Origin of the sequence: Pseudomonas sp. REST10, assembly GCF_029542605.1 — a bacterium.
Classification (GTDB): domain Bacteria; phylum Pseudomonadota; class Gammaproteobacteria; order Pseudomonadales; family Pseudomonadaceae; genus Aquipseudomonas; species Aquipseudomonas khazarica.
This window is the reverse complement of the sequence record NZ_CP035677.1, coordinates 609198-666036: the sequence shown is the minus strand read 5'-3', so window position 1 is coordinate 666036 and position 56839 is coordinate 609198. Positions and strand designations below refer to the sequence as shown.

Annotated in this window: 51 protein-coding genes (1 of these 51 running past the window's edge); 20 read left to right on the top strand and 31 right to left on the bottom strand. The window is 66.4% G+C overall.

Annotation, left to right across the window (positions count from 1 at the left end):
• A protein-coding gene (locus EWH21_RS03180; protein WP_277699769.1) for a beta-ketoacyl synthase crosses the window boundary here: on the top strand, positions 1 to 657 show its end. The gene continues 1251 nt to the left of window position 1, outside the view; the window shows 657 of its 1908 coding nt (coding positions 1252-1908); its start codon lies beyond the left edge, outside the window; its stop codon occupies positions 655 to 657.
• Between the two features lie 221 nt (positions 658 to 878).
• Here the strand turns inward: EWH21_RS03180 and cysQ are convergent, their stop codons facing one another.
• The gene (cysQ, locus tag EWH21_RS03175) at positions 879 to 1703 is read right to left on the bottom strand and encodes a 3'(2'),5'-bisphosphate nucleotidase CysQ (protein WP_277699768.1); all 825 of its coding nucleotides are present in this window, start codon (positions 1701 to 1703) and stop codon (positions 879 to 881) included.
• A complete protein-coding gene (nudE, locus tag EWH21_RS03170; protein WP_037050162.1) occupies positions 1700 to 2266 on the bottom strand; it encodes an ADP compounds hydrolase NudE in 567 nt (188 codons plus the stop codon). The genes cysQ and nudE overlap by 4 nt, the downstream gene beginning before the upstream one ends.
• 119 nt (positions 2267 to 2385) lie before the next feature.
• Between nudE and yrfG the strand changes: the two genes are divergently transcribed.
• A complete protein-coding gene (gene yrfG, locus EWH21_RS03165; protein WP_277699767.1) occupies positions 2386 to 3048 on the top strand; it encodes a GMP/IMP nucleotidase in 663 nt (220 codons plus the stop codon).
• 65 nt (positions 3049 to 3113) lie between these two features.
• Here yrfG and lysM read toward each other — a convergent pair whose 3' ends face one another.
• Positions 3114 to 3548: a peptidoglycan-binding protein LysM gene (gene lysM / locus EWH21_RS03160; protein WP_037050164.1), complete on the bottom strand. Its 435-nt coding sequence runs from the start codon at positions 3546 to 3548 to the stop codon at positions 3114 to 3116.
• Positions 3549 to 3667: 119 nt separating this feature from the next.
• Between lysM and EWH21_RS03155 the strand changes: the two genes are divergently transcribed.
• The 4 genes from EWH21_RS03155 (at position 3668) to EWH21_RS03140 (ending at position 8331) form a co-directional block, all read left to right on the top strand.
• Entirely contained in the window at positions 3668 to 4558 is an 891-nt protein-coding gene (locus EWH21_RS03155) for a LysR family transcriptional regulator (protein ID WP_277699766.1), read from the top strand.
• A 94-nt stretch (positions 4559 to 4652) separates the two neighbouring features.
• Entirely contained in the window at positions 4653 to 5468 is an 816-nt protein-coding gene (fdhD, locus tag EWH21_RS03150; RefSeq protein ID WP_134678171.1) for a formate dehydrogenase accessory sulfurtransferase FdhD, read from the top strand.
• Positions 5465 to 7804, top strand: a complete 2340-nt coding sequence (locus EWH21_RS03145; RefSeq protein ID WP_277699765.1) for an FdhF/YdeP family oxidoreductase — start codon at positions 5465 to 5467, stop codon at positions 7802 to 7804. The genes fdhD and EWH21_RS03145 overlap by 4 nt, the downstream gene beginning before the upstream one ends.
• 83 nt (positions 7805 to 7887) lie before the next feature.
• Positions 7888 to 8331, top strand: coding sequence for a glycine zipper 2TM domain-containing protein (locus tag EWH21_RS03140; protein ID WP_150607647.1), 444 nt, complete (start codon positions 7888 to 7890; stop codon positions 8329 to 8331).
• On the opposite strand, the gene EWH21_RS03135 is transcribed toward EWH21_RS03140, so the two are convergent.
• From EWH21_RS03135 to EWH21_RS03110, 6 genes are all read right to left on the bottom strand, one after another.
• Positions 8328 to 9095 (bottom strand): DUF4824 family protein, encoded by a 768-nt coding sequence (locus EWH21_RS03135; RefSeq protein WP_277699764.1) that lies wholly within the window; start codon positions 9093 to 9095, stop codon positions 8328 to 8330. The two genes, EWH21_RS03140 and EWH21_RS03135, sit on opposite strands and share 4 nt — an antisense overlap.
• Complete coding sequence (locus tag EWH21_RS03130; protein ID WP_037050177.1) at positions 9092 to 10156, bottom strand: DUF2157 domain-containing protein; 1065 nt, start codon at positions 10154 to 10156, stop codon at positions 9092 to 9094. Before EWH21_RS03130 ends, EWH21_RS03135 begins: the two co-directional genes overlap by 4 nt.
• Before the next feature lie 150 nt (positions 10157 to 10306).
• Entirely contained in the window at positions 10307 to 10741 is a 435-nt protein-coding gene (locus EWH21_RS03125; RefSeq protein WP_037050180.1) for a thioesterase family protein, read from the bottom strand.
• A gap of 17 nt (positions 10742 to 10758) precedes the next feature.
• Positions 10759 to 11922, bottom strand: coding sequence for an iron-containing alcohol dehydrogenase (locus EWH21_RS03120; RefSeq protein ID WP_277699763.1), 1164 nt, complete (start codon positions 11920 to 11922; stop codon positions 10759 to 10761).
• An 85-nt stretch (positions 11923 to 12007) separates the two neighbouring features.
• Entirely contained in the window at positions 12008 to 13798 is a 1791-nt protein-coding gene (locus EWH21_RS03115) for an acyl-CoA dehydrogenase C-terminal domain-containing protein (RefSeq protein WP_277699762.1), read from the bottom strand.
• Entirely contained in the window at positions 13795 to 15036 is a 1242-nt protein-coding gene (locus EWH21_RS03110; protein ID WP_277699761.1) for a 3-hydroxyacyl-CoA dehydrogenase, read from the bottom strand. The genes EWH21_RS03115 and EWH21_RS03110 overlap by 4 nt, the downstream gene beginning before the upstream one ends.
• A 96-nt stretch (positions 15037 to 15132) precedes the next feature.
• Here EWH21_RS03110 and EWH21_RS03105 point away from each other — a divergent pair, with 96 nt between their 5' ends.
• Positions 15133 to 16029 carry a LysR family transcriptional regulator gene (locus tag EWH21_RS03105; RefSeq protein WP_152487637.1) on the top strand — a complete coding sequence of 299 codons (897 nt, stop codon included), beginning with the start codon at positions 15133 to 15135 and terminating at the stop codon, positions 16027 to 16029.
• 13 nt (positions 16030 to 16042) lie between these two features.
• On the opposite strand, the gene EWH21_RS03100 is transcribed toward EWH21_RS03105, so the two are convergent.
• The 4 genes from EWH21_RS03100 to EWH21_RS03085 all read right to left on the bottom strand — a co-directional run bounded on the left by EWH21_RS03100 (position 16043) and on the right by EWH21_RS03085 (position 20276).
• Positions 16043 to 17332: an MFS transporter gene (locus tag EWH21_RS03100; protein WP_037050197.1), complete on the bottom strand. Its 1290-nt coding sequence runs from the start codon at positions 17330 to 17332 to the stop codon at positions 16043 to 16045.
• Position 17333: 1 nt separating this feature from the next.
• Positions 17334 to 18254 (bottom strand): aldo/keto reductase, encoded by a 921-nt coding sequence (locus EWH21_RS03095; RefSeq protein ID WP_277699760.1) that lies wholly within the window; start codon positions 18252 to 18254, stop codon positions 17334 to 17336.
• 225 nt (positions 18255 to 18479) lie between these two features.
• A complete protein-coding gene (locus EWH21_RS03090; RefSeq protein WP_167494397.1) occupies positions 18480 to 18647 on the bottom strand; it encodes a hypothetical protein in 168 nt (55 codons plus the stop codon).
• A 144-nt stretch (positions 18648 to 18791) separates the two neighbouring features.
• A complete protein-coding gene (locus EWH21_RS03085) occupies positions 18792 to 20276 on the bottom strand; it encodes an NAD(P)/FAD-dependent oxidoreductase (RefSeq protein WP_277699759.1) in 1485 nt (494 codons plus the stop codon).
• Positions 20277 to 20416: 140 nt separating this feature from the next.
• Between EWH21_RS03085 and EWH21_RS03080 the strand changes: the two genes are divergently transcribed.
• From EWH21_RS03080 to EWH21_RS03065, 4 genes are read left to right on the top strand one after another with little or no spacing between them, the layout of a single operon-like run.
• Positions 20417 to 21556 carry an ABC transporter permease gene (locus tag EWH21_RS03080; protein WP_134678159.1) on the top strand — a complete coding sequence of 380 codons (1140 nt, stop codon included), beginning with the start codon at positions 20417 to 20419 and terminating at the stop codon, positions 21554 to 21556.
• Complete coding sequence (locus EWH21_RS03075; protein ID WP_037050207.1) at positions 21553 to 22338, top strand: ATP-binding cassette domain-containing protein; 786 nt, start codon at positions 21553 to 21555, stop codon at positions 22336 to 22338. Before EWH21_RS03080 ends, EWH21_RS03075 begins: the two co-directional genes overlap by 4 nt.
• Positions 22339 to 23256, top strand: a complete 918-nt coding sequence (locus EWH21_RS03070; protein WP_037050208.1) for an MlaD family protein — start codon at positions 22339 to 22341, stop codon at positions 23254 to 23256. It abuts the gene before it with no gap.
• On the top strand, positions 23253 to 23849 hold the full coding sequence (locus EWH21_RS03065) for an ABC-type transport auxiliary lipoprotein family protein (protein ID WP_037050211.1): 597 nt from the start codon (positions 23253 to 23255) through the stop codon (positions 23847 to 23849). Before EWH21_RS03070 ends, EWH21_RS03065 begins: the two co-directional genes overlap by 4 nt.
• 29 nt (positions 23850 to 23878) lie before the next feature.
• Here the strand turns inward: EWH21_RS03065 and EWH21_RS03060 are convergent, their stop codons facing one another.
• The 3 genes from EWH21_RS03060 to hslO all read right to left on the bottom strand — a co-directional run bounded on the left by EWH21_RS03060 (position 23879) and on the right by hslO (position 28657).
• A complete protein-coding gene (locus tag EWH21_RS03060; protein WP_277699758.1) occupies positions 23879 to 25810 on the bottom strand; it encodes a RecQ family ATP-dependent DNA helicase in 1932 nt (643 codons plus the stop codon).
• A 259-nt stretch (positions 25811 to 26069) separates the two neighbouring features.
• Positions 26070 to 27611, bottom strand: a complete 1542-nt coding sequence (locus tag EWH21_RS03055) for a phosphoenolpyruvate carboxykinase (protein ID WP_047584957.1) — start codon at positions 27609 to 27611, stop codon at positions 26070 to 26072.
• Positions 27612 to 27769: 158 nt separating this feature from the next.
• Positions 27770 to 28657, bottom strand: coding sequence for an Hsp33 family molecular chaperone HslO (gene hslO, locus EWH21_RS03050; protein WP_037050218.1), 888 nt, complete (start codon positions 28655 to 28657; stop codon positions 27770 to 27772).
• A gap of 215 nt (positions 28658 to 28872) precedes the next feature.
• Here hslO and EWH21_RS03045 point away from each other — a divergent pair, with 215 nt between their 5' ends.
• The gene (locus EWH21_RS03045; RefSeq protein ID WP_152487631.1) at positions 28873 to 29667 is read left to right on the top strand and encodes a phosphatase PAP2 family protein; all 795 of its coding nucleotides are present in this window, start codon (positions 28873 to 28875) and stop codon (positions 29665 to 29667) included.
• A 12-nt stretch (positions 29668 to 29679) separates the two neighbouring features.
• On the opposite strand, the gene EWH21_RS03040 is transcribed toward EWH21_RS03045, so the two are convergent.
• The gene (locus EWH21_RS03040; protein ID WP_037050222.1) at positions 29680 to 30108 is read right to left on the bottom strand and encodes a S4 domain-containing protein; all 429 of its coding nucleotides are present in this window, start codon (positions 30106 to 30108) and stop codon (positions 29680 to 29682) included.
• 147 nt (positions 30109 to 30255) lie between these two features.
• Here EWH21_RS03040 and EWH21_RS03035 point away from each other — a divergent pair, with 147 nt between their 5' ends.
• The 3 genes from EWH21_RS03035 to EWH21_RS03025 are packed head-to-tail and all read left to right on the top strand — an operon-like array spanning position 30256 to position 32488.
• Positions 30256 to 30693: an ATP-dependent zinc protease gene (locus EWH21_RS03035; RefSeq protein WP_167494399.1), complete on the top strand. Its 438-nt coding sequence runs from the start codon at positions 30256 to 30258 to the stop codon at positions 30691 to 30693.
• Complete coding sequence (rimK, locus tag EWH21_RS03030; protein WP_037050224.1) at positions 30690 to 31595, top strand: 30S ribosomal protein S6--L-glutamate ligase; 906 nt, start codon at positions 30690 to 30692, stop codon at positions 31593 to 31595. Before EWH21_RS03035 ends, rimK begins: the two co-directional genes overlap by 4 nt.
• Positions 31592 to 32488 carry an LD-carboxypeptidase gene (locus tag EWH21_RS03025; RefSeq protein WP_277699757.1) on the top strand — a complete coding sequence of 299 codons (897 nt, stop codon included), beginning with the start codon at positions 31592 to 31594 and terminating at the stop codon, positions 32486 to 32488. The genes rimK and EWH21_RS03025 overlap by 4 nt, the downstream gene beginning before the upstream one ends.
• On the opposite strand, the gene EWH21_RS03020 is transcribed toward EWH21_RS03025, so the two are convergent.
• The 3 genes from EWH21_RS03020 to ompR all read right to left on the bottom strand — a co-directional run bounded on the left by EWH21_RS03020 (position 32478) and on the right by ompR (position 38474).
• Complete coding sequence (locus EWH21_RS03020) at positions 32478 to 36245, bottom strand: EAL domain-containing protein (RefSeq protein ID WP_277699755.1); 3768 nt, start codon at positions 36243 to 36245, stop codon at positions 32478 to 32480. The genes EWH21_RS03025 and EWH21_RS03020 overlap by 11 nt on opposite strands.
• A 95-nt stretch (positions 36246 to 36340) precedes the next feature.
• Entirely contained in the window at positions 36341 to 37654 is a 1314-nt protein-coding gene (locus EWH21_RS03015; protein WP_037050228.1) for an ATP-binding protein, read from the bottom strand.
• Between the two features lie 85 nt (positions 37655 to 37739).
• Entirely contained in the window at positions 37740 to 38474 is a 735-nt protein-coding gene (ompR, locus tag EWH21_RS03010) for a two-component system response regulator OmpR (RefSeq protein WP_037050229.1), read from the bottom strand.
• A 202-nt stretch (positions 38475 to 38676) separates the two neighbouring features.
• On the opposite strand from ompR, the gene EWH21_RS03005 reads away from it, so the two are divergent.
• The 4 genes from EWH21_RS03005 (at position 38677) to EWH21_RS02990 (ending at position 43390) form a co-directional block, all read left to right on the top strand.
• Positions 38677 to 41004 carry a Tex family protein gene (locus tag EWH21_RS03005; protein WP_037050230.1) on the top strand — a complete coding sequence of 776 codons (2328 nt, stop codon included), beginning with the start codon at positions 38677 to 38679 and terminating at the stop codon, positions 41002 to 41004.
• Positions 41001 to 41387, top strand: coding sequence for a PaaI family thioesterase (locus EWH21_RS03000; protein WP_051800559.1), 387 nt, complete (start codon positions 41001 to 41003; stop codon positions 41385 to 41387). The genes EWH21_RS03005 and EWH21_RS03000 overlap by 4 nt, the downstream gene beginning before the upstream one ends.
• 102 nt (positions 41388 to 41489) lie before the next feature.
• Positions 41490 to 43070 (top strand): glutamate--cysteine ligase, encoded by a 1581-nt coding sequence (gene gshA / locus EWH21_RS02995; protein WP_047588517.1) that lies wholly within the window; start codon positions 41490 to 41492, stop codon positions 43068 to 43070.
• Between the two features lie 128 nt (positions 43071 to 43198).
• A complete protein-coding gene (locus EWH21_RS02990) occupies positions 43199 to 43390 on the top strand; it encodes a ribosome modulation factor (protein ID WP_037050232.1) in 192 nt (63 codons plus the stop codon).
• 57 nt (positions 43391 to 43447) lie between these two features.
• On the opposite strand, the gene argA is transcribed toward EWH21_RS02990, so the two are convergent.
• From argA to EWH21_RS02970, 4 genes are all read right to left on the bottom strand, one after another.
• A complete protein-coding gene (gene argA / locus EWH21_RS02985) occupies positions 43448 to 44746 on the bottom strand; it encodes an amino-acid N-acetyltransferase (RefSeq protein ID WP_037050234.1) in 1299 nt (432 codons plus the stop codon).
• 66 nt (positions 44747 to 44812) lie between these two features.
• Entirely contained in the window at positions 44813 to 45979 is a 1167-nt protein-coding gene (gene argE / locus EWH21_RS02980; RefSeq protein ID WP_037050235.1) for an acetylornithine deacetylase, read from the bottom strand.
• A 69-nt stretch (positions 45980 to 46048) separates the two neighbouring features.
• Positions 46049 to 47317: an inorganic phosphate transporter gene (locus EWH21_RS02975; protein WP_037050236.1), complete on the bottom strand. Its 1269-nt coding sequence runs from the start codon at positions 47315 to 47317 to the stop codon at positions 46049 to 46051.
• Between the two features lie 38 nt (positions 47318 to 47355).
• A complete protein-coding gene (locus EWH21_RS02970) occupies positions 47356 to 48033 on the bottom strand; it encodes a TIGR00153 family protein (protein ID WP_037050237.1) in 678 nt (225 codons plus the stop codon).
• 112 nt (positions 48034 to 48145) lie between these two features.
• Between EWH21_RS02970 and EWH21_RS02965 the strand changes: the two genes are divergently transcribed.
• A complete protein-coding gene (locus EWH21_RS02965; RefSeq protein WP_047588522.1) occupies positions 48146 to 49510 on the top strand; it encodes an inorganic triphosphatase in 1365 nt (454 codons plus the stop codon).
• Positions 49511 to 49626: 116 nt separating this feature from the next.
• Here the strand turns inward: EWH21_RS02965 and EWH21_RS02960 are convergent, their stop codons facing one another.
• From EWH21_RS02960 to EWH21_RS02930, 7 genes are all read right to left on the bottom strand, one after another.
• Positions 49627 to 50517 (bottom strand): ABC transporter permease subunit, encoded by an 891-nt coding sequence (locus tag EWH21_RS02960; RefSeq protein ID WP_037050240.1) that lies wholly within the window; start codon positions 50515 to 50517, stop codon positions 49627 to 49629.
• Positions 50514 to 51395 carry an ABC transporter permease subunit gene (locus EWH21_RS02955; protein WP_167494398.1) on the bottom strand — a complete coding sequence of 294 codons (882 nt, stop codon included), beginning with the start codon at positions 51393 to 51395 and terminating at the stop codon, positions 50514 to 50516. Before EWH21_RS02955 ends, EWH21_RS02960 begins: the two co-directional genes overlap by 4 nt.
• A 23-nt stretch (positions 51396 to 51418) precedes the next feature.
• Positions 51419 to 52573 (bottom strand): polyamine ABC transporter ATP-binding protein, encoded by a 1155-nt coding sequence (potA, locus tag EWH21_RS02950; RefSeq protein ID WP_037050245.1) that lies wholly within the window; start codon positions 52571 to 52573, stop codon positions 51419 to 51421.
• Positions 52574 to 52627: 54 nt separating this feature from the next.
• A complete protein-coding gene (locus EWH21_RS02945) occupies positions 52628 to 53719 on the bottom strand; it encodes a polyamine ABC transporter substrate-binding protein (RefSeq protein WP_047584407.1) in 1092 nt (363 codons plus the stop codon).
• A 69-nt stretch (positions 53720 to 53788) separates the two neighbouring features.
• Positions 53789 to 54883, bottom strand: coding sequence for a polyamine ABC transporter substrate-binding protein (locus tag EWH21_RS02940; RefSeq protein WP_037050250.1), 1095 nt, complete (start codon positions 54881 to 54883; stop codon positions 53789 to 53791).
• 67 nt (positions 54884 to 54950) lie between these two features.
• Positions 54951 to 56048 carry a polyamine ABC transporter substrate-binding protein gene (locus tag EWH21_RS02935; protein ID WP_037050251.1) on the bottom strand — a complete coding sequence of 366 codons (1098 nt, stop codon included), beginning with the start codon at positions 56046 to 56048 and terminating at the stop codon, positions 54951 to 54953.
• Between the two features lie 132 nt (positions 56049 to 56180).
• Positions 56181 to 56839, bottom strand: a 659-nt coding sequence (locus tag EWH21_RS02930; protein ID WP_277699753.1) for an aminotransferase class III-fold pyridoxal phosphate-dependent enzyme, incomplete at its 5' end; no start/stop codon positions are given.

Genomic DNA, 56839 nt, shown 5'->3' with positions numbered 1-56839 from the left:
CAGCTGCTGGGGCTGGATGCCGTGCAGCAGCGCAGCTTCGTTCACGCGCACGGTTCCAGCACCCCGGCCAACCGCGTCACCGAGTCGGAAATCCTCGACCGCGTCGCCGAGGCCTTCGGCATCGAGCAGTGGCCGATCACTGCGGTGAAGGCCTTCGTCGGCCACTCCCTGGCCACCGCCAGCGGTGACCAGGTGATCGCTGCACTCGGCGCCTTCAAGTACGGCATCGTGCCCGGCCTGAAGACCATCGACGCGGTGGCCGACGACGTGCACCAGAAGCACCTGAGCCTGTCCACCGAAGACCGCAAGGTCGGCGAGCAGGCACTGGACGTGGCCTTCATCAACTCCAAGGGCTTCGGCGGCAACAACGCCAGCGCCCTGGTGCTGGCCCCGCACGTGACCGAGCGCATGCTGCGCAAACGCCACGGCCAGGCCGCCTTCGACGCCTACCTGGCGCGCCGCGAGGGCACCCGCACTGCCGCAGCGGCCTACGACAGCCAGGCGCTGCAGGGCAAGCTGGACATCATCTACAACTTCGGCAACGACATGATCGACGACCAGGCGATCTCCATCACCCGCGACGAAGTGAAGGTGCCCGGTTTCGACCAGCCGCTGGTGTTCAGGAAGGACGGGCGCTACAGCGACATGCTCGACTGAGCGTGATGCCCCGGGGAGTGGCTTTCGCCGCGCAAGTCGCCGCTGAAGCGCCTCCCACGGCCACGCCCTGCAGCCTCAGATAGGGCGGGTACAACCCGCCACTCCCCGCCAGAGACACGCCTGGTAGGAGCGGCTTCAGCCGCGATTCCCCGTCGTCGCAGCGCATCGCCGCCGCGCCCTCACGTGGGGCGGGTGCAGCCGCCACTCCGGCAGAAGATGCCTCAACCTTCCAGATCGCGCGCCAGCTCGATCAGCTCGCCACGCCACTCGGCCGCGGCCGGCAGCGCCAGGAACGACGGGTTGAGGAAGGACTCACGCGCTTCGTAGGTCAGTGCCTCGCCGGCCAGATCAAGCACCTCGCCCCCGGCCCCCTCCAGCACGCCCTGCGCTGCCGCCGTGTCCCACTGCGAGGTGGGCGCCAGGCGTGGGTAGCAATCGGCGTTGCCTTCGGCCAGCAGGCAGAACTTCAGCGAGCTGCCGATATTGGCCAGCTGCGGCGCGCCGAAACGGGCGGTCAAGCCCGCGAGCAAGGTTTCCTGTGCCGGGCTCGAATGGCGCTTGCTGGCCACCAGGGTAAAGCCCCGTGCCGGCGCCAGGCGAACGCTGATCGAGCGCTCGTCACCCGCCACGTCGCTGCACCAGGCTCCCAGGCCGGTACCGCCGTGGTAGCAGCGGCCATTGGCCGGGATGCCGACCACGCCGAACACCACGCGGCCCTGCTCGATCAGCGCGACATTGACAGTGAACTCCTCCGAACCGGCAATGAACTCCTTGGTCCCGTCCAGCGGATCGACCAGCCACCAACGCGCCCAGGCCGAGCGCTCGCTCAGGGGGATGTCGGCGGCTTCCTCGGACAGCACCGGAATGTCCGGCGCCAAGGCCTGCAGTCCGTCGGCGAGAATGTGGTGCGCGGCCAGGTCGGCAGCGGTGACCGGCGAGGCATCGGCCTTCTCCGTCACCGCGACGCCACTGCGCCAGTGAGGCAGGGTCGCCGCACCGGCGGCGCGCACCAGTTCGATCACCCGCGGAACGAGAGGATGGCTCACAGGCTGAACTCCCCGCGTGCGCTCAACAGATCACGCACCAGGTACAGCGCCGCCAGGGCACGCCCCTCGCTGAACTGCTCATGCCGGGCCAGGCTCGACAGCTCGCGCAGGCTGATGCGGTCCACCCGCATCGGCTCGGGCTCGTCACCGGGCAGACGCTCCTCGAACAGGTTGCGCGCCAGCACCACCTGGATCTTCTGACTCATGTAACCGGGGGACAGGCTCAGCTCGGTGATGTATTCCAGCTCGTGAGCGCCAAAACCCGCCTCCTCCTTGAGCTCGCGGTTGGCCGCCACCAGCACGTCCTCACCCGGTTCGATCAGGCCCTTGGGCAGCGACAGCTGATAGTCGTCGGTACCGCCGCAGTATTCCTCCACCAGCACCGCATGCTCGGCATCGAGCATCGCTACCACCATCACCGCACCGTAGCCCGAGCCCTTGCCGACCAGACGTTCGTAGGTGCGCTCCGCGCCGTTGGAGAAGCGCAACTGCACTTCCTCGACACGAAACAGACGACTGCTGGCGACTATTTCACGGGCGAGTACCGTGGGCTTCTGACGCATGGGCTGACTCCTTGGCGTGACCTGGTCGATTATCATACAGCGGCTTTTGTCATTGTCCCTGGCCGAGATTGCATCAAGGCGAAACAGGTCGACGGATTCACTCTTTGCACGAGGCCAGCATGCCCGCACTGCCCTGGCACCAGATCGACACCGTCCTGCTCGACATGGATGGCACCCTGCTCGACCTGCACTTCGACAACCACTTCTGGCTGAGCCATCTGCCACGGCGCTATGCCGAGCACCACGGCATCAGCCTGGCGCTGGCCGAGGCCGAGCTGCTGCCGCTGTTTCGCGAACATGCCGGCACGCTGAACTGGTACTGCACCGACTTCTGGAGTCGCGAACTGCGCCTGTCGATCCGCGACCTCAAACGCGAGGTCGCCCACCTGATCGCCCTGCGCCCGGATGCCGAGCTGTTCCTGCGCGCACTGCGCGACGCCGGCAAGCGCGTGGTGCTGATCACCAATGCACACCGCGATTCGCTGTCGCTGAAGATGGAGCGCGTGGAACTGGCGGCCTGGTTCGAACGCCTGATCAGCTCACACGACTACGGCTATCCCAAGGAAGACCAGCAGTTCTGGTTCGCCCTGCGCCAGGACGTCGACTTCGATCCGGCACGCAGCCTGTTCATCGACGACAGCCTGCCGATCCTGCGCAGCGCCGGGCGCTTCGGCGTCGCCCAGTTGCTCGCCGTGCGCCAGCCGGACAGCCAGGCCGGCCCCAAGGACACCGAAGAGTTCGCCGCCGTGGAGGACTACCGCGCGCTGCTGCGGGGGCTGTAGGGTGGAAACCGCGAAGGCTTCCCACCCGAGACCGCCGAAGCCGGCGGCGAGAAGCGGGCTACGCCCTAGGGGATGCGCAACACCTGGCCCGGATAGATCTTGTCCGGATGGCTGAGCATCGGTTTGTTGGCCTCGAAGATTTTCATGTAGGCGTTGGCGTTGCCGTACTCGCTCTTGGCGATGGCGCTCAGCGTGTCGCCCTTCTTAACGGTGACGAAACGCGCGGCCGGGGCCGGTGTGGTCACGCTGATCTGATCCTCGACCTCACCGACGCCGGCCACGTTGCCCAGAGCCAGCAGGATCTTCTCCTTCTCTTCCTGGGTGGCCACCTCGCCGCGCGCGATGACCTTGTCACCTTCGACGCTGACGTCGATATTCGGGTTGCCCAGGCCAACCTTGGCAACATGTTCCTTGAGCGATTCGGCGGCCTGCGCCTCCTGCCCCACCAGTGACTCCCACAGTTTGACCCCAGCATCTTTGACAAAGGCAAACAGACTCATGGCAATTCCTCTCTTTCCTTGTGGATGACCGGGCACAGCTCCCGGAGCGCAAAGTCTAGTTCACCAGACGCCCCGGATTGGCCCGCGCACATTAGAATCCGCCCAGACCAGGAGTTCCCATGGATATCAAGCAACTGAAATTTCTCGTCGCCCTCGACGAAACACGCCACTTCGGTCAGGCGGCCGCGCGCTGCCACGTGACCCAGCCAACGCTGTCCATGCGCCTGCGTCAGCTGGAGGACGAGCTGGGCCTGGAGCTGGTGCGTCGCGGCCAGCGTTTCGAAGGGTTCAGCGCCGAAGGCGAACGCATCCTGGCCTGGGCACGCAGCCTGCTGGCAGCCCAGGATGGCCTGCTCGCGGAAGCGGCGGCCTGTCGCGGCCACCTGGTGGGTACCCTGCGCCTGGGCGTCGTGCCGCTGGCCAGCTTCGACCCGATGCGCCTGATCGGCCTGTTCGCCGCCCGCCATCCGGGCCTGCGCTTCCAGTTGCACGCGTTGAGCAGCGAACAGGTTCTCGAACAGCTGGCGCGCAATCAGCTCGACCTGGGCCTGTCCTATCTCGACCGTCTGGACCGCGAGCACTTCGCCGGCCTGGAGCTGGCCGAAGCCCGCATGGGCCTGCTCTACGACCAGCGCCATTTTCACTTCGCCAGCAGCAGCCTGCGCTGGGAGCAACTGGCCGGCCTGCCCCTGGGGCTGCTGTCGACCGGCATGCACTTCCGCCAATCCATCGACCACAGCTTCCGTGCCCGTGGCCTGAGCCCGCAGGTGCGCGTGGAAGCCGACGCCGTCCATCACCTCACCCAGGCCGTCAGCGCCGGGCTGTGCTGCTGCATCATGCCGCTGCCGATAGACGGCACCCCGGCCGAAGGCCATCTGCGCCTGCTGCCCATCGAAGATGCCCACACCCTGGCCCCGCAGGGCCTGATCATGCGCCGCAGCGCGCCAGGCTCGCCCCTGGCCCAAGCCTGTTTCGAAGAGGCCCGGGACTGGCTGCAAACACCACGATAGATACGCTCGATCAAAGTATCAAAGCCAACGATTAGACGCTCCTCGTCCATGAGCCTAGGCTTGCCTGTGTCAATCTGTCACAGAGCACGCCTCGATGGCCAAGCCAGACGCCTCGCCGCAGATTGCCAGTGCCTACGCCTACGCCGAACTTGGTGACGGCCGTGCGCAGCATGCCGCACTTGCCGAAGAATGCGCCCTGGCGATCAGCTACAACGACCTGAACCAAGCCGTGATGATGGTTTCGCCCCATCACCTGGAAGATTTTGCCGTGGGTTTCAGCCTCGGCAATGGTCTGATCTCGTCCATCGACGATATCTATGACATCCAGTTGCGCGGTCTCGGCGACAGTCGCGAAGCCCGCCTGGAAGTCAGCAGCCGCGCATTCTGGGCCATCAAGCAGCAGCGCCGGCAACTGGCTGGCAGCAGCGGTTGCGGCCTGTGTGGCGTGGATGCCCTGGAGCAGGCCCTGCCTGCCCTGCAGGCGTTGCCCGGCGCGCCGCTGCCAGCACTGCAGCACCTGAGCGGGTTGCGCGAGCGCATCGGCGAACAGCAGCAGCTGGCACGCCACAGCGGCGCCCTGCATGCCGCCCTGTTCATCGACGCGGCGGGCGAGATCCGCCTGTGCCGCGAAGACATAGGCCGCCACAACGCTCTCGACAAGCTGATTGGCGCCCTGGCCCGCGAACGTATCGACACCCGCGGCGGCTTCGCCCTGGTGACCAGCCGCTGCAGCCTGGAACTGCTGCACAAGGCCGTACGTGCCGGCATCGGCACCCTGGTGAGCCTGTCCGCCCCCACGGCACTGACCGTGGAATGGGCGCGACGCCACCGCCTCAACCTGATCCACCTGCCTCATCACAGCACGCCGCGCGTCTACAGCCCGGCGCCTGACGAAGAAGACCGACCATGAGCCTGCAACCCGTCAACCCTCGTTACAAACCCTACAACGGCCCCGCTGCGGGCTGGGGTGCGCTGAACGCCGTCACCCGCTTCTGGCTGGACAGCAAGCAGCCGTTCAAGAACCTGCGCGCCCTGCTCAAGACCAACCAGAATGGCGGTTTCGACTGCCCCGGCTGTGCCTGGGGCGACTCCCCCGAGGACGGCCGCATCAAGTTCTGCGAGAACGGCGCCAAGGCGGTCAACTGGGAAGCCACCAAACGTCGCGTGGATGCGGCGTTCTTCAAGCGCTACAGCGTCAGCCAGCTGCGCGAGCAGAGCGACTACTGGCTCGAGTATCAGGGCCGCCTGACCCACCCGATGCGCTACGACGCTGCCAGCGACCGCTACGTGCAGACCAGCTGGGACGACGCCTTCGCCCTGATCGCGCAGCACCTTAAGGCGCTGCCGAGCCCGGATCACGCCGAGTTCTACACCTCAGGCCGCGCCAGCAACGAGGCAGCGTTCCTCTACCAACTGTTCGTCCGCGCCTACGGCACCAACAACTTCCCCGACTGCTCGAACATGTGCCACGAAGCCAGCGGCGTGGCGCTGATCCAGAGCGTCGGCATCGGCAAGGGCAGCGTCACCTTCGACGACTTCGAGCACGCCGACGCCATCTTCGTGCTCGGCCAGAACCCCGGCACCAACCACCCGCGCATGCTCGAACCGCTGCGTGAGGCGGTCAAGCGTGGCGCCCAGGTGGTCTGCTTCAACCCGCTCAAGGAACGTGGCCTGGAGCGTTTCCAGCACCCGCAGAACGCCCTGGAGATGCTCACCAACGGCTCCGAGCCGCTGAATACCGCCTTCTTCCGTCCGGCCCTGGGCGGTGACATGGCCGCCCTGCGCGGCATCGCCAAGTTCCTCCTGCAGTGGGAGCGCGAGGCGCAGGCCAAGGGCGAGCCCGCGTTGTTCGACCACGCCTTCATCGCCGAACACACCGATGGCGTCGACGCCTACCTGGCGCTGCTCGACGACACCTCCTGGGAGGCCATCGAGAAACAGTCGGGGCTGAGCCTCAGGGACATCGAGCAGGCCGCACGCATGTACCGCCGTGCCGAGCGGGTGATCATCTGCTGGGCCATGGGTATCACCCAGCACCACCATTCGGTGGCCACCATCCAGGAAATCGTCAACCTGCAACTGCTGCGCGGCAACCTCGGCCGCCCCGGCGCCGGCCTGTGCCCGGTGCGCGGCCACAGCAACGTGCAGGGCGACCGCACCATGGGCATCAACGACCGCCCACCGGTGGCGTTGCTCGACGCCATCGAGGAACGTTTTCAGTTCAAGGTGCCGCGCGAGAACGGACACAACACCGTGGAAGCGATCAACGCCATGATCGACGGCCACGCCAAGGTGTTCATCGGCCTCGGCGGCAACTTCGCCCAGGCCACCCCGGACAGCCCGCGCACCCACCAGGCACTGCAGAGCTGCGACCTCACCGTGCAGATCAGCACCAAGCTCAACCGCAGCCACCTGACCGTGGGCAAGGATGCGCTGATCCTGCCGTGCCTCGGCCGCACCGACATCGACCGCCAGGTCGACGGTCCACAAGCGGTGACGGTGGAGGATTCGTTCAGCATGATCCACGCCTCCTACGGGCAGCTGGAACCGCTTTCCGGCAGCGAGATGCGCTCGGAGCCGGCCATCATCGCCGGTATCGCCAAGGCGACGCTGGGCGATCACCCGGTGGCCTGGGACGCGCTGATCGCCAACTACGACCGCATCCGCGACCTGATCGCCGACACCATTCCCGGCTTCCAGGACTTCAACCGGCGTGTCGCCAACCCCGGCGGCTTCTACCTCGGCAACTCGGCCGGGGCCCGGCAGTGGAGCACCGCCTCCGGCAAGGCCAACTTCAAGGCCAACGCCCTGCTCGAGGACCTGCTCCCCCCGCAGGTTCGCGAAAGCGGTGAGACCCCGGACCTGATCCTGCAGACCCTGCGCTCGCACGATCAATACAACACCACGGTGTACGGCCTCGATGACCGCTACCGTGGCGTGCGTGGCCAGCGCGACGTGCTGTTCGCCAACGAGGCGGACATCCTGCGCCTGGGCTTCAAGCCCGGCCAGAAAGTGAACATCCGCTCGCTGTGGAACGACGGTGTCGAGCGCTGCGTCAGCGGCTTCACCCTGCTGGTCTTCGACATTCCCGCCGGCCAGGCTGCGGCCTACTTCCCCGAGGCCAACCCGCTGGTGCCGCTGGAAAGTGCCGGTGTCGGCAGCAGCACGCCGACCTCCAAGTTCGTCGCCATCTGCCTCGCGGCAGCGAACGGCAGCAACCTGCTGGGCAGCAGCGCGACCAGCTGACCGGCGGCCTGGAACCTCGAACGGAAATCGCCGGTCAATGGCGTAACCCCTGCCATCTGGCGGTTTCTGCATTCGAGGTGTCCATGAAGTCTCTGCAACTCTTCTTCCTTTCCCTTGGCCTGAGCAGCGCAGGCTATGCCTTTGCCGGCAGCACCGAAGCCGGCCTCGGCGGCGCCCTGGGCGGAGCGGTGGGTGCGATGGTGGGCCAGCAGGTCGGTGGCAACACCGGTGCCGCCGTGGGCGCTGGCCTGGGCGGCGCAGCCGGCAGCATGGTCGGCGCCGATCGCCGCAGCCGTACGGAAGCAGCCATCGGTGGCGCACTGGGTGCGGCGGGCGGCAACGTGGTCGGTCAGCAGGTTGGCGGCAACACCGGCGGAGTGGTCGGTGCCGCGGTCGGCGGCGGTGCCGGTGGTGCGCTGGGCAACTACATGGGCAACGCCAGCTACGATGACGATCGCCGTGGCAAGCATCGCCACTACAACGGCAAGAAGCATCGGAAACACCACAAGCACTGGCACCGTCGCTAACGCACACCCAGTACCCAGGGTTCGTGGCGGCGACCGAAAGCGACATCGACCTGCGCCTTGAACCCTGACTGCTGATAGGCCGGCGTCCAGCCGCGCGCCTGCTCCCGGTAGGCATGGGGAACGCTCAGGCGTCCATTGTCCAGGCGGATGCTGGCGCCATAACCGCCTTGCGCCGAATGGCGGTAGGGCTCGATGCGTCCGGCCAGCAACACCTGACGCTGCCGATCCGGCCAGCGCTGGCGCAGCGCCTCAGGGTCCACCCCCGCATCCACCAGCATCAGGCGACTGGCCCGCTGTTCCTCGTGCTCCAGGCGACGGCGGCGCTCGTCCCGCTCCTGCTGCAGCAGTTCACTGTCGGGGCTGGCCTGCAACTCGGCCTCGGCCAGGCTCAGCGCCTGGCGCACCTGCTCGACCTGGCGCCGGTAGCTCGGCCCATCCAGCTCCAGCACCAGCCAGACCTCGCGCGCCGGCTGTCGCCCCAGCTCGACCTGCCCGTCGCCGACAGCGAACCCCAGCGCCCTGAGTTTGGCCGCGTCCAGCCAGGGCAGCTGCCAGTCGTCACCGGGGCGGCGCCAGAGCAACTGCAGACGCGTCACGGCATCCCCCTCATCCGCCAGCCAGCCACTGGAAACGCGCTGCAGCTCGCGCTCGCTGAGCGACAGGCGCGCCTCGGGCTCGCCGCTGCGGTTGTACCAGACGCCGCCCAGGGCAACGGCGTTGCTCAGCAGCACGATACCCAGGGCCAGCCACAGGGAGCGCTTCATGCTGCACCGCCATTGGCCGTGCGCCGCCAGCGCTGCAGCAGCACCAGCAGCAGCAACGCGATCAGACCGAGCAGAAGGAAGAACAGGTAGCGTGGCAACAGCTGCCACCACCAGTCGAACAGTTTGGCGAACAGCATGATCAGGGCGAAGACCAGCCCGGTGCTGACCACTTCGCTCCAGCCACGGCGAATGCCCAGCCAGATCGCCAACCCTGACAGGGCGAAGCCGAGGGTCTGATAGAACGCCTCGATCCACCCCGTGGACCAACCGAGATAGCTGCCGCCGCCCCAGTAGGACAGCACCAGCACCGGGCCGAGCAGATAGAGCAGCCCCATCACCCGGTAGCAGGCCGCGAACCCCAGGTAGCGGCGCTGATCCCACCCCTGCGGCACGAGCAGCAATGCGGTCAGCGGCATGAACAGTTCCGGTCGCTCCGCCAGCGACCACCAGTGCCAGCCGGCCCAGTCCCCCAGGCGCGCGGCGACGAACAGGCCGAAACAGAGCAGCGCCACCACCAGCAGCAGGCGCTGGCGGCACTGATAGGCCAGCAGCAGGGCCAGCGCGCCCCAGGGCAGCAAGGCCTTGTCGGACGGGGCGATGTTGAAGATCTGCCCGAGCATCGACAGGTTGAGCACGAAGCACACGAACGCCAGCACGGCTGCCAGCCTGGCGTAATAGCCGGAGCTGTCGCGCCGCTGCAACCAGTGGCACAGCAGCAGGCTGCCCAGGGTACTGCCGAGCAGGATGGCGACCTGAGCGGAAGCGGCGAACAGCCCCCAGAACTGGTAGAAGAGGAAGAACAGGCCGGCGGCCAGCGCCAGCGCGCCGAACAGCGAGGCCAGGCGCATGCCCAGCGACAGCTGGCGGGCACGAGCGTCGGCGTCGATGTCCAGCGTCTGGCGGAAGTGCGCCAGCAGGCGTTGATGGTGGCTGCTGACCGCCTGCGCCTGAGCCTCGCTCAATTGCAGGACCTGCTCCGCGCTCAGTGCGCTCAACTCCTCGCGGAACGCAGCGATGCGGGCAGCGCGCTGCTGCGCCTGCTCACGCTCGAAATCGGACATGGGCACTCCCTGGCGAATGACTGCCCACAGCCTAGCAGGCCATCGCAGAACTACCTATGCCGGCAAGGTAGCGGTGAAAGCAGCGTCACATCGCGGGTTCACTGCAGGTCACCGGCCATCTTCTGCCAGTGCGCCAGCCGGCGCTGCCGATCAGGCGCTGAGCAGACTCGCCAGCGCCGCGCGCAAGGCATCGGGTATGGCCACCGGGCGATTGCTCGTGCGCTCGACGAAGACATGCACGAAGCGCCCCGCCGCGCAGGCCTGCTCCTCGCCCGCCCGGAAGATCGCCAGCTCGTACTGCACCGAGCTGTTGCCCAGCTTGCCGACGCGCAGCCCCACCTCGATGGCATCGGGGAAGGCGATGGAGGCGAAGTAGTCGCAACTGGAGCTGACCACGAAGCCCACCACCTCGCCGGCATGGATATCCAGGCCGCCCTCGGCGATCAGGTAGGCATTCACCGCACTGTCGAAGTAGCTGTAGTAGGTCACGTTGTTGACGTGGCCATAGATGTCGTTGTCGTGCCAGCGCGTGGTGATCGGCTGGAAATGGCGGTAGTCGCCACGCAGGTGCTGGGGTGGGTTCATGCAGGTTCCTTAGCGCGTCAGTAGGCGGCCTGGTAGATGGCCAGGGCCTGCTGTTCGTTCATCTCACGTGGATTGTTCACCAGCAGGCGCTGCTGCAGCATGGCGTCCGCCGCCAGCGTCGGCAACATGGCCTCGCTGACAGCAGCGTCGCGCAGGCGCGTCGGCAGGCCACTGCGCTCGCTGAAGGCGGCCAGGGCCTCGATCAGTTGCCCGGTCTGCGCAGCGGCAGAGCCAGGTCGCAATCGATCGCCAAGCACCAGCGGCGCCAGCTCGGCATACAGCGGTGCGGCAACCGGCGCATTGAATGCCAGCACCTGCGGCAGCACCAGGGCATTGGACAGGCCATGGGGAATATGGAAGTGCCCGCCCAGCGGATAGGCCAGCGCATGCACCGCCGCCACCGGCGCATTGGCGAATGCCTGACCGGCCAGGCAGGCGCCGAGCAGCATGGCCTGACGGGCCTGGCGGTTGCCGCCATTACCCACCACCTCGTCGAGATTGCCGGCCAGCAGACGCAGCGCCTCACGCGCCAGGAGATCGGAGATGGGGTTCTTCTTCAGCGCGCTGGTGTAGGCCTCGATGGCGTGCACCATGGCGTCGATGCCGGTCGCGGCGGTCACCGTCGGCGGCAGCCCCAGGGTCAGGTCGGCGTCGAGCAGTGCCAGATCGGGCAGCAGCAGCGGTGAGACTACGCCCATCTTGGTCGTCTCGCCGGTGGTGACGATGGCGATGGGGGTGACCTCGGAGCCGGTACCGGCGGTGGTCGGTATCTGGATCAGCGGCAGGCGCCGACCACGCGCGTTGCCCACGCCGTAGATCTGCGCCAGCGCCTGTTCGCAGTCGGGATGCCCGAGCAGCGCCACCAGCTTGGCCACGTCCATCGAGCTGCCGCCGCCAAAGCCGATCACCAGCTCCGCCTGCTGCTCACGGGCCTGGGCCACGGCGGCCAGCACCACCGCCTCGGGCGGGTCGGCCAGCACCTGATCGAATACCCGTACGTCCATCCCGGCACGGGCGAAGCCCGGCAACAGCGGGTCGAGCAGACCGAGCCGGGTGATGCCCGGATCGGTGACGATCAGCACGCGGCGAGCGCCGCGCTCATGGCAGAGTTCGGCCAGCCTCAGGCTGGCGCCGGATTCGCAGAGAATCTGCGCGGTGGTGGTGAAGCTGAAAGGGTGCATGCAGTGCTCCTCTTGTTGTATTCGTAGCCTCAGGTGTCACTGACAGTGCAGGTGCCGGCTTGCCAGCCCCTGCACCGTCGCTCGGTCAGAAGGCGAAGCTCTCCTCGGCCATGGCCATCAGGCAGTCCGCACCACCCAGCAGCGCCTCGCGGTGGGCGCTGGCGCGCGGCAGCACACGGCGCAGGTAGAACTGCGCGCTGTGCAGTTTGGCCTGGTAGAAGTCCGCCTCGGCACTGCCAGCGTCCAGCGCCTGCTGGGCTCGCCCCGCAGCCTGCAACCAGAAGCCGGCCAGCAGTACGTAGGCCGAGTACTGGAGAAAGTCCACCGAGGTGGCGCCAATCTCCTGCGGGTCGCGCTGGCAAGCCGCGAGCACCGTCGCGCTCAGCTCCCGCCACTCGCCAATTCGGCCCTGCACGACCCTGGCCATCTCCGCCAGGCGCGGATGCTCGGCCTGGGCATCGCACAGCTCGCTGAACTCGGCCTGCAGCGCAGACAGTTCGCTGCCGCCATCACCCAGTACCTTGCGGCGGATGTAGTCCAGCGCCTGGATGCCATTGGTGCCTTCGTAGAGCTGGGTGATACGGCTGTCGCGCATCAGTTGCTCCATGCCCCACTCACGGATGAAGCCGTGGCCGCCGTAGACCTGCACCGCATGGCTGGCCACCTCCTGGCCCATGTCGGTGAAGAACGCCTTGACCACGGGGATCAGCAGCGCCGCACGCTTGCCAGCCGCCTTGCGGCTCTCGCCGTCCTCGGCGGCGTGTTCCAGGTCCAGCTGGCGCGCGGTATAGGCGGCGAGCATGCGGCAGCCTTCGAGCAGGCTTTTCTGGGTCAGCAGCATGCGCCGCACATCAGGGTGATTGATGATCGGATCGGCCGGCTTGTCCGGCGCCTGCACGCCTGTCAGCCCCCGCGACTGCAAACGCTCGCGGGCATAGCGCAACGCGCCCTGGAAGGCCGCCTCGCCGATCCCCAGGCCCTGCAGACCGACCTGGAAGCGCGCGTCGTTCATCATGGTGAACATGCACGCCAGGCCCTGGTTGGCCTCGCCGACCAGCCAGCCCGTCGCACCGTCGAAGTTCATCACGCAGGTGGAGGCGCCCTTGATCCCCATCTTGTGCTCGATGGCGCCGCAGCTCAGGGCATTGCGCTCGCCCGGCGTGCCGTCGGCCGCGGCGATGAACTTCGGCACCAGCAACAGGCTGATGCCCTTCACCCCGGCCGGCGCATCCGGCAGGCGCGCCAGCACCAGGTGAACGATGTTCTCCGACAGGTCCTGCTCGCCGCCACTGATGAAGATCTTGTTGCCGCTCACCCGGTAGCTGCCATCGGCCTGCGGTTCGGCACGGGTGCGCAGCAGCGCCAGGTCGGTGCCGGCCTGCGGCTCGGTCAGGCACATGGTGCCGGCCCACTGACCGCTGACCAGTTTGTCCAGGTAGCCCTGCTTGAGCGCTTCGCTGCCATGCCGGTGCAGCGCCAGCACCGCCCCTTCGGTGAGCCCGGAGTACACGCGGAAGGACAGTGACGCGCCCATCAGCATCTCGTGAAAGGCAAACGCCACCAGTTGCGGGAAACCCTGGCCGCCATGTTCCAGCGGCCCGGTCATGCTCGCCCAGCCGTTGTCCACGTACTGCCGGTAGGCCTCGCGAAAGCCCCGGGGCGTCGTCACGCAGCCATCCTCGAGCCGGCAGCCCTCTTCATCGCTGTTGCGATTGAGCGGGGCGACCTCGCCCGCGGCGAAGGCGGCAGCCTCCTCGAGAACCCCGTCGATCAGCTCGCGATCCAGGCCGTTGCCCAGGCGTTCGCAGTGGCCGGCGGCATCGAACAGTTCGTGCAGCACGAAGCGCATGTCGCGCAGAGGTGCCTGGTAGCTCATGCCTTACCCTCCTGAACATCGGCAAAGGTCTTGTGCTCCTGCATCAGGCGCTCGATCAGCGCCGCAGGCTGCCAGTGCGCGCCGAAGCGTTCGGCCAGCAGCAACAGGCGCTCGCGGATGGCGGCCAGGCCCTGAGCATCGGCCCAGCTCATCGGCCCGCCACGCTCGGCGGGGAAGCCATAGCCGTTGAGATAGACCCGATCGATATCCGCGCTGCTGGCGGCGATGTTCTCCTCGAGGATCTTCGCCCCCTCGTTGACCAGCGCCAGCAGGCAACGCTCGACGATCTCCTCGGTACCGACATCGCGACGGACGAACCCGAGGCGCTCCGATTGCATCTGCACCAGGCCGTCGACGGCCGGATCATGTTCCGCCTGACGGCTGCCCGGCGCGTACAGGTAGTAGCCCTTGCCGCTCTTCTGGCCGAAGCGTCCCAGTTCGCACAGGCGGTTATCCACCTGCACGGCCGGGTCGTCCTGGCCCTGCCCGGACAACTCGCGGGCCCGCCACTCCAGGTCGATACCGACCACGTCGTACATGCGGAAGGGCCCCATGGCGAAACCGAAACCCTGCAATGCCGCGTCCACCTGGTGCGGCCAGGCGCCTTCGAGCAGCAGCATGCGCGCCTCGCGCACGTAGGTGTGCAGCATGCGATTGCCGATGAAGCCGTGGCAGTTGCCGGCGACCACCGCCACCTTGCCCATGCGCGTGCCCAGCGCCACGGCGGCCTGCAGCACGGCCGGCACGGTGCTGGTGCCGCGTACGATTTCCAGCAGCTTCATGATGTGCGCCGGGCTGAAGAAGTGCAGCCCGAGCACCGCTTCGGGGCGCGAGGTGACCGCTGCGATGGCGTCGATGTCCAGCGCCGAGGTGTTGCTGGCGAGCAACGCCCCGGGCTTCATCACCGCGTCCAGCTCACGGAAGATCTGCTGCTTGAGCTCGAGATTCTCGTACACCGCCTCGATCACCAGGTCGGCATCGGCCAGCGCCGGATAGCCATCCACCGCCTCGACGAGGGCACGCCGCGCGGCCGCCTCGGGCGCATCGATACGACCCTTGGCGACGTTGTGCGCCCAGGTCTCCTCGGCCATCTGCAGACCGGCTTCGAGCATCTGCCGGTTGTTGTCCAGCCAGAGCACGCGCAGGCCGGCATTGGCCAGGCTGATGACGATACCGCGGCCCATCGTGCCGGCGCCGATCACGGCGGCACAGCGAAGCGGCGAGACGGTGTTGTTCATTGTTGTTCCTCTCGAAAGCGCCCAAAAGCTTGGGTCACGATAAGCAAGCCGCTACTATTTTTGAAATTTAGTCTTGTGATACGACGTATTCAGCAGATGAATTTCAGCAACTTCGACCTCAACCTGCTGCGCGTGCTCGACGCCCTGCTGCGCGAGCAGAACGTCTCGCGCGCCGCCGAACGCCTGGCGCTGAGCCAACCGGCCGTGAGCAATGCCCTGAACCGCCTGCGCGAGCTGCTCGACGACCCGCTGCTGGTGCGCGTGGGCAGGCGCATGCAACCCACGCCACGGGCGCTGGCCCTGGAGGCGCCGATCCGCAGCGCCCTGCGCCAGCTGGAGCAGAGCCTGAGTGCCGGCGAGTCCTTCGTTCCCGGCGAGAGCCGCCAGCGCTTTCGCATCGCCGTCACCGACTACGTCGAGCTGGTGTGCATGCCTCGCCTGCTCGACCGCCTCAGCCGTCACGCACCGGGTGTCGGCATCGACATTCGCCACCTCAGCCCAAGCCTGCCGATGGAAGCGCTGGACAAGGGCGAGCTGGACCTGGTGCTGGGACGCTTCGACGAGTTGCCCGCACGCTTCGCCCGTCGCCACTGGATGAGCGAGACGCTCAAACTGGCGGCGCGCAACGACCATCCGCTGTTGCAGGAGGCGCCGGATCTCAGTGTGTTCCTGCGCCTGCGCCACCTCTGGGTACACGGTGGACAGACCCGTGGCATGGTCGATCAGTGGCTCGGCGAACAGGGTCTGTCGCGGCAGATTCTCTACACCACGCCGAACTACCTGCAGGCCGCGCACATCGTCGCCGGCAGCGAGCTGACCGCCGTGCTGCCCACCGCCCTGGCCCGGCATTTCGCCAGCCTGCTGCCGCTGCGGCTGTTCGACCTGCCCTTCACCCTCGGCCCCTTCCACCTGGAGGTGGTCAGCCTGGCCCAGCGCCAGCGTGACGCCGCGTTGCAATGGCTGATCGAGGAGATCATCGCGGTGGCCGGTTGATCAGCATGCCGCGCTATTGCCGCTCACCCGCCCGTGCATCGGCGCGGCCACCCAGGTACCAGCCGAGCAGGCCCCACAACGCGGCGCAGAACGCGCCGACCACGGCGACCAGCCAGGTACCCTGGCCGAGCATGTCCAGGCCGGCCTTGGCCCAGCCACTGAGGGCGTCGCCGCCGCGATAGACCACCGTGTCGATGAAGTTCTTCACCTTGTACTTGCTCTCGGCATCCAGCGGCGCGAACAGCATCTCGCGCCCCGGACGCACGAAGGCGTACTCGCCGATGCGCCGCACGATCATCAGCCCCGCCAGCATGGCGAAGGTCGGCGCCAGCGCCAGGCCGATGAAACCGAGGCTGACCAGAGCCGGCACCAGCGCCAGCAACACCCGCACCCCGAGCCGCTGCGCCAGCCGCCCGGTGATGAACAGCTGTGCGCTCAGCGCACCGGCCTGCACCACGAAATCGATCACCCCGAATACCCGGACCTGCTCGGCACGGTCCGGGAACAGCGCAGCCACCAGACGTGCCTGTTCGAAGTAGAGAAAGGTGCTCACCGAGGTCAGCAGCAGAATGAAGGCGCCGATGCCCAGCAGGTAGCGCGAGCGCAGCAGGCGGGTCAGGCCACTGAACGGATTGCCCGCCACCGGCCGGCGCGGGCTTTCACTGGCCTGCGCCCCGGGTCGGCCGGCGCCCCGTCCTTCGCGCCAGCCCATCAGATAGCGCTTGAGCGAGATGGCCACGCCCAGCAGCACGGCGGCCATCAGCATCAGGCCCGACTCACCCACGTAGCCCACCAGCAGCGTGCTCAGCAGCGGACCGCAGAGCCCGCCGACACTGGCGCCGGCGGCGATGAAGGCGAACAGGCGGCGGGCCTGGGCCGCATCGAACACATCGGCCATCAGGCTCCAGGCCACCGACACGACGAACAGGTTGTAGACCGATATCCACACGTAGAACACCCGCGCCAGCCAGACGCTGTCGTGATCGAGGCGAAACAGCAGGACGAAGGCGAGCAGGTTGAGGCAGAAGAAGCCGTACACCCAGTCGATGAACTGAATGCGCGGGACCTTCGAGTTGAGCCAGGCGAACAGCGGCACGGCCAGCAACATGACGACGAAGGTGGCGCTGAACAGCCACTGCAGGTTGCTCACCCCACCCGTAATACCCATCGCCTCGCGGATCGGCCGCAGCATGAAATAGCCGGCGAACAGGCAGAAGAACAGGGCGAAACCGGCGAGCACCGCCGGCAGTTCTCCGCTTTCGGCATTGACCGCCCGTGCCAGGCGCCGTGTGAGCGCCTGCATCTCAGGCGAACAGCTCGACGATGCGCTGGCGCTGGGCCGCGTCGGGCAGCTTGCCCTGCCCGGCCAGCAGGTTGTCGGCCATGTAGCGCGGCGTGGAGGTGGCCGGAATGACCGCCGTCACGGCGGGCTGGGCGAGGATGAACTTGAGCATCAACTGCGCCCAGGAGGTCGCGCCCAGCTCCACGGCCACCCAGTCGGGCAGGCTCCTGCCGCGCACCCGGTCGAACAGTGCGGCGCGCTGGAAGGGGCGGTTGATCAGCACCGCGATGCCCTTGTCGGCACAGAACGGCAACAGCTCGCGCTCGGCGTTGCGCTCGCCGATGGAGTAGTTGAACTGGACGAAGTCCACCGGCTTCTGGCGCAGCACCTGCAGCAGGCGCTCATGGGCGGAATCCAGGTAATGGGTGACGCCGATGTAGCGCACCCGACCCTGCGCCTTCAGTTCGCGCAGCAGGTCGAGCTGGGTGCGGGTGTCCTGCAGGTTGTGCACCTGCATCAGGTCGATGGTGTCGGTGCGCAACGCGGCGAAGCTGGCCTCGACCTGGCGCTCCCCGGCCGCACGCCCGGTGGACGATACCTTGCTGGCCAGGAACAGCCGCTTGCGCATGTCGTCCTCCGCCGCCAGCGCACCGCAGACCGCCTCCGCCCGCCCGTAGCTGGGCGCGGTGTCCACCAGGCTGGCACCGCCATTGGCCAGCGTGCGCAGCACCTCGCGCAACGGCTCCAGCGCTGCGTCCGTCATGGCGACATCGTGCGTGCGCGACGTGCCCAGCCCCACCACCGGCAGCCGCTCACCGGTGCTGGGTATGGGCCTGCTCATCAGGCCGCTGGAGGCGAAGGCGGATGATGGCAACCAGGGCATCAGGGCGGCGAGCGCCGCCAGGCTGGCGCTACCGTGCAGGAATCGACGACGGCTGGGCATGGCGTGGAACCTCTAACGGTGACCGATGGGTTATAGGCACAGACCACGCCCGGACCAAGGCGTTACAGCGATCGACGCATCATCAGCAAAGAGGGGCAGGATGGGCGCAGCCCAGATGAACCGGGGTGCAGGCGTGAAGCGAGGGGGTTGGCGGCGCAATATCCGGTAACCAAAAACGCCGCTGCGCCAAGGCGGGATGGGGGGCGCAGCGGTCGGGAAACCTGCTCAGGCAGCGCGCGAGGCGGATTCGCTGATCAGCATGCCGTGGGAGACCAGATAACAGCGTCGTCCGTTCTGCAACGTCAAGGGTGTACGGCTGGAGATCACCCAGCCGCTGCTGAGCAGGTGCTCGATATGGGCACGCAGTGCAGGTAAATGGCGCTGTTCCTTCATGGCCGACCTCTCGTTGAATGGGTGATCTCACACCCGCTGACTCATCCGTGACGCATATCGCAAAATGGTAGTAGCCCTGTGCCAGGGCTGTCAGCGGCGCGATCGTGCATTTTTTTGTAGGACATTCGCTATACCCCCGCGCCATCAGGGCTGTGCCAGTTCCGCCTGCCCCTCATCCGGCTCCGCCGAGAAGACCAGGTAGTCGTCCTCCAGCCTGCCGTAGCGCAGCTGCAGCAGATCCAGCAGGTAGTTCTGGTGCAACTTCCAGGGCACCCGGTCGCCCTGCGCCGGCAGCAGGTGCGCAGCGCGCTCGATGTAGCCGGACTGCAGGTCGAGAAACGGCTGTGGACGCACCTGGCCGTCGCCGTCGCGTGGCGTCACCTGGCGCATACCGGTGGCGTCCATGTGCCGTATCAAGCGGCAGAAGTATTCGCTGGACAGGTCGGCCTTGAGCGTCCAGCTGGCGTTGGTATAGCCCATCACCACCGCCAGATTGGGCAGATCGCGCAACATGATGCCGCGATAGCCCATGCTCTTCGGCGCCTCGAACGGCACGCCATCGACGCTCACGGCAATGCCGCCGAACAACTGCAACTGCAGGCCGGTGGCGCTGACGACCACCTCGGCCTCGAGCTCCTCGCCATTGCTCAGGCGCACGCCGTGCGCGGTGAAACGTTCGATCTCGGCCGTCACCACCTGCGCCTTGCCCTGCCGCAGCACGCGGAACAGATCACCGTCCGGCACCGCGCACACGCGCTGGTCCCAGGGTTTGTAGCTCGGGCTGAAGTGCTGCGGATCGACCGTCCCCAGCTGCCGCCGCACCAGTCCCACCAGCATCCGGCGCACCAGCCCCGGGAACCGCTTGGCCAGTTTGTAGAAGATCAGCTGCAAGGTCACGTTGCGCCCGCGCGCCAGGCGGTAGACCCAGGTTTCCGGCAGTACCCGGCGCAGCGCGTTGGACAGCGCATCGCGTTGCGGCAGGTTGATCACGTAGCTGGGCGAGCGCTGCAGCATGGTGACCTGCGCGCCCGCCTCGGCCAGCGCCGGCACCAGCGTCACGGCGGTCGCACCGCTGCCGATCACCAGCACCCGCTTGCCGCTGCAGTCGAAGCCCTGCGGCCAGGACTGCGGATGGATGAAGGTGCCCCGGTAGGCCTCGCGCCCGGCGAACACCGGGGTGTAACCGGCCTCGTAGCGGTAGTAGCCGGTGCACATCATCAGGAAGCGGCAGCTCATGCGCAGCGGCTCGTCCTCGTCACCCCGCTGCACCCGCAGTTGCCAGGTGGCGCTGGCACTGCACCAGTTCGCCTCGAGCACCCGGTGCTGATAGCGGATCAGCCGATCGACGCCCTGCTCACGGGCGGTGTCCTCGATGTAGCGGCGAATCGACGGCCCGTCGGCGATGGCCTGCGGATCGCTCCAGGGCCTGAAGTTGTAGCCCAGCGTGTACATGTCCGAGTCGGAACGGATGCCCGGATAGCGGAACAGGTCCCAGGTCCCGCCCATGGCCTGTCGCCCCTCGAGAATGGCGAAACGCTTGTCGGCGCACAGGCGCTTGAGATGGCAGGCGGCGCCGATACCGGACAGGCCGGCACCGATGATCAGGACATCCAGATGTTCCACGGACATGGCACTCACTCGCGAGAGAAGGACGGTCGACACAGACTCACCTTAGTTGATCGCCCTGTCATCCGACCTTCGATTGGTCCGTCACGGCGCGCGCGTGCCTCGACTGGCCGGCGAGGCCTCTGCGGCGCTAAGCTGTCGCCATGACCACGCCCTACCTGACCCCGCTTCAGACCAGCAGCAAGGATGCCGCCAACGGCCTGCGGATTGGCGGCGACTGGACGCTGGCCCACTACGCCCGGCTAGAACCCCAGGTGCTGGCCCTGCGCGAGCGCCTCCAAGGCGAGGAGCCGGTCGATCTCAGCACCTTGGCCGCACTGGATACCGCGGGCGCCGCGCTGCTGGTGGAGCTGTTCGGCAGCGCGCGCCTGCGCCAGCTCACGGAGCGGAGCGCGCTGAACAGCCAGCGCCGTGCGTTGCTGCTGGCGGTGGCCGATGCCATGGCCGACAGCCGGCAGGCGCAGACACCTGGCGAACCGTCGGTGCTGCGCGAAGTGCTCGGGCATATCGGCGAGGTCGTCGAGGGCATGTGGCACCAGGGGCGGGCGCTGCTCGGTTTCATGGGCCTGACCCTGAGCGGCATGCTCGCCATCCTGATACGCCCACGGCGCTGGCGCCTGACGTCGCTGGCCGCGCACCTGGAGCAGTGCGGGCTCAACGCCGTGCCCATCGTCGCCCTGCTGACCTTCCTGGTCGGCGCCGTAGTGGCCTTCCTCGGCGCCACCATCCTCGCGGACTTCGGCGCCAGCATCTACACGGTGAACCTGGTCGCCTTCTCCTTCCTGCGCGAGTTCGGCGTGCTGCTCACCGCCATTCTCATGGCCGGGCGCACCGCCAGCGCCTTCACCGCGCAGATCGGCTCGATGAAAGCCAACGAGGAGATCGACGCCATCCGCACCCTGGGCCTGAGCCCCGTCGAGCTGCTGGTGCTGCCTCGGGTGTTCGCCATGCTCATCGCCCTGCCGATCCTGACGTTCATCGCCATGCTCAGCGGCATGCTCGGCGGCGCCCTGGTCTGCGCGGTGGCGCTGGACATTCCGTCGGCGATGTACCTGTCGATCCTGCAGGACAGCGACCTGCTGCGGCATTTCCTGGTCGGCCTGCTCAAGGCGCCGATCTTCGCCTTCCTGATCGCCCTGATCGGCTGCCTGGAAGGCTTCAAGGTCAGCGGCAGCGCCCAGTCGGTGGGCGAACACACCACCTCGGCGGTGGTGCAGTCGATCTTCGTGGTCATCCTGCTCGACGCGCTGGCTGCCCTGTTCCTGATGGAGATGGGCTGGTGACGCGCGAGGCCATCATCGAGGTGCGCGACCTGAGCAACCGCTTCGGCAGCCAGGTGGTGCACGAGCATCTGGATTTCGATCTCTATCGCGGCGAGATTCTCGGCGTGGTCGGCGGCTCCGGTACCGGCAAGTCGGTGCTGTTGCGCAGCATCGTCGGCCTGCGCCGCCCCAACGCAGGCACCGTGCGGGTATTCGGCGAAGAGCTGCTGAGCCTGCCGGCCGAGAAGCGCTCGCAGCTGGAGCGCCGTTTCGGCGTGCTCTACCAGCGCGGCGCGCTGTTCTCCTCGCTGACCGTCAGCGAGAACATCGCCCTGCCGCTGATCGAGCATGCCGGCCTGTCGCGCGCCGCTGCCGAACGCCTGGCACGGGTCAAGATCGCCCTGGCCGGCCTGCCACAGGACGCCGCCGACAAGTACCCCAGCTCGCTGTCCGGCGGCATGGTCAAGCGCGCCGCACTCGCCCGCGCGCTGGCGCTGGACCCGGACATCCTGTTTCTCGATGAACCCACTGCCGGCCTCGACCCGATCGGTGCGGCGGCCTTCGACCAGTTGATCCGTACCCTCAGCGACAGCCTGGGGCTGAGCGTGTTTCTGGTGACCCACGACCTCGACACGCTCTACAGCATCTGCGACCGGGTCGCGGTGCTGGCGCAGAAGAAGGTGCTGGTGGCCGACCGCCTGGAGGTGGTGGCCGCCACCGACGACAGCTGGATTCAGGCATATTTTCACGGCCCGCGTGGACGCGCAGCCGCACAGGCCGCGACCGCGGCAGGGAGTCAATGAATGGAACCCAGAGCCCATCACGTGCTGATCGGCCTGTTCACCGTGCTCACGGTGGGTGCCGCGCTGCTGTTCGGCCTGTGGCTGAACAGCAGCAGCTCCGATCGCGCCTTCACCGACTACGAGGTGATCTTCAACGAGGCGGTGACCGGGCTGTCCCAGGGCAGCGCCGTGCAGTACAGCGGCATCAAGGTCGGCGACGTGGTCAGCCTCGGCCTCGACCCGAACGATCCACGCACCGTACGGGCGCGCATCCGCATCGTCGGCAACACCCCGATCAAGCAGGACACCCGCGCCCGCCTGGCGATCACCGGCATCACCGGCCTGGCGGTGATCCAGCTGCATGGTGGCAGCCCGGAAAGTCCAGCGCTGGAAGGCGAGCACGGCCAACCGGGGATCATCATCGCCGATCGCTCGCCGCTGTCACGCCTGATGGCCAACGGCGAGGACCTGCTGGTCAACATCACCCGCCTGCTCAACCGGGCCAACCGCATGCTGTCGCGGGAGAATGCCGAACGGGTGTCGCGCACCCTGGACAACCTGGAGCGCACCACCGCCGGGCTGGCCGATCAGCGCGACGATCTCGGCGCCGCCATGCAGCAGGTCGGCGCCGCCACCCGCGAAGCTGCCGCACTGATGCGTACGGCCAACCGCCTGCTCGACGGCCAGGGCACGCAGGTGATGGAGAACGCCGAACGCCTGATGGCCTCGCTGGAACGCAGCAGCCGCAACATCGAGGAGCTGCTGGCGAACAACCGCAGCGCCCTGGACAACGGCATGCAGGGGCTCAGCGAGCTTGGCCCGGCAATCGCCGAGCTGCACGAAACCCTCAGTGCCCTGCGCGGCTTCTCCCGCCGCCTGGAGCAGGACCCCACCGGCTACCTGCTGCGCAACGACAGCATCAAGGAGTTCCAACCATGAAGCATCTGCTGCCGCTGCTGATGGCCGGCCTGCTCGGCGCCTGTTCGATCCTGCCGCAGAGCGAACCGCTGGATATCTACCTGCTGCCCGGTAGCACGCTGCCGGCGCAGCAGCAGCGCGTCGACTGGTCATTGCGGGTGAGCAGCCCTAGCAGCGGCCAGTTGCTCGACGGCACGCGCATCGTCGTGCTGCCCGAGCCCGGGCGAGTCAACACCTACCAGGGCGCGCGCTGGAGCGAGCGCACGCCGCAGTTGCTGCGCGGCCGGCTGCTGGATGCCTTTCACGATGACGGCCGGATACAGGCGCTGAGCAACGATGAACAGCGCCTGCAGGCCGACCTGGAACTGGTCAGCGACCTGCGCAGCTTTCACAGCCAGTATCAGGACGGCCGCCCGGTGGCGCTGATCCAGCTCGATGCGCGCCTGGTCAACCCGCGCGATCAGCGCATCCTCGCCAGCCGCCGTTTCAGCGCCAGTCAGCCGGCGACCGACACCTCGATAACGGCGGTGGTGGCCGCATTCGGCCAGGCCGGCGATCGTCTGTCTCGCGAGCTGGTGGACTGGACCCTGAGCGAAGGACAGCGCAAGCGCTGATCGACACCGGGTAGGGCACGGCCACTGTTTTATGTGGCCCAGGCGCCCTGCAGCCAGTCACGCACCTGGGCGTAGGGATAGTCCTCCAGCGCGGCGAAACCGGCCAGCTGGCGCGCCTTGAGCCTGGTGAACAGCGGCGTGCTGATGCCACAGAGAAAGCGCGTCAGGCATTCCCGACTCGGCACCTGCCCGGCGTGCTGCACGTGCTTCTCGACGAACGCCGCGCACAGCGCCTGGGCATCACGCCCCTGCAGCGACGGCAGCTCCGGCGGAGCTGGCAGGACGGCGACGCGCCCCAGGCACACCGAGCAATGCCCACAGCGCTCGGGGGCCTGCTCGTCGCCGAAATACAGCGCCAGGCGTCGGCTCAGGCACTCACGGCTCTCGAACAGTCCCAGCATGGCCTGGATACGCGTGATCTCGCTGGCTTCGTGGGCAACGAAATGCGCATGCAGCTCAGCCGTCAGCGCTTCCAGGTCGAAGGCGCCATCGAGCACCGCGTAGACCTCTGTCATCTGCTTGCTTTCCAGTTCCAGCCAGCCCTTCTCCTGGAAGTAGTCCAGCGCCTTGACCACCCGCGCGCGCTCGGCGCCGTGCTCGCGGTAGAGCAGGTCGAAGTCCAGGGTGTTCCAGGTCCGCGCGCGACGCGAGCTGGAGAGAAGCGCTTCGACGAACTGCCGCCGCTCGCCCTCGAACTGCGCCAGCAACGCCTGGTCATCGAGCAGCAACTTGAAGCGATATTCGGCGAAGTAGGCATAGCGTGGCGCGATCACGCCACGCAGTTCGAGCTGCACCAGCAGGGTCTTCAGTGGCAATGCGCGGATGTTGCTCAGGTCCGCCAGCTGCCCGAGCATCAGCTCCCACTGCCCGCCCGTACCGACCGCACGCAGATCCTCGAGCACCGCGCGAATGCCGCCGGGCTCCGGCGTATCGCCGTAGACGAAGTTCTCCAGCACGCTCAAGCCATCGCGACTGGCCAGCACCAGGCAGTCGGAAGGTTGGCCATCGCGCCCGGCGCGGCCGATTTCCTGGCTGTAGTTTTCCACCGATTTGGGCAGGTCGAAGTGCACCACGTTGCGGATGTCACGCTTGTCGATGCCCATGCCGAAGGCAATGGTGGCGACGATGCACGCCAGCTCACCGGCCATGAAGCGCCGCTGGATCGCCTCACGCGCCTCATGGCCCATGCCGGCGTGGTAGGCGCTGACCGCCAGCCCCTGTCCCTGCAGGTGCTCGGCGACCTGCTCAGCGGTTTTCTGCTGGGTGACGTAGACGATGCTCGCCTGCTCCCGGCGCGGCGCCAGCCACTGCTGCAGGCGTTGCAGCCTGGCGCCGCCGGGCTGTGGCTCGACCAGCAGGTTGAGGTTGGCGCGGTAGAAACCGGTGGTGACCACATCGGCCTCGGCGATGGCGAACTTGTCGCGCATGTCGGCGATCACCCTGGGCGTGGCCGTGGCGGTCAGCAGCAGCACCTGGGCGATGCCGAACTGGCGCTGATAGTCCGGCAGCTTGAGGTAGTCCGGGCGGAAGTTGTGCCCCCATTCGGAGATGCAGTGCGCCTCGTCGACCACCAGCAGGGAAATCGGCACCTGGCCGATGAAATGGCGGAAGCGCTCGTTCTTCAGGCGCTCCACCGAGATCATCAGGATCTTCAGCTCGCCACTGCGCGCACGGTTCATCACCTGCTGGGTCCGCTCGCGGTCCTGCGCCGAATCGATGCTGGCGGCGGCGATACCGTGGGCATGAAGGAAGGCCAACTGATCCTGCATCAGCGCCAGCAGCGGCGAAATGACCAGGGTCAGGTGCGGCAGGTGCAGCGCCGGCAACTGATAGCACAGCGACTTGCCCGAACCGGTGGGAAAGATCGCCGCCGCCGAACGCCCCGCCAGCACGGCGCTGATCACCGCCTCCTGACCGGGGCGCAGATGATCGAAGCCGAAGACGCGTTTGAGGGTGGACATGCGCGATCACTCCTTTGAAATGCTTCAGGCGGCAGGCTGAACGTCCCGTCGGTTACGGCGGGTTGCACCCGCCCCAGGGCGAAATGGCGATACGAGTCGTGCGCCTTGCGGCTACGAACCTCGTAGGGCGGGTGAAACCCGCCACATTGGCTACAAGCCTACTGCATTGACTGCGAGCCTGCGGACAACTGCCTTTGCTCTTGCCTGCAGCCCAAAAAAAGAAACCGCCCGAAGGCGGTTTCTTTTGCTTGCACAGCGCTTACAGCTGCGGGCCGGCGCTCTTGATGGCGTCGCTGACATCGAACTTGGTGAAGTTGTCGATGAACAGCTTGGCCAGGCCCTTGGCGGCTTCGTCGTAGGCGTTCTTGTCTGCCCAGGTGTTGCGCGGGTTGAGCAGGTTGGTCTCGACGCCAGGTACCGACTTCGGCACGTCCAGGTTGATGATCGGCAGGTGCTCGGTTTCGGCACCGATCAGCGCACCGCTCTGGATCGCGGAGATCACGCCACGGGTGGTGGGGATGTTGAAACGCTTGCCGACGCCGTAGCCACCACCGGTCCAGCCGGTGTTGACCAGGTAGACCTTGGAGCCGAAAGCGTTGATGCGCTTGATCAGCAGCTCGGCGTAGACGCCGGCCGGACGCGGGAAGAAGGGTGCGCCGAAGCAGGTGGAGAAGGTCGACTTGATGCCGCCGCCCGAACCCATTTCGGTGGAACCGACCAGCGCGGTGTAACCGGACAGGAAGTGGTAGGCAGCCTGTTCGTTGTTGAGGATCGACACCGGCGGCAGTACGCCGGTCAGGTCGCAGGTCAGGAAGATCACGGCATTCGGCTCGCCGCCCAGGTTCTTCTCGCTGCGCTTCTCGACGTACTCTAGCGGGTAGGCCGCACGGCTGTTCTGGGTCAGGCTGTCATCGGCGTAATCCGGCGTGCGCTGCTCGTCGAGCACGACGTTTTCCAGCACGGTGCCGAACTGGATGGCTTTCCAGATCACCGGCTCGTTCTTCTCGGACAGGTCGATGCACTTGGCGTAGCAGCCGCCTTCGACGTTGAAGACCACACCCTCGCCCCAGCCGTGCTCGTCGTCACCGATCAGGTAACGCGACTCGTCGGCGGACAGGGTGGTCTTGCCGGTGCCGGACAGACCGAAGAACAGGGTCACGTCGCCCTCTTCGCCGATGTTGGCGGCGCAGTGCATCGGCAGCACGTCTTTTTCCGGCAGCAGGAAGTTCTGCACGGAGAACATGGCCTTCTTCATTTCACCGGCGTAGCGCATGCCGGCGATCAGTACCTTCTTGGCGGCGAAGTTGATGATCACGCAACCGTCGGAGTTGGTGCCATCACGCTCGGGCGAGCACTCGAAGTTGGCGACGTTGAGGATCTGCCACTGGTCCCGACCGGCCGGGTTGTAGGCCTCGGGATTGATGAACAGCTGACGGCCGAACAGGTTCTGCCAGGCAGTCGCGGTGGTCATCTTCACCGGCAGGTAGTGAGCTTCGGCAGAGCCGACGTGCACGTGGGAGACGAAATGCTCCTGTGCATTGTTGAACGCCTCGACGCGATCCCACAGGGCATCGAACTTGTCGGCCGGGAACGGACGGTTGATGTTGCCCCAGGCGATCTGCGCCTCGGTGCTCGGCTCCTGCACGATGAAACGGTCAGCCGGCGAGCGGCCGGTGCGATGGCCGGTGCGTACCACCAGGGCGCCATTGGCGGCCAGTTCCCCTTCACCACGGCGAATGGCTTCTTCGACCAGTTGCGCGGCGCTGATGTCGGTGTACACGGCGTTGTTGGCTTGCGTCATGAGGGTCCCCGTCGGCCGCTGGGCCGAGTCTTCCGAACGTTGTGTAGTCCAGGGGCAACTGGACTACACGGTAAAAAAGTCGCGGGAGTATGCCAGAAAAGCGAACTTCTTGGCATCCTCCGATCCGATAGAGAACTTCTATAAGGTGGAAAAGTTCATCAATGACGGGTCTGCGACGGCGCCTCGCTACCGGCCCCTGCGAACAGCTGGGCGATGTCCGCGGCGTCGAACAGGTAGCGCTCGTTGCAGAACTGACAGTCGATCTCGACCTGGCCGCCCTGCTCGGCCAGCAGCAGCTCGGCATCGGCCTGACCCAGGCTGATCAGGGCGCTGGCCGAGCGCTCACGCGAGCAGCTGCAACGGAACTGCAGCAGTTGCTCATCGAACAGGCGCACGTTCTCTTCATGGTAGAGGCGATGCAGCAGCGTCGGGTTGTCCAGGCCCAGCAGCTCTTCGGCGGTCAGGGTATCGGCCAGGGTCAGCACATGGTTCCAGCTTTCCTCGCGCTCCTGCGGCTCGGTCTGGTGATGCGCGGGCAACTGCTGCAGCAGCAGGCCACGGGCACGCTGGCCGTCGGCCTTGAGCCAGAAGCGCGTCGGCAGCTGTTCGGAGCTGGCGAAGTAGTTGCTCAGGCACTCGGCCAGGTCGACGCCGTCGAGGTCGACGATACCCTGGTAACGCTGGCCCTTGGCCGGGTCGATGGTGATCGCCAGCATGCCGTTGGGCATCAGGCTGTGCAGGTCGGCATCCGCGCCGATCTGCTCGGCGTCGTAGCGGGCGATGCCACGCAGCTCGCGCGCGCTGGAGCACTCCACCATGAGCAGCGACAGCGGCCCTTCCGAGCGCGCCTGCAGCACCAGCAGGCCATCGAACTTGAGCGTGCCGACCAGCAGCGCGGCGGCAGCCATCATCTCGCCCAGCAGTTGCGCCACGGGCTGCGGGTAGGCGTGCTTGGCCAGCACGTGAGCGTAGCTCTCGCGCAGCGCGACCATCTCACCACGCACGTCGGTGTCGTCGAACAGGAAACGTTGGCTGAAGTCGTTCATAGCGGCGGGCTCAGGGTCTGCAAAAAAGGCTGGCGATTTTATGCACAAATGCCCGCACAACCAAGGGCCAGGCGCCGAGCGTCACCTGCGCGGAAGCCGGGGCCTGCTCTGAACCTGACCTGAACCGAGTACGGAGTCACATTGCATCCTGGCCATAAGGGTCTACCATGCGCGCGCTCGGGTAGAGCTGTCATATTTCTGCAAAGGGACTTCTCATGTCGACCGTCTTTCTCAATACGCAGTGGCGCGTGAAGCCCCTGCTGGCCTGCCATGTCGTCAGCCTGCTGCTGCTCGCCAGCTGGTTGTGGCAGCCCACGCGCCAGCTGTGGGACGCCTTCGATCTGCAGCTGTTCCACCTGCTCAACGACCCGGTGCATGCCGCCGGCCTGTGGGCGCACATCTGGGCCATCGGCAGCATGCGCCCGGTCGACGCCGGTGTCGGCGTGGTGATGCTGGCGGTGATGCTCAAGGCCGGCCTGGTGTTCGAAGGCCCGCAGGTGCGCCGCGCGCTCTACGCCTTCCTGGCAATGCTGATCGTGATGCTGCTGGTCCGCGTGCTGTTTTCCGACCTCGTCGACTACATGGGCTGGCAACGCCAGAGCGCCTCGCTGGCCGTCGAAGGCAGTGCGCGCCTGACCGAGATGTTCCCGGCCTGGGAAGAACGCTGGGACCTGAAGGACAGCGCCAGCCGCAGCTTCCCTGGCGATCACGCCTCGGTGCTGATGATCTGGGCCTTCTTCCTCAGTTTCTTCGCCCGTGGCTGGCGCCTGGCGCTGGTCTGGGCCATTGCCGTGATCGGCATGCTGCCGCGCCTGGTGGCCGGTGCGCACTGGGGCTCGGATGCCTTCGTCGGCGGCGTGCTGCTGAGCCTGACCGGCCTGGCCTGGGGCTGCTTCACCCCGCTGGGCTACCGCGCCAGCGAGTGGCTGGAGAGGATCACCCTGCCGCTCACCTCGCGTCTGGCCAGGCTGCCGCTGCTCGGGCGCATCAGCGTGGTCAGCGGACACTGACCGCGCCGCGCGCTATTCCTCGTCCGCCCAGGGGTGGCGCAAGCCGCCACCCTGCTGCTCGTTGAACTGCTGAATCTGCCGCCGCTGCTTCTTGCTCGGCCGGCCGTCGGTCTGCACGCCGATGGCCCCGGCCTTGCGCATCGCCGCAGCCTGCTCGCGGCGCGCGATGCTCTCGTCCGTCTCGCGATACAGCAACTGCGCCTCGGGCGCCCCCCGGCGCACCGTGGACAGCGCCAGCACCTGCACGGTGCGCTCGTCGAAGCCGGTGCGCAGCACGTACTCGTCACCGATCTTCGGCTCCTTGCCCGGCTTGCAGCGTTCCCCCCGGTGATGCACCTTGCCACCTTCTATGGCGGCCTTGGCCAGCGCCCGGGTCTTGTAGAAGCGTGCCGCCCACAGCCACTTGTCCAGGCGGACCTTGTCGTCGTCTTTCTCGCTCATCTCACTCTCTGAAGGGATTTCGCATTCGCCAAGCGCGGCAGATGCAGTTGTCACACCACACAACTAGAATGCGCGGAATCATAGGCGCTGTCGCCTCAGGGGAATACCACTGCCTTGAAGACTTTCGACCAGCTCAGCGTGATCGGCCTGCGCGAGTGGATCAACCTGCCGGAGCTCGGCATCATCGGTTTGCGCGCCAAGATCGACACCGGCGCCAGCACGTCGAGCCTGCACGCCAGCGATATCCAGCCCTTTCAGCGCGACGGCGAGGACTGGGTGCGCTTCACCGCCTACCTCGGCACCCAGGTGCAGCGCCGCCACCGTTGCGAGGCGCAGCTGGTCTCGGTGAAGCGCATCAAGAGTTCCAATGGCCAGGCGCAGAGCCGCTACGTCATCCGTACCCACCTGGCCCTGGGCGATCGCCTGTGGCCGGTGGAGTTCACCCTGGCCTGCCGCAAGACCATGCGTTATCGCGTACTGCTCGGTTCCAAGGCGCTGATCACCGGCCAACTGGTGGTCAATCCGGCACTCAGCTATGTGCAGGAAAAACCCTCTCTCTCCTCGTCCCTTCCAGGTGCCCAATGAAGATCGCCGTGCTGTCGCGCAACCCGCGTCTGTATTCAACCCGCCGTCTGGTGGAGGCCGGTCAGCAACGGGGCCATGACATGCAGGTGATCGACACCCTGCGCGCCTACATGAACATCGCCAGCCACAAGCCGCAGATCCACTATCGTGGCCAGGCGCTGGAGGGCTTCGACGCGGTCATTCCACGCATCGGCGCCTCGGTGACCTTCTATGGCTGCGCGGTCCTGCGCCAGTTCGAGATGATGGGCGTCTACCCGCTCAACGAGTCGGTGGCCATCAGCCGCTCGCGGGACAAGCTGCGCGCACTGCAGCTGCTGTCGCGCAAGGGCATCGGCCTGCCGGTGACCGGTTTCGCCCACTCGCCGGACGACATCCCCGACCTGATCCAGATGGTCGGCGGCGCACCGCTGGTGATCAAGGTGCTGGAAGGCACCCAGGGCATGGGCGTGGTGCTGGCCGAGACGCACAAGGCCGCCGAATCGGTGATCGAGGCCTTCCTCGGCCTCAAGCAGGACATCATGGTCCAGGAGTACATCCAGGAAGCCGGCGGCGCCGACATCCGCTGCTTCGTGGTCGGCGACAAGGTGATCGCGGCGATGAAGCGCCAGGCCAAGGCCGGCGAGTTCCGCTCCAACCTGCACCGTGGCGGCAGCGCCAGCCTGATCAAGATCACCCCGGAAGAGCGCATGACCGCCGTGCGCGCCGCCCGCGTCATGGGCCTGAACGTGGCCGGGGTGGACATCCTGCGCTCCAACCACGGCCCGCTGGTGATGGAGGTGAATTCCTCGCCAGGCCTGGAAGGTATCGAAACCACCACCGGCAAGGACGTGGCCGGCATGATCATCCAGTACCTGGAGAAGAACGCCGAGCCCGGCCAGACCCGCACCAAGGGACGCGGATGAGCCCTGCGTTCGACGGCCGCGTGGCGCTGATCGCCCCGGCAGCGGCGCTTGCCGAAGATGTGCTCGAAGCGACCCTGGCGCAGCTCGACGTCCTCGGTATCCGCTACCACCTGGGCCGGCACGTGCGCGCTCGGCACCGCTACCTGGCCGGCACGCCGGAGCAGCGCCTGGAAGACCTGCACCAGGCCTTCGCCCTGCCCGACATCGATGCCGTCTGGTGCCTGCGTGGCGGCTATGGCTGCGCGCAGCTGGTGGCCGACATCGACTGGGCCCTGCTGCGCCAGGCCAGCCCACGCCCGCTGATCGGCTTCTCCGACCTGTCGATCCTGCTCGACGTCTTCCGCCAGCACGGCCTGCCGGCCATTCACGGCCCGGTGGCCAGCGCCCTCGGGCACCAGGCGCTGGCGGCGCCAGTTGGCCAGCGCGAGCGCCTGGCCTCGATGCAGGCGCTGTGGCACCTGCTCGACGGGCAACCGCAGGAACTGCCCGTGCGCCATGTCAGCGGCCCTGCGCAGCACCTCGAGGGCCGCCTGCAGGGCGGCAATCTCACGGCACTGGCCAGTGCCTGCGGCAGCACAGCGCAGCTGCACCTGGTGGACGACGCCATCCTGATCCTGGAGGACGTCGGCGAGCCCTACTACCGCCTGGAGCGCAGCCTCTGGCAGTTGCTCCAGAGTTTCGCCGGGCGACGCCCGCGTGCGGTGTGCCTCGGCGGCTTCACCGACTGCCCGCGACGCGGCGTGCACCACAGCCTGGAGCAGATCTTCAGCGAATACCTGACGCCGCTGGGCATCGCGCTCTACAGCGAGCTGCCCAGCGGGCACGGCGACAGCAACTTCCCCTGGCCCTGCGGCCAGCAGGCGCGCCTGGGCGGCAACCGCCTCAGCTGGTGACGCGGCTGTCCATCCAGGCGAGAAACTCGGCCTCGGCCATGGGCCGGCCGAACAGATAGCCCTGGCCCAGCGTGCAGGCTTGCTCGCGTAGCAACTGCAGCTGGCTGTCGCGCTCGATGCCCTCGGCCACGCACTCCAGGCCCAGGTTGCGCGCGATCATCAGGATGGTCTGCACCAGCATGCGCCCGCTGCTGTCGCCATCGAGGTCGGCGACGAAACTGCGGTCGATCTTCAGGCGATCCAGCGGCAGGCGCTTGAGGTAGGTGAGCGACGAATAGCCGGTGCCGAAGTCATCGATGGCGAAGCGCACGCCCTGCTCCTTGAGGCGCTGCATGTTGCCGATGCAGCGTTCGACGTCCTCGAGCAGCACGCCTTCGGTGATCTCCAGCTCCAGTGCCTGCGCCGGCACGCCATGTCGCTGCAGGCAGGCCTCGACGCGTTCCACGCACTCGCTCTGGCGCAGCTCGCGCGGGCTGAGGTTGACCGCCAGCACCAGCTGCGGCCACTGCGTCTGCCAGCGCGCCAGCGCCGCGCAGGCCTGCTCCAGCACCCACTGACCGATCTCCTGGATCAGGCCGGTTTCCTCGGCCAGGGGGATGAACTGGTCCGGGCCGATCTCGCCGCGCTCGGGGTGCATCCAGCGCAGCAGCACCTCGGCACCGGCAACGGAGTCGTCGGCCAGCATCAGCTGCGGCTGGAACACCAGCTGCAACTGCTGGCGGGCGAGTGCCTGGCGCAGCTCGCTCTGCAGTTGCAGGCGCTGGTCGATGGCCGCCTGCATCTCCGGGGCGAAGAAATGCAGGGCGTTGCGCCCAGCGTGCTTGGCCCGGTACATCGCCGTGTCGGCCTGTTTGAGAATGTCCGAGGCCTGCTGCAAGCCCAGCGGGTGCAGGGCGATCCCGATGCTGGCGCTGATCGCCAGCTCATGCCCGTCGATCAGGCAGCTGCCCTGCAGGCCCCGTAGCAGCTTCTCGCCAACTGCCGCCGCATGCTCGGCCACGGCCTTGGGTTCCTGGCCGAGGGCCTCGAGCAGGACCACGAACTCGTCACCGCCGAGACGGGCAAGGGTGTCCTCGGTGCGCAACTCGCCCGCCAGGCGGGTGGTGACCTCGCAGAGCAAGGCATCGCCGACCAGATGGCCGAGGCTGTCATTGACCGTCTTGAAGTGATCGAGATCGATGAACAGCAACGCGCCCAGGCTGCCCTCGCGGTGCTCGCGGTCCATGGCGTGCTGCAGACGGTCGAGCAGCAGCCGGCGGTTGGGCAGGCCCGTCAGCTCGTCGCTGTAGGCCAGGCGCTCGATCTCGCGCTGGTAGCGCTGGCGCTCGGAGATGTCGGTGACGCTGGCGCGGATCAGCAGCTGCTCGCCCGGCATGCGCACCAGACGCACCTCGCAGGGCAGTTGGCGACCGGCGCTGTCGCGGTGGTTCCACTCGAACACCGGCGCCTCGCCCTCGATGGCGCGCTTCAGGTACTCCTGGCCGGCCCGCGAGGACAGCCGCCCGTCGCCCTGGCGCAGCGGACTGATGCTCTGGATCGAGCGCCCGAGCAGCTCCTCGCGGCGATAGCGGAACAGCTGCAAGGCGTTCTCGTTGAACTCGACGATGCCGCCATCGGGGCTGAACAGCAGGATGGCCTCGGGGGCGTGCTCGACCAGGGTGCGGTAGCGCGCCTCGGCCTCGCGCCGTGCGCTGATGTCCTCGACCAGCAGCAGGAACAGGGTCGGACGACCGCCAGTGCCACGCACGACGCTCAGGCTGACGCGGGTGTAGACCACCTGGCCATCGCCGCGCAGGAAGCGCTTGTCCATCTCGAAACCGTCGCTGGAGCCCTGCAGCACGGGCTCCAGCCGCGACTGCTCCGTCGGCAGGTCGCCCGGGTGCGACAGCTGCTGCCAGGAGCTGGCGAGGAGTTCGTCGCGCTCCAGCCCGAGGATGTTGCACAGCTTCTGGTTGACCTCTTCCCAGCCGAACGACTGGGTCGTCAGCGCCATCCCGATCAGCGGCGCCTCGAAGAACAGGCGCAGGCGCTCGTCGCGCTCGCGCAGTTGCGACTCCGCGCGCTTGCGTTCGCTGATGTCCTGCACCACGCCGTAGATGCGTACCAGGGTGCCGTCGGCATCACGCTCGGGAATCCCGCGCAGGCGCACCAGCCGGCCGCCCAGGCGCGCGACCAGGCGCGCCTCGACGTCCAGCTCCTCGACCCCGCCCAGTGCAGCCTGCAGGGTCTGCATGATCAACGCCTGGCTCGGCGTGTCGTAGTAGTCGAGCGCCTGCTGCAGGTCGGGCGGGCCCTGCTGGATGTCGCGCTCGACGATGCGGTAGCAGCCCTCGCTCCAGAACATGCCGTAGTCGCTGAGCTCCAGCACCCAGCCGCCCAGGTTGGCGATGTCCTCGGTCTGAGTGAACAGATGACTCTGGCGCAGCATGGCCAGCCGTTGCCGCTCGACCTGCGCCGCCAGTTCCTCGCGCTCGCTGACGTCGTGCTGCAGGCCGACGAAATGACTGATGCCCTGCTCGTCGCGCATCGGTGCCAGCACCACCTCGTTCCAGAAGCGGCTGCCATCCTTGCGCACGTTGCGTACCACGGCCTGTGCGGCGCGCCCTTCGCGCAGCGCCGTACGCAGCTTCTGCAGGCCATGCTGGTTGTGTTCATCGCCGGCCAGGAACAGGCACTCGCGCCCCTCGGCCTCGGCGGCGGAGTAACCGGTGATCTGGGTGAAGGCCGGGTTGCAATAGACCAGCGGCATGTCGGCCTGCCGTGCATCCGCGATGGTCACCCCGAGCGGGCTGGCTTCCATCGCCAGGTTGGCGCGCGCCAGTTGCTGCTGTATCTGCGCGCTGAGTGCCAGGGTCTGGCGCAGGTCGCTCAGCGCCCGGCCCACCAGCAGGACCGCGCCCATCAGCAGGAGGACAGCCAGCTGCACCTGGTTGCGCTGCAGGTCCAGCTCCTCCTGACCGAGGCTGGTGCGCAGCAGGGGCAGCACCAGGGTCGCGCAATAGCCGAGGATGACGCCGTACAGGGCGCCGACGAACGCATGGCGCAGCGCTAATACCAGCATGCTGATGCCCAGTACCGGCAGGGCGAGCAGCAACGGCAGGCTGCCCAGCAACACCAGCAGCAGCACGAACACGCCCGCGGCGAGCAACCAGGCGGACGGTGAGGCTCTGAGCAGCGAGTTCGTCCCGGGCGTCTCGGCCCATTTGCGCAGCCAGCCACGCGCCCGCAGCAGCGGCGTGGCGAAGGCCAGCAGCGGCGCACACAGGGCGAGCAGGTTGATCGCGTCGGTCAGCCAGATCGACAGGCTGGCCAGCGCCCAGCGCTCGCCGATCTGCAGGCCGGTCAGCCACAGGTTGGTCTGCAGCCCGAGGGCCAGCAGGGTGGCGGGCACCAGTACACCAAGGGCGAGGAAACGCAGCAGATCCGACAGGCGCCCCAACGCCGGGTCGAAGACCTGCCGCTGCAGCAACCACCAGCCCAGGGCGACCGCCGCCGTTTCCGGCAAGGCATAGAGCGGCGCCCACTGCCAGGGCAGGCCCCACAACGGCACGCTGAACAGCGCATTGAGGTAGAGCGCCGGCAACACCCGCGGCCCCCACCAGAGGCACAGCGTCAGGCCGAGCACCAGCGGCAGGTAGCACAGCGCCACGCCATCGTTCAGGCGGGTTGCCAGGGATATCCAGGTACCCAGATGAAAGATCGGCAGCGGCAGCCACCAGGTCCAGCTGGGCAGGCGGTCAGGGAAGGCGGCGGACATGCAGGCCTCGAATCGATTCGCAGGCACAGCATAGCCCAGCGCCAGAGCGCTTGGCAGCGTATTGCCAGCACACCGCCGCCGGGCAGGCCGCTCAGCTACACCGCATCACGCGGCAGCAGCAGGCCGAGCGGCAGCCGCACGCGCGCCTCGAGGCCACCGCCGCTGCGGTTGCGCAGCTCGACACTGCCACCATGCAGGGCCGCGATGCGCTTGACGATGGCCAGGCCGAGACCGGTGCCCCGCCCGCCACGCGCCCGGTCACCGCGAATGAAGGGGTTGAAGATGCTGTCCAGTTCGGTCGGGTCGATGCCGTTGCCACGGTCGAGGACGCTCAGCACCACATAGGGCGCGCTGTGGTCACCGGCCAGACTGGCAACCACCTCCACGGCATCGCCGCCGCCATGATTGAGCGCGTTCTCCACCAGGTTGGTGAGCAGCCGCTTGGTCGAGACGCGGCGCAGCGGGAAGGGAGGAATCGGCTCCAGGCACAGGCGAACACGCTCGCCGCCCTGGTTGTAGGGCGCCAGGGTTTCACGCACCAGCTCGGGGAAGTCCGCCTCCTCCACCGGCTCGTCGCGTCCGTCGCGGATGAAGGCGAGGAACTGATCGAGAATCGCGTCCATGTCCTCGATGTCGCGCACCATGTCCTCGGTTTCCGCATCGTTCTGCATGAACTCCAGAGCCAGGCGCAGGCGGGTCAGTGGCGTGCGCAGGTCATGCGAGACGCCCGCCAGCATCAGCTCGCGTTCACGTCCGGCCTGCTCGACGTCCTCGGCCATCTGGTTGAAGGCGCGATAGACCTCGGTCATCTCGCTGGGCGTGTCGCTGATCGGCAGGCGCACGCTACGCCCCTGGCCCAGCTGGCGAGCCGCGTAGACCAGACGCTTGAGCGGTGCGCTGAGCTGGCGCACGAAGATCCAGGCGGCGGCGGTGGACAGCAGGCCGATGCCGAGGAACCAGCCCAGCACGCTCCAGATGCGCTGGCCACGCAGCGGGTGCGGGTACATCGGCACGCGCACCCAGCCGTCGCCGAGGCTGGGGGCATGCACCCACAGCGCAGGCGGTGTGGTGGCACGCACCCGGGTGTCGGTGTCGGGACCGAGCTCGGTCTGCATCTGCCGCTGGAAGATCTCGCTGTAGGGCCAGTGCTGTTCGCTGGCCGGCACCTTGTCACGCGGAATGCGCTTGAGCCCTGCCGCCTGGGCGATGTGGTCGCGGTCATCGGGGTTGGCCGCCCAGTAGGCGCGCAGGGTCAGCGCCGCACCATGGCTGTACTGGCGGTCGACCAGCACGTCCTCGTTCATCATCAGATAAACCAGCGTCAGTGCCTTGGAGAACAGCACGACCACCAGCACCAGCCAGAGGGTGCGGGCGAAAAAGCTTTGCGGGAACCAGACGGGAGTCTTCACGAGCGGCGAGCCTCAAGCCTCGAGCCGCAAGAAGAAGACACCCAACCTCCGATCACCTGCAGCGTGTGACTGGCAGCGTGCAACTTCACTTATTGCCATCCGGCACGAACACGTAGCCCACGCCCCAGACGGTCTGGATATAACGCGGCTTGGACGGGTCCGGCTCGATCAGGCGGCGCAGGCGGCTGATCTGCACATCGATGGAGCGCTCCAGCGCATCCCACTCGCGACCACGCGCCAGGTTCATCAGCTTGTCCCGCGTCAGCGGCTCGCGCGCATGCTGCACCAGGGCCTTGAGCACGGCGAACTCACCGGTGGTGAGCATGTGCACCTCGTCGCCTTTCTTCAGTTCGCGCGTGGCCAGGGACAATTCGTAGTCGCCGAAGCTGACGCTCTCGTCCTCGGAGCCCGGCGCGCCCGGCACCACGGGCGCCTGGCGGCGCAGCACGGCCTTGATCCGCGCCAGCAGCTCACGCGGGTTGAAGGGTTTGGCCAGGTAATCGTCGGCGCCCAGTTCCAGGCCCTGGATACGGCTCGACTCATCGCCCTTGGCGGTGAGCATGATGATCGGGATCTGGTTGTTCGACTCACGCAGACGACGGCAGGCGGACAGGCCATCCTCGCCCGGCAGCATCAGGTCGAGCACCACCAGGTTGAACAGTTCGCGCGCCAGCAGACGATCCATCTGCTCGACGTTCTCCACCGCACGTACCCGGTAGCCCTGCTCGTCGAAGAAGCGCTCGAGCAGGCGGCGCAGACGGGCGTCATCATCGACGATGAGGATCTTCTCGCCTTCGGCGGCGGGGGCGGACTGGGTCATGGCGTCTCCTTGGACAGCCGTACGATGGACGGCGAGTGGCGGCATTATCGCTCAGGCGCATGGATGGGCGCCTTAGCCATTGTTAGCAGATTTTTCCCCGAACGGTTCTCAGCGTCGGTGGATGCGGTGTTTATAATGCGCCGCTTTCGTATCTGGCCGCCCTGGCGCGGCCGCCTTGTCGTACCAGCGTGGGTAGCACTATATGGACAGCATCAACAACCGCATCGCCGAAGAACTGGGCGTGCGCCCGCAACAGGTTGCCGCCGCCGTGGCCCTGCTCGACGAAGGCTCCACCGTGCCCTTCATCGCCCGCTACCGTAAGGAAGTGACCGGCAGCCTCGACGACACCCAGCTGCGCCACCTGGAAGAGCGCCTGCGCTACCTGCGCGAGCTGGACGAGCGTCGCGGGGCGATCCTCGCCAGCATCGAGGAACAGGGCAAGCTGACCGCGGAACTCAAGCGCGAGATCGACCTGGCCGACACCAAGACGCGCCTCGAAGACCTCTACCTGCCGTACAAGCAGAAGCGCCGCACCAAGGGCCAGATCGCCCTGGAAGCCGGCCTCGGCGAGCTGGCCGACGCACTGTTCAACGACCCGAACCTGACCCCCGAGCAGGAAGCGGAGCGCTTCATCGACGCCGAGAAGGGCTTCGCCGACGTCAAGGCTGTGCTCGAAGGCGCCAAGTACATCCTCATGGAGCGCTTCGCCGAGGATGCCGCGCTGCTCGACAAGCTGCGCAGCTTCCTCAAGGACAACGCCACCCTCAGCGCCCGCCTGGTGCCCGGCAAGGAAAACGAAGGGGCCAAGTTCAGCGACTACTTCGAACACGACGAAGCGCTCAAGGGCGTGCCGTCGCACCGCGCGCTGGCGATCTTCCGCGGGCGCAACGAAGGCATCCTCAGTGCCAGCCTGAAGGTCGGCGAAGAACTGCCCGGCACCCTGCACCCGTGCGAGCTGATGATCGGCGAACGCTTCGGCCTCGCGAACAAGGGTCGCGCCGCCGACAAGTGGCTGGCCGAGGTGGTGCGCTGGACCTGGAAGGTCAAGCTGTACAACCACCTGGAAACCGACCTGCTCGGCGAGCTGCGCGAGAAGGCCGAGGACGAGGCGATTTCCGTGTTCGCCCGCAACCTGCACGACCTGCTGCTGGCCGCGCCGGCCGGCCCGCGTGCCACCCTGGCACTGGACCCCGGCCTGCGCACCGGCTGCAAGGTGGCCGTGGTCGATGCCACCGGCAAGGTGCTGGACACCGCCACCGTCTACCCGCACGCGCCGCGCAACGACTGGGACGGCACCCTGGCGACCCTGGCCAAGCTGTGCGCCAAGCATGGCGTCGACCTGATCTCCATCGGCAACGGCACCGCCAGCCGCGAGACCGACAAGCTGGCCGCCGAGCTGATCAAGAAGGTACCGGGCCTGAAACTGACCAAAGTGATGGTCTCCGAGGCCGGCGCCTCGGTGTACTCGGCCTCCGAGCTGGCCGCCCGCGAATTCCCCGATCTCGACGTGTCGCTGCGCGGCGCAGTCAGCATCGCCCGTCGCCTGCAGGACCCGCTGGCCGAACTGGTGAAGATCGACCCGAAATCCATCGGCGTCGGCCAGTACCAGCACGACGTGTCGCAGCTCAAGCTGGCACGCTCGCTGGATGCCGTGGTCGAGGACTGCGTGAACGCCGTCGGCGTGGACGTGAACACCGCGTCCGCCGCACTGCTGGCGCGCATCTCCGGCCTCAACGCGACCCTGGCGCAGAACATCGTGCAATACCGTGACGCCAATGGCGCGTTCGCCTCGCGCGCCGCGTTGAAGAAGGTACCGCGCCTGGGCGACAAGACCTTCGAGCAGGCCGCCGGCTTCCTCCGCGTGATGAACGGCGACAACCCGCTGGACGCCTCGGCGGTGCACCCGGAAACCTACCCCCTGGTGGAACGCATCGCCCAGGACACCGGCCGCGACATCCGCTCGCTGATCGGCGACTCGGGCTTTCTCAAGCGCCTCGACCCGGCCAAGTTCACCGACGAGCGCTTCGGCCTGCTCACCGTCGGCGACATCCTCAAGGAGCTGGACAAGCCGGGGCGCGACCCGCGTCCGGAGTTCAAGACCGCCGAGTTCCAGGAAGGCGTCGAGACCCTGGCCGACCTCAAGCCCGGCATGGTGCTCGAAGGCGTGGTGACCAACGTGACCAACTTCGGCGCCTTCGTCGACATCGGTGTGCATCAGGACGGCCTGGTGCATATCAGCGCGCTGTCGGAGAAGTTCATCAAGGACCCGCACGAAGCGGTCAAGACCGGCGACGTGGTCAAGGTCAAGGTGATGGAAGTGGACATCCCGCGTAACCGCATCGGCCTGTCCATGCGCATGGGCGACACGCCCGGCGAGAAGGTCGAGGGCGCACGCGGCGGCCAGCGTGGCAACGGCAACCGTGGCGGCAACACGCCGCGCAGCGAGCGTCACTCCAGCCAGGACAAGCCGGCCCCGGCCACCGGCGGCATGGCGGCGCTGTTCGCCAACGCCAAGCAGCTGAAGCGATGAGCGGCAAGCAGGAGGTGGGCGCGAGCAGCGCCTTCTCCCGCCTGCTCGGGCTGGAGATCCTGCAGGTCGGCGGCGGCGAGGCGCGCATCCGCCTGGCCCTGACCGATGACCTGCGCAACCTGCACGGCAAGCTGCATGGCGGCGCGCTGTTCTCGCTGATCGACACCGCCATGGGCCAGGCCAGCCACAGCCTGGGCGACGGCGGCCCGAGCAGCGTCACGCTGGAATGCAAGATCAACTACATCCGCCCGGTTTCCGACGGCAGTGTGCTGTGCCATGCCAAGGTCCTGCATGCCGGCCGCCGCACCCAGGTGGTCGAAGCCGAGGTCTGGCAGGACGACAAGCTGGTCGCCAAGGCACAAGGCACCTTCGCCTGCGTGTAATCCGCGCTGAGCGAACTCGTCTACTGTGGGTGAAACTGTGCCCCTTGCAGAGTGCGGGGGCGATCCCCATATTGTGGCGACTGCCCAGTTAGGAATTGCATCTTGAGCGATCTTCTCTCCCGCCGCCTGGCCCAGCTCGGCGAGCCGGCCAACCTGTCCCTGCTGGGTGAGTGCCTGCATGGTATCGAGCGCGAATGCCTGCGCGTCGACCGTGACGGCCAACTGGCCCTGACGCCGCACCCGCAAGCGCTGGGCTCGGCGCTGACCCATTCGCAGATCACCACCGACTACTCCGAGTCGCTGCTGGAGTTCATCACCGGAACGGCCGCCGACCCGGCCGAGACCCTGGGCGAGCTGGAACGTATCCACCGCTTCGCCTACGACAAGCTCGGCAGCGAATTGCTGTGGAGCCCGTCGATGCCTTGCGCCCTGCCGGACGAGGCGACCATTCCCATCGCCCGCTATGGCAGCTCCAACATCGGCCGCCTCAAGTACGTGTACCGCAAGGGCCTGGCCCTGCGTTACGGCAAGACCATGCAGTGCATCGCCGGCATTCACTACAACTTCTCGCTGCCCGAGCGCCTGTGGCAACTGCAGCAGCAGGCCGAAGGCGACACGCTGAGCGCACGCGACTACCAGTCGGCGCGCTACATCGCGCTGATCCGCAACTTCCGTCGCTACAGCTGGCTGCTGATGTACCTCTTCGGTGCTTCGCCGGCGCTGGACAAGGGCTTCATGCGCGGTCGCCCGCACCAGCTGCAGGAGCTGGACGCCAGCACCCTGTACCTGCCCTACGCCACCAGCCTGCGCATGAGCGACCTGGGCTACCAGAGCAGCGCCCAGTCCGGCCTGACGCCGTGCTACAACGACCTAGCCAGCTATACCGACAGCCTGCGCCTGGCGGTCGGCACCCCCTACCCGGCCTACGTCGAGGCGGGCACCAAGCGTGGCGACGAGTGGCTGCAGCTGAACACCAACATCCTGCAGATCGAGAACGAGTACTACTCGAGCATCCGCCCGAAACGCGTCACCCACAGCGGCGAGCGCCCGATCCAGGCGCTGACCAGCCGTGGCGTGCAGTACGTGGAGGTGCGCTGCCTCGACATCAACCCCTTCCTGCCGCTGGGCATCGACGTGGCGCAAGCGCGCTTCATCGACGCCTTCCTGCTGTTCTGTGCACTGGAAGACAGCCCGCTGCTGGAAAACGGCGAGTGCGGCGACTGCACCCGCAACTTCCTCAAGGTGGTCAAGGAAGGGCGTCGTCCCGGCCTGCACCTGCAGCGCCAGGGGCGCTCGGTGGAGTTGAAGGCCTGGGCGGGCGAACTGCTCGAGCGCATCCTGCCGCTGGCCGAGCTGCTCGACCGCAGCCAGGACAGCCAGGCCCATGTCGAGGCGCTGGCCCATCAGCAGGCCAAGGTCGCGGATGTCGAGCTGACGCCGTCGGCGCAGGTGCTGGCGATCCTGCGCCAGGGCACCAGCTTCGCCGAGTTCGCCCTGCAGCAGAGCCTGCAGCACGCCGAGTACTTCCGCGCCCAGCCGCTCGACGCCGGGCAGCAGGCTGCCTTCGAGCAGGCCGCGCAGAACTCGCTGGCCGAGCAGGCCGAGCTGGAAGCGCAGCCCGCTGGCGACTTCGACGCGTTCGTCGCCGCCTACCAGGCGAGCATCCTGGCACTGGCGGTGTAACGAAACGGCAATAGTCGACTGCGTCACAAAGCCAACCAGCGGAGCAAAAGCCGGGATGGGCGGCCACACTGCAGGCCGCCCGGCCAGCTAGCATTGCCGGGTAACGGACGAAAGACGAGCAGCGCCCCATGGCCGACGAAGCCACGCCGCAATGGAGCCTGGAAAGCCTGACCAAGGCCTACCAGCAAGGCTATATGGCCGGCCTTACCGGCCAGGCCAGAAACCGCCAACCCTACCCCGACGAAATCCCCGCCGCCGCCTGGGAGGCCGGCTGGGACGACGGCCATGAACAGATGCGCCTGCAGCAGCACAGCGCCTGACGAACGCCTCTCGAGCCTGGTGACTGAAGCCGTTCCCAGCGGTCGCGGCGTTGCGGGTTACAACGCCTTCTCGAACACCTTGGAATTGCGCTGGTAGTTGTACAGCGATGCGCGCGCCGTCGGCATGCGCTCGACGCTGCTCGGCTGGAAACCGCGCTCGCGGAACCAGTGCGCCGTGCGGGTGGTGAGCACGAACAGGGTCTTGATCCCCTGCGCCCGTGCCCGCGCCTCGATACGCTCCAGCAGCTCGTCGCCGCGACCGCCATGGCGGTAGTCCGGATTGACCGCCAGGCAGGCCAGCTCGCCGCAGTCGGAATCGGCGATCGGGTAGAGCGCCGCGCAGGCGATGATCAGCCCTTCACGCTCGACGATGCTGAACTGCTCGATCTCGCGCTCCAGCACATCGCGCGAGCGACGCACCAGAATGCCCTGTTCCTCCAGCGGGCTGATCAGTTCGATCAGGCCGCCGACATCCTCGATGCTCGCCTCGCGCAGCGACTCGAACTGCTCCTGGGCAACCAGGGTACCGTTGCCGGTGCGGGTGAACAGTTCGCTGAGCAGGGCACCATCGGTGGCGTAGCTGACGATGTGACTGCGCTTCACGCCACCCCGGCAGGCCTGGGCAGCGGCGTCGAGCAATTCGCCCTGGTAGTGGCCGCCCAGGCGCGTCAGGTGCGCGGGCACCTGCTGCGGGCGCAGCTCGCGCACCAGCTTGCCCGCCTCGTCGAGCAGGCCATCCTCGGCGCCGAACAGCAGCAGCTTGTCCGCCCCCAGGTCGATGGCGGCGCGGGTGGCGACGTCCTCACAGGCCAGGTTGAAGATCTCCCCGGTGGGCGAATAGCCCAGCGGCGACAGCAGCACGATGCTGCGCTCGTCGAGCTGGCGGTTGATGCCCTTGCGGTCGATGCGGCGCACTTCGCCGGTGTGGTGGTAGTCGATGCCGTCGACGACGCCGATTGGCCGCGCGGTGACGAAGTTGCCGCTGGTCAGGCGCAGCCGTGCGCCCTGCATCGGCGAGGCGGCCATGTCCATGGACAGGCGTGCCTCGATGGCGATGCGCAGCTGGCCGACGGCGTCGATCACGCACTCCAGGGTCGGCGCATCGGTGATGCGCAGGTCGCGATGGTAGTGCGGGGTCAGGCCACGCGCGGCCAGGCGTGTCTCGATCTGCGGGCGCGAGCCGTGGACCAGCACCAGGCGCACGCCGAGGCTGTGCAGCAGCACCAGGTCGTGGACGATGTTGGCGAAGTTCGGGTGGGCGACCCCCTCCCCCGGCAGCATGACCACGAAGGTGCAGTCACGGTGAGCATTGATATAGGGCGAAGCGTGGCGTAGCCAGTTGACGTAGTCGTGCATGACAAATCCGTTAGCGTCGAGACGTAGGGCGGAAATCACCCGCCATGTTCGGTTCGAGAGGTCCGCTCATCGTCGCTGCACGTCTTCACTCCGAATCAGGCAATAGTGTTGGATCAGTTGGCGCAGCAGTGTCACCGTAGGTTCGATACGGGAGAGTGCCAGGTGTTCCCCGGGCTGATGCGCACAGTCGATGTCGCCCGGGCCAAGCACCAGGGTCTCGCAGCCAAGGTGTTGAAGATAAGGCGCCTCGGTGCCAAATGCCACCGCTTGCGCCGCATGTCCGGTCAATCGCTCGGCCACGCGCACCAGCTCCGCATCCGCAGCCTGCTCGAACGGCGGCACGGCGGGAAAGAGGGGCCCGTAGTCGATGCGTACCTGATGCTTGAGCGCGAGCGGCTGCAGCTTGCCGCGGATCGCCTCACGCAGCGCCTCCGGGTCCATGCCCGGCAACGGGCGCAGGTCGAACTCCAACGCGCACTGCCCGCAGATACGATTGGGGTTGTCGCCGCCGTGGATGCAACCCAGGTTGAGCGTCGGTTGCGGCACACCGAACTGCGGGTTGTTGAACTCGCGCTGCCACTGCGCACGCAGGGCACGCAGTTCGCCCATCACGTCCTGCATCGCCTCCAGCGCACTGTGACCAAGACCAGGGTCGGAGGAATGGCCGCTCTGCCCGAGGATGTCGATGCGCTCCATCATCACCCCCTTGTGCAGGCGGATGGGCTTCAACCCCGTCGGCTCGCCGATCACTGCCGCCCGGCCCAGCGGCCGGCCGGCATCGGCCAGGGCACGGGCGCCGGCCATGGAGCTTTCTTCGTCACAGGTGGCGAGAATCAGCAGCGGCTGCTGGAAGGGTTGTTCGAGAAGCGGCCGAACGGCCTCGATGACCAGGGCGAAGAAACCCTTCATGTCGCAACTGCCGAGACCGACCCAGCGGTCGCCGACCTCGGTCAGCTTGAGCGGGTCGCTCTGCCACAGCGCGGCGTCGAAAGGCACGGTGTCGCTGTGCCCGGCCAGCACCAGGCCGCCAGGGCCGCTGCCATAGCTGGCCAGCAGGTTGAATTTGCCCGGCGCGACCTGCTGGGTCTCGCAGCGGAAGCCGAGATCGCTCAGCCAGGCGGCGAGCAGGTCGATCACCGGTGCGTTGGTCTGGTCCCAGTTCGGCTGGGTACAGCTCACCGAGGGCGCTGCAATCAACGCGGCGAACTGCTCCTGAAAGGACGGCAAGGGCATCGGCGCTCTCCTGGGTCGGAGCTCCCATCATAGGAGCATCCAACCTCAGGGGAAACCGCCGGCGCCGAATCAGACGCCGCCGAACAGCCCGCGCAGGATGAAGAAGAAGAAGATCGACAGCGCGGCGCCGACCGGCAGGGTGATCAGCCAGGACATGAAGATCTTGCCGATCACGCCCAGGTTCAGTGCGCCGATACCCCGGGCGATGCCCACGCCGAGCACGGCGCCGACCAGCGTGTGCGTGGTGGACACCGGCAGGCCGATGGCCGAGGCGCCGACCACGGTGGTGGCGGTCGCCAGTTCGGCGGCGAAGCCACGGCTGGGGGTCAGCTCGGTGATTTCCTTGCCGATGGTGGCGATCACCTTGTAACCGTAGGTGGCCAGGCCGACGACGATGCCGATCGCACCCAGCAACAGTACCCAGGCCGGCAGGGCCGCCTTGGCGCCGACCATCTCGCCGCCGCTCTGGATCACCCCGACGATGGCTGCCAGCGGACCGACCGCATTGGCCACGTCGTTGGAACCGTGGGCGAAGGCCATGGAGCAGGCGGTGAAGATCATCAGCACCGCGAACACCTTCTCGACGCTGGCGAAGTGGAAACTCTTGTCAGCCTCCACGTCGATCTTGATGCGGCTCAGCAGGGCGATGCCGATCAGCATGACCAGCACACCGATACCGGCCGAGAGCAGGAAGCCTTCGCCACCGCTCAGGTGCAGGCCGACATGCTTGAGGCCCTTGGTGACGGTCATGATCGACACCATGAAACCGGTGAGGAACATGTACACCGGCACGTAGCGCTTGGCGTTGGCGAAGGGCGTCTCGGTGTCGATGATCAGCTTCTGCACGCTCATGAACACGCCGAACGCCACCACCCCGGAGAGCACCGGCGAGATCACCCAGCTGGCCACGATCGGGCCGACGCCACCCCAGTGCACGGCATCCATCGACACGCCGACCGCGGCGAAGCCGATCACCGCACCGACGATCGAATGGGTGGTCGACACCGGCCAGCCCTTGGTCGATGCGACCAGCAGCCAGGTGCCCGCCGCCAGCAGCGCAGACATCATGCCCAGCACCATCAGGTTGGGACTGATCATCGAGGCATCGACGATGCCGCTCTTGATCGTCTCGGTCACCTGACCGCCGGCCAGGTAGGCACCGGCGAACTCGAAGACCATGGCGATGAGGATCGCCTGCTTGATGGTCAGCGCACGTGAGCCGACCGAAGTACCCATGGCATTGGCGACATCATTGGCGCCAACACCCCAGGCCATGAAAAAACCGAAAAGGCAGGCAAGAACGAGCAGAACCAGCCCGTAGTCCGCAATCAGAGACATAATGAATTATCCGTAGATCCCAGAAAGGACACTGGCGCTTAGCGCGCCAGCAGTTGTTCCAGTCGGTTGCCCACTCGTTGGGCACGGTCGGCGACATCGCCGATCCAGTCGATGATCTGATAGAGGAACATCACATCGACCGGGGGAAGGTCCTTCTCCAGCTTGAACAGGTTGCGGCGGACCTCGATCTGCAGGCGATCGGTATCGTTTTCGATATTGCCGAGCTCTTCGATCAGGGTTTCCACCAGCACCGCTTCACGCCCGGCAAAACCGGTCTCGAGCAGCTCATCCAATTCGTTCATCGCCTTCAGCGCCTGGGCGCTGGCATCGACGCTGCGTTGCACGTAGGAAGCCATCAGCGGCTGCAGTGCCTGCGGAATGCTCATCTGACGGCCAAGCATCAGGCCGGCAATGTCCTTGGCACGGTTGGCGACTTTGTCCTGTACACTGAGCAGCTCCAGCAGGTCCGAGCGCGGCACCGGCAGAAACAGGCTCTTGGGCAGATGCAGGCGCACGCTTTTCTTCAGCTTGTCCGCCTCGTGCTCCAGCCGGGACATCTCCTGTTGTACCTGTTCAACCCTGGTCCAGTCTTCGGCCATCACGGCCTCGAAGAAGGGCACCAGGTTCGCCGCGCACTCGTGGGCCTTGGCGATATGCTGCTGCATGGGGCCGATGGGTGAACGGCCGAACAGGCTGACAAAGGGATTGATAGGCATAGGGTAAGCCCCCGTTTTGAGAAGGCCGCAAGTATAGGGACCGACTTCGTCATCCGCCAGCGCGCGTCATCGGTCTGTCACATTTTCATAAAAGGCTATCTAGCTCTCCACCATGGTCAAAGAAACCGAAATCAAACTGCGTGCCAGCCGCGCCACCCTGGCCGCACTGCGCGAACACCCGCTGCTGAAGAAACGCAACAAGAGCGGCTGGCAACGCGTCGAACTGTTCAACCAGTACTACGACACGCCAGCGCGCGACCTGGCCGCCGCCAAGGTCGCGCTGCGCCTGCGGCGTGACGGCGAACAGTTCATCCAGACCCTGAAATCGCGTGGACAGAGCGTCGCCGGCCTGTCCGAACGCAACGAGTGGGACTGGTACCTGAGCAAGGCCAAGCTCGACCTGAGCAAGCTCGATGACAGTTGCTGGCCCGCCAGCCTGGCCGAGCTGGACAAGAAGAGCCTGCAGCCGCTGTTCACCACCGATTTCGTGCGCGAGAAGGCGGAAATCGCCTGGGGCCGCGGCAAGGCCAAGGTCGTCATCGAAGCGGCGCTGGACCTGGGCAAGGTGCTGGCTGGCGAGGGTGAAGAGGAAATCTGCGAGCTGGAACTGGAGCTGCGCCAGGGCGAGCCGGCCGCGCTGCTGGAGCTGGCCTGCGAGCTGGCCGCCGACCTGCCGCTGATGCCCTGCGATATCAGCAAGGCCGAGCGCGGCTATCGCCTGTTCGATGCCGGCAGCTACAGCCTGAGCCTGCCTGCTCCCGCGCTGGATGCCGAGATGAGCCTCGACGACACCGTTGCCGCGCTGGCCTGGCACCTGCTCGGCGCCAGCCAGCGCCTGGCCGAGCAGTACCGCTGGAACGGCCACTGGAGCCTGCTGCAGCAGTGGCTGGAGCAACTGGTCGACCTGCGCGCCCTGCTCGCCAGTCTCGGCCAGGCCGCCCCGCGCGCCAGCTCGCGGGAGCTGCGCGAAGCGCTCGACAGCCTGCTCGATGATTGGCGCCCGCGCCTGGCTGCCGGGCAGAACGACGACAGCATGCGCCGCAACGCGCCGGCCCTGTTCGCCGCCGAGCTGGACGGCTGCCGCTGGGGCCTGCTGTCGCTGAAGCTGTCGTACTGGCTGCTGCAACGCAGCTGGACGGCGGCGCGCAATGCACGGGGCGACCGCCAGGGCAAGGCGGCCCTGGGCAGCTGGCTCCCGACCTTGCTGGCCGAGGAAGGGGCGGCCCTGCAACTGCGCCGCTACCAGCAGCAACCGGAAGACCTGGCCGAACAGATGCCACGCCTGGAGCGCCTGCTGGTCTGGCTGCGCCTGGCGCGCGGCGTGCTGGACGTCGCCGAGGTCGACCGTCTCTACGGCGAGCTGAGCAAGTTGCAAGGGCTGGCCCTGCACCCTCTGGACGACGAGCAGCGCCAGCTGCGCATGACCCAGACTCAGGTCGTGCAGAGCCTCAAGGCCTGGAAAGCGCTGGTGAAATGACCGCCACACCACCGTGGCAGGCGCTTTGCCGGCGAGCCCTTCGTCACCGTTGAAGCCCTGCCGCTCCCCACAAAAAACGGGCCCCGAAGGGCCCGTTTTTCATTTCAGCACCAGGCTCAGCTGTCGCTGCGACGGCTGTCGACTACCTGCTGCCAGGACGGATTGACGCTGTTGGCGGTCTCGTCCATGGCCTGCTGCAGGGCCTTCTTGCGCTTCTCTTCGGCACGCTGGCTGAAGAACCAGGCCAGGAAGGTGGCGAAGGACACCGCCAGCAGGATCAGGCTGGCCACCGCGTTGATCTCGGGCTTCACCCCCAGGCGCACGGCGGAGAAGATCTCCATCGGCAGCGTGGTGGAACCCGGACCGGAGACGAAGCTGGCCAGCACCAGGTCATCCAGCGACAGGGCGAAGGACATCATCGCCCCCGCCGCCAGCGACGGCGCGATCATCGGCACGGTGATCAGGAAGAACACCTTCCACGGCTTGGCGCCGAGGTCCATGGCCGCTTCCTCGATGGACAGGTCCAGCTCACGCAGACGCGACGACACCACCACCGCCACGTAGGCCGAGCAGAAGGTGGTGTGGGCGATCCAGATGGTGGTCATGCCACGCTGCATCGGCCAGCCGATCAGCTGCGCCATCAGCACGAACAGCAGCAGCAACGACAGACCGGTGATCACCTCCGGCATGACCAGCGGTGCGGTGACCAGGCCACCGAACAGCGTACGCCCCTTGAAGCGGGTGATACGGGTCAGCACGAAGGCCGCCAGCGTGCCCAGCGCCACCGCCGCGATGGCGGTGTAGCAGGCGATTTCCAGCGAGCGCATCACCGAGTTCATCAGCTGGGTATTGTCGAGCAGGCCGACGTACCACTTCACCGACCAGCCACCCCAGACGGTGACCAGACGCGAGGCGTTGAACGAGTAGATGACCAGGATGACCATCGGCAGGTAGATGAACACCAGGCCCGCCCAGAGCATCAGACTGGAGAAACTGAAACGCTTCATGGGCGGCCCTCCAGTTCTTTGGCCTGGTTACGGTTGAACAGAATGATGGGCACGATCAGGATCGCCAGCATCACCACCGCCAGGGCGGAAGCCACCGGCCAGTCGCGGTTGTTGAAGAATTCCTGCCACAGCACCTTGCCGATCATCAGGGTCTCCGGACCGCCAAGCAGTTCGGGGATGACGAACTCGCCGACCACCGGAATGAACACCAGCATGGAGCCGGCGATGATGCCGTTCTTCGACAGCGGCACGGTGATGCGCCAGAAGTTGTTGAGGTTGCTCGAGCCCAGGTCGGAAGCAGCTTCCAGCAGGCTGGGGTCATGCTTCACCAGGTTGGCGTAGAGCGGCAGGATCATGAACGGCAGATAGGAATACACCACGCCGATATAGACGGCGATGTTGGTGTTGAGGATCTGCAGCGGCGAGTCGATCAGGCCGATTCCCATCAGCAGGCTGTTGAGCAGGCCGTTGTTGCCGAGGATGCCCATCCAGGCATAGACGCGGATCAGGATCGCGGTCCAGGTCGGCATCATGATCAGCAGCAGCAGCACGGTCTGCTGCGATTTCGGCGCACGGGCGATGGCATAGGCCATCGGGTAGCCGATCAGCAGGCACAGCAGGGTGCTGAAGAACGCGACCTTGAGCGAGCCCAGGTAGGCCGACAGATAGAGTGCGTCCTCGGTGAGGAAGATGTAGTTGCCGAAGTTCAGCAGCAACGTCAGCTTGCCGTCCGCCCATTCGTAGATTTCCGTATAGGGCGGAATCGCGACGTCGGCCTCGGCGAAACTGATCTTCAGCACGATGATGAAGGGCAGCAGGAAGAACATGAACAACCACAGGAAGGGTATGCCGATCACGGCATGCCGCCCCCTGGGCAGATAGCGCAGGAGTTTGCTCGGTTTCATGATTGCAGTACCACGCCGCTGTCATCTTCCCAGTACACCACCACCGGGTCATCCCAGGTCGGACGCTTGCCGCGACGCTCGGCGTTGGCGATGAAGCACTGCACGACCTGCCCGGACGTGAGCTTGACGTGGTACACCGAGTGACCGCCCAGGTAGGCGATGTCGTGGACGTGGCCATGGCTCCAGTTGTACTCGGGATGCTCGTGGTCGTCCGGCAGGGCGGTGGCCATCAGCAGTTTTTCCGGGCGCAGGGCGTAGCTGACCGACTTGTTCTCGGCGCGGGTACTGACGCCGTGACCGATGTAGATCGGCTTGTCCACATGCGGGCAGTCGATGATCGCGTGGTCGGCTTCGTCGGTGGTGATCTGCCCTTCGAACAGGTTGACGTTGCCGATGAACTCGCACACCAGGCGGCTGGTGGGGGTCTCGTAGATATCCACCGGGCTGCCGGTCTGGGCGATCCAGCCCAGGTGCATGATGGCGATGCGCTGGGCCATGGTCATGGCCTCTTCCTGGTCATGGGTCACCATCACGCAGGTCACGCCCACGCGCTCGATTATCTCCACCAGTTCCAGCTGCATCTGCGAACGCAGCTTCTTGTCCAGTGCGCCCATGGGTTCGTCGAGCAGCAGCAGCTTCGGCCGCTTGGCCAGCGAGCGGGCCAGGGCCACACGCTGACGCTGGCCACCGGAGAGCTGGTGCGGCTTGCGCTTGGCGTACTGGGTCATGTGCACCAGCTTGAGCATCTCGCTGACGCGCTCGTCGATCTCCGCCTTGGGTAGCTTGTCCTGCTGCAGGCCGAAGGCGATGTTCTGCGCCACGGTCATGTGCGGGAACAGCGCGTAGGACTGGAACATCATGTTGATCGGCCGCTGGTACGGCGGCATGTCGGTGATGTCCACGCCATCGAGAATGATGCGCCCCTCGGTGGGCCGCTCGAAGCCCGCGAGCATGCGCAGCAGCGTGGACTTGCCCGAACCCGAACCGCCCAGCAGGGCGAAGATCTCGCCCTTGTTGATGGTCAGCGATACATCGTCGACTGCTACTGTCTCATCGAACTTCTTGGTCACCCGATCGATTTTGACCAACACCTCTTTCGGTGTCTGATCCCCCTCGAGGGCTTTTTTGTAGGCGCTGGAGGCAACAGCCATTTAGGAAAACTCCCGGAAGATTGTGCCCGGCCCCTGCGGCCGGGCTGGAAACGATTACTGACCCGACTTGACCTTGGTCCAGGTACGGGTCATCAGGCGCTGTACCTTCACTGGCAATTCAGCGGAGATGTACAGCTTGTCCAGTACGGCCTGCGGCGGGTACACGGACGGGTCGTTGCGAACCTCCTGATCCATGAGCTCGCCCGCCTTGACGTTGGGGTTGGCGTAACCGACGTAGTCACTGACTTCGGCGATCACTTCGGGCTCGAGGAGGAAATTGATGAACGCGTGGGCCTGCTCGACATTCGCGGAGTCGGCCGGGATGGCCATCATGTCGAACCAGAGGTTGGCGCCTTCCTTGGGAATGCTGTAGGCGATCTCGATACCCTTGCCGGCTTCTTCGGCACGGTCGGCAGCCTGCAGGATGTCACCGGAGAAACCTGCCGCCACGCAGATGTTGCCGTTGGCCAGGTCGCCGATGTACTTGGAGCTGTGGAAGTAGGTGACGTAAGGACGCACTTCGAGCAGCTTGGCTTCGGCCTTGGCGTAATCCTCGGCCTTGGTGCTGTTGGGGTCGAGGCCCAGGTAGTTGAGCATGGCCGGGATCATTTCATCGCCGGAGTCGAGGAAGGCGACGCCGCACTCGCTCAGCTTCTTGATGTTCTCCGGCTCGAACAGCACGGCCCAGGAGTCGATCTCGTCGATGCCCAGGGTGGCCTTGACCTTCTCGACGTTGTAGCCGATGCCGTTGGTGCCCCACAGATAGGGCACGGAATACTGGTTGCCCGGGTCGTTGGTTTCCAGCTGCTTGAGCAGGGCCGGATCGAGGTTGTCCCAGTTGCTCAGCTTGGAACGATCCAGCGGCTGGAAGGCACCCGCGCGGATCTGCTTGCCGAGGAAGTGGTTGGAGGGCACCACCACGTCGTAGCCACTACGGCCAGCCAGCAGTTTGCCTTCGAGCGTTTCGTTGGAGTCGAAGACGTCATAGACCGGCTTGATCCCGGTTTTCGCCTCGAACTTGGCCAGGGTCTCTTCGCCGATGTAGTCGCTCCAGTTGTAGATGTGCACCGAAGGTTGGGCCAGGGTGACACCACAGAAGGCGGAAGCCGCCAGGGCGATCAGAGACTTGGGCAGGGTAACTCGCACAGTTTCATCCTCGTTTTTGTGTGCCGCCCGGAAAAAGGCGCGGCACTTTATAGGAAAATCTTCCGACGATCAGCGACCGCTCTTGATTCGTGTCCAGTCGCGGGTCAGCCAGCGCTGCACGTCACGCGGACGTTCCTCGGCGACGTAGAGCTTGGCCATGACCTCGGCGCTGGGATAGACGCCGGGGTTGTCACGCACGTCCTCGTCGACCAGCGCGGTGGCCTTGCTGTTGGGGTTGGCGTAGGCGACGTAATCGCTGATCTTGGCGATCACTTCGGGACGCAGCAGGTAGTTGATGAACGCGTGCGCCTCATCGACGTTCTTGGAGTCCTTCGGGATCGCCAGCAGGTCGGCCCACATGGCGGTGCCTTCCTTGGGAATGATGTAGGCGATCTCGTCGGTGCGGCCGGCCTCTTCGGCACGATCGGCCGCCTGCAGCACATCGCCGGAATAGCCGAACGCGGCGCAGATGTTGCCGTTGGCCAGGTCGGAGATGAACTTGGAGCTGTGGAAGTAGGTGATGTAAGGACGCACCTTCATCATCTGCTCGTAGGCTTTCTCGTAGTCTTCGCGCTTCTTGGTGTGCGGCGACATGCCCAGGTAGTTGACCATCTGCGGCAGCACTTCGTCGCCCGAGTCGAGCAGGGCGATGCCGCAGGAGGCGAGCTTCTCGGCGTACTTCGGATCGAACAGCAGCTCCCAGGAATCCAGCGGGGCGTCTTCGCCAAGCACGGCGCGCGCCTTGGTCACGTTCAGGCCGATGCCATTGGTACCCCAGAGATAGGGCACCGAGTATTCGTTGCCGGGGTCACCCGCGGCCAGGTTCTTCATGATGGTCGGGTCGAGATTGACCAGGTTGGGCAGCTTGGACTTGTCCAGCTTCATGTAGGTGCCGGCACGCACCTGCTTGGCCAGGAAGTGGTTGGTCGGGACCACCACGTCGTAGCCGCTCTGGCCGGTGGCCAGCTTGCCATCGAGGGTTTCGTTGGAATCGAAAACGTCATACACCACCTTGATACCGGTTTCCTTCTCGAAATCGGCGATGGTGTCTGGCGCGATGTAGTCGGACCAGTTGTAGACCTTGACCACGCGATCGGCTGCCTGAGCTACGGACATACCGAGGGCGGCGGCGATCAGGCCAGCCAGCAGGGTAGAACGACGCATAACGTTTCCTCTTCGGGCTTTTTGAGTGCCTGGCGGGCGAACCCGCCAGGCGGCGTTGCTTCGTCGCTTAGCGACCGGACTTGATCTTGGTCCAGCTGCGGGTCATGGTGCGCTGCACGGCAGGCGCCAGATCCGGGAAGGTGTAGATCTTCTTCAGCACTTCGGGAGTCGGGTAGACGCCCGGGTCGGTGCGCAGTGCCTCGTCCACCAGCGGCGTGGCCGCGGCATTGCCGTTGGGGAACTGCACGTAGTTGGTGATGCTGGCCATCACTTCCGGCTTCATCAGGTAGTTGAGGAAGGTGTGCGCCTCCTCGACGTTCTTCGCATCGGCCGGTACGGCCAGCATGTCGAAGAAGGAACCCGCGCCTTCTTTCGGGATGTTGTAGCCGACTTCAACGCCGTTCTTCGCTTCTTCGGCGCGCGCCTTGCTCTGGTAGATGTCGCCCGAGTAACCGATGGCGACGCAGATGTTGCCGTTGGCCAGGTCGGAGATGTACTTGGAGCTGTGGAAGTAAGCCACCGAAGGACGGATGGAGAGGAACAGTTCCTCGGCCTTCTTCAGCTCGTCCTTGTTGCTGCTATCCGGGGCGTAACCCAGGTAGTGCAGCGCGGCCGGCAGAATTTCGGTCGGCGAGTCGAGGAAGGAAACGCCGCAGGACTTCAGCTTTTCCATGTTCTCCGGCTTGAACACCAGGTCCCAGGAGTCGACCGGAGCGTCGGCGCCGAGCACGGCCTTGACCTTCTCGACGTTGTAGCCGATGCCGATGGTGCCCCACATGTAGGGGATCGAGTACTGGTTGCCCGGGTCGCTCGGCTCCAGGGCCTTGAGCAGGTCCTTGTCCAGGTTCGACCAGTTCGGCAGCTTGGACTTGTCCAGCTTCTGGAATACGCCAGCCTTGATCTGCTTGGCCAGGAAGGGGTTGGACGGTACCACCACGTCATAACCGGAGCTGCCGGCCAGCAACTTGGCTTCCAGCACTTCGTTGCTGTCGAAGACGTCGTAGACGACCTTGATGCCGGTTTCCTTCTCGAAATTGGCCAGGGTGTCTTCGGCGATGTAATCGCTCCAGTTGTAGACATGCAGCACTTTGTCGTCAGCCTGAGCAGCGCCAGCCACGGCCGCGGTCAGGGACAACGCGAGAAGGGTCTTGCCGAATGTTTTCATGCGTACAGCTCCTGTTGTTGTGTCGGTATTCCAGACGTCGCGCAAGCCGCTCGAATCAGGCTGGCCAACGCGCTCTGGCGCAGTCTGGCAAGGTCATGGCACCGCTGACAACTTTCCGTGACTGCGGCTTTTTCAGACCGACAGGTCACGCAAAGTCAGATCCAGGCACTTGCGTGCTTTTTCCACCAGTTCGTCCACTTCCGCCTGGCTGATCACCAGCGGCGGCGCGATGATCATGGTGTCGCCCACGGCGCGCATGATCAGGCCGTTGCTGAAGCAGTGGCCGCGGCAGACCATGCCCGCCCCCACATCAGCGGAGAAACGCTTGCGCGTCGCCTTGTCCTGCACCAGTTCGATGGCGCCAAGCATGCCGATACCGCGCACTTCGCCCACCAGCGGGTGATCCGCCAGCTCGCGCAGACGCTTCTGCAAATACGGTGCCGTTTCCGCCTTCACCCGCTCGACGATGCCTTCTTCCTTGAGGATGCGCAGGTTCTCCAGGCCCACCGCCGCCGCCACCGGATGCCCGGAATAGGTGAAGCCGTGGTTGAAATCGCCATGCGCCTCGATCACCTCGAACACCTTGTCGCTGACGATCAGGCCACCCATCGGCACGTAGCCGCTGGTCAGCCCCTTGGCGATGGTCATCAGGTCGGGCTGCAGGCCGTAGTACTGGCTGCCGAACCACTCGCCGGTACGGCCGAAGCCGCAGATCACTTCATCGGCGACGAAGAGGATGTCGTACTTCGCCAGGATCTCCTTGATCCGTGGCCAGTAGCTGTCCGGCGGCA

Excerpts from the sequence above, each read along its gene's own strand:
- EWH21_RS03095 (WP_277699760.1), bottom strand. The coding sequence starts at position 18,254 with ATGCCCAGCCGTCGTCGATTCCTGCACGGTAGCGCCAGCCTGGCGGCG.
- nudE (WP_037050162.1), bottom strand. The coding sequence starts at position 2,266 with ATGCGTCAGAAGCCCACGGTACTCGCCCGTGAAATAGTCGCCAGCAGT.
- lysM (WP_037050164.1), bottom strand. The coding sequence starts at position 3,548 with ATGAGTCTGTTTGCCTTTGTCAAAGATGCTGGGGTCAAACTGTGGGAG.
- EWH21_RS03085 (WP_277699759.1), bottom strand. The coding sequence starts at position 20,276 with ATGTCCGTGGAACATCTGGATGTCCTGATCATCGGTGCCGGCCTGTCC.
- EWH21_RS03140 (WP_150607647.1), top strand. The coding sequence starts at position 7,888 with ATGAAGTCTCTGCAACTCTTCTTCCTTTCCCTTGGCCTGAGCAGCGCA.
- EWH21_RS03020 (WP_277699755.1), bottom strand. The coding sequence starts at position 36,245 with ATGTCCGCCGCCTTCCCTGACCGCCTGCCCAGCTGGACCTGGTGGCTG.
- EWH21_RS03125 (WP_037050180.1), bottom strand. The coding sequence starts at position 10,741 with ATGAACCCACCCCAGCACCTGCGTGGCGACTACCGCCATTTCCAGCCG.
- EWH21_RS03045 (WP_152487631.1), top strand. The coding sequence starts at position 28,873 with ATGTCGACCGTCTTTCTCAATACGCAGTGGCGCGTGAAGCCCCTGCTG.
- EWH21_RS03120 (WP_277699763.1), bottom strand. The coding sequence starts at position 11,922 with ATGCACCCTTTCAGCTTCACCACCACCGCGCAGATTCTCTGCGAATCC.
- ompR (WP_037050229.1), bottom strand. The coding sequence starts at position 38,474 with ATGACCCAGTCCGCCCCCGCCGCCGAAGGCGAGAAGATCCTCATCGTC.
- EWH21_RS02970 (WP_037050237.1), bottom strand. The coding sequence starts at position 48,033 with ATGCCTATCAATCCCTTTGTCAGCCTGTTCGGCCGTTCACCCATCGGC.
- EWH21_RS03065 (WP_037050211.1), top strand. The coding sequence starts at position 23,253 with ATGAAGCATCTGCTGCCGCTGCTGATGGCCGGCCTGCTCGGCGCCTGT.
- EWH21_RS03110 (WP_277699761.1), bottom strand. The coding sequence starts at position 15,036 with ATGAACAACACCGTCTCGCCGCTTCGCTGTGCCGCCGTGATCGGCGCC.
- EWH21_RS03005 (WP_037050230.1), top strand. The coding sequence starts at position 38,677 with ATGGACAGCATCAACAACCGCATCGCCGAAGAACTGGGCGTGCGCCCG.
- EWH21_RS02975 (WP_037050236.1), bottom strand. The coding sequence starts at position 47,317 with ATGTCTCTGATTGCGGACTACGGGCTGGTTCTGCTCGTTCTTGCCTGC.
- EWH21_RS03070 (WP_037050208.1), top strand. The coding sequence starts at position 22,339 with ATGGAACCCAGAGCCCATCACGTGCTGATCGGCCTGTTCACCGTGCTC.
- EWH21_RS03130 (WP_037050177.1), bottom strand. The coding sequence starts at position 10,156 with ATGTCCGATTTCGAGCGTGAGCAGGCGCAGCAGCGCGCTGCCCGCATC.
- EWH21_RS03000 (WP_051800559.1), top strand. The coding sequence starts at position 41,001 with ATGAGCGGCAAGCAGGAGGTGGGCGCGAGCAGCGCCTTCTCCCGCCTG.
- EWH21_RS03100 (WP_037050197.1), bottom strand. The coding sequence starts at position 17,332 with ATGCAGGCGCTCACACGGCGCCTGGCACGGGCGGTCAATGCCGAAAGC.
- fdhD (WP_134678171.1), top strand. The coding sequence starts at position 4,653 with ATGGCCAAGCCAGACGCCTCGCCGCAGATTGCCAGTGCCTACGCCTAC.
- EWH21_RS03155 (WP_277699766.1), top strand. The coding sequence starts at position 3,668 with ATGGATATCAAGCAACTGAAATTTCTCGTCGCCCTCGACGAAACACGC.
- EWH21_RS03040 (WP_037050222.1), bottom strand. The coding sequence starts at position 30,108 with ATGAGCGAGAAAGACGACGACAAGGTCCGCCTGGACAAGTGGCTGTGG.
- argA (WP_037050234.1), bottom strand. The coding sequence starts at position 44,746 with ATGCACGACTACGTCAACTGGCTACGCCACGCTTCGCCCTATATCAAT.
- potA (WP_037050245.1), bottom strand. The coding sequence starts at position 52,573 with ATGGCTGTTGCCTCCAGCGCCTACAAAAAAGCCCTCGAGGGGGATCAG.
- EWH21_RS03055 (WP_047584957.1), bottom strand. The coding sequence starts at position 27,611 with ATGACGCAAGCCAACAACGCCGTGTACACCGACATCAGCGCCGCGCAA.
- argE (WP_037050235.1), bottom strand. The coding sequence starts at position 45,979 with ATGCCCTTGCCGTCCTTTCAGGAGCAGTTCGCCGCGTTGATTGCAGCG.
- EWH21_RS03060 (WP_277699758.1), bottom strand. The coding sequence starts at position 25,810 with ATGTCCACCCTCAAACGCGTCTTCGGCTTCGATCATCTGCGCCCCGGT.
- yrfG (WP_277699767.1), top strand. The coding sequence starts at position 2,386 with ATGCCCGCACTGCCCTGGCACCAGATCGACACCGTCCTGCTCGACATG.
- EWH21_RS02960 (WP_037050240.1), bottom strand. The coding sequence starts at position 50,517 with ATGAAGCGTTTCAGTTTCTCCAGTCTGATGCTCTGGGCGGGCCTGGTG.
- EWH21_RS02940 (WP_037050250.1), bottom strand. The coding sequence starts at position 54,883 with ATGCGTCGTTCTACCCTGCTGGCTGGCCTGATCGCCGCCGCCCTCGGT.
- EWH21_RS03145 (WP_277699765.1), top strand. The coding sequence starts at position 5,465 with ATGAGCCTGCAACCCGTCAACCCTCGTTACAAACCCTACAACGGCCCC.
- EWH21_RS03105 (WP_152487637.1), top strand. The coding sequence starts at position 15,133 with ATGAATTTCAGCAACTTCGACCTCAACCTGCTGCGCGTGCTCGACGCC.
- EWH21_RS03135 (WP_277699764.1), bottom strand. The coding sequence starts at position 9,095 with ATGAAGCGCTCCCTGTGGCTGGCCCTGGGTATCGTGCTGCTGAGCAAC.
- EWH21_RS02990 (WP_037050232.1), top strand. The coding sequence starts at position 43,199 with ATGGCCGACGAAGCCACGCCGCAATGGAGCCTGGAAAGCCTGACCAAG.
- EWH21_RS03025 (WP_277699757.1), top strand. The coding sequence starts at position 31,592 with ATGAGCCCTGCGTTCGACGGCCGCGTGGCGCTGATCGCCCCGGCAGCG.
- rimK (WP_037050224.1), top strand. The coding sequence starts at position 30,690 with ATGAAGATCGCCGTGCTGTCGCGCAACCCGCGTCTGTATTCAACCCGC.
- EWH21_RS03090 (WP_167494397.1), bottom strand. The coding sequence starts at position 18,647 with ATGAAGGAACAGCGCCATTTACCTGCACTGCGTGCCCATATCGAGCAC.
- EWH21_RS03115 (WP_277699762.1), bottom strand. The coding sequence starts at position 13,798 with ATGAGCTACCAGGCACCTCTGCGCGACATGCGCTTCGTGCTGCACGAA.
- EWH21_RS02935 (WP_037050251.1), bottom strand. The coding sequence starts at position 56,048 with ATGAAAACATTCGGCAAGACCCTTCTCGCGTTGTCCCTGACCGCGGCC.
- EWH21_RS02965 (WP_047588522.1), top strand. The coding sequence starts at position 48,146 with ATGGTCAAAGAAACCGAAATCAAACTGCGTGCCAGCCGCGCCACCCTG.
- hslO (WP_037050218.1), bottom strand. The coding sequence starts at position 28,657 with ATGAACGACTTCAGCCAACGTTTCCTGTTCGACGACACCGACGTGCGT.
- EWH21_RS03080 (WP_134678159.1), top strand. The coding sequence starts at position 20,417 with ATGACCACGCCCTACCTGACCCCGCTTCAGACCAGCAGCAAGGATGCC.